Here is a 57,671-nt window from a genome sequence, read left to right as displayed (position 1 = left end):
GCACCGACCGTGCCGGTCGATGGTGCGCGATCGGGTCGGTGAAATCCAACATCGGTCACCTCGACGAAGCCGCCGGGGTGATCGGGCTGATCAAGACCGCGCTGAGCCTGCACCACCGGCAGATCCCGCCGAGCTTAGGCTTTCGCACCCCCAACCCGGCAGCGGACCTGCCTGCCAGCCCGTTCTACGTCAACACCGCACTCTGTGACTGGCTCGGCGACGAGCACCGTCCCCGGCGGGCCGGAGTGAGTTCGTTCGGCATGGGCGGCACCAACTGCCACCTGGTCCTCGAACAGGCCCCCAACACACCCCAACCCGGGCCGCCGGTGCCCGAGCGGCCCGTGCAGCTGCTGCCGATCTCGGCCCACAGCCCCACCGCGTTGCGCGAACTGCTCTCGGGCTACCGCCGCCTGCTCGACGAGGCACCCGACCGGTTCACCGACATCTACTACACCGCCACCACTCGCCGCCACCACCGGTTCCGCGCCGCGATCACCGCCACCGACGCCGCGGCGGCCCGCGCCCAGCTGGACCGGCTGCTCGCCGGGCCCGGCACCAGCGAGGCCGCGGATGCGGTGGCAGGGCCGACGGTGTGGCTGTGCACCGGATACGGCTCGCAGTACCCGCAGATGGGCCGCGCCCTCTACGACAGCGAACCGGTGTTCCGGGGGGCCTTCGGCGAGTGCGCGAACATCGTCGAGTCCCAGGGCGGGGGATCGCTCACCGAACTGCTCTACGGGCCCGGCCCCGCCTCGGAGCTGTCGGACCCGACCTCGGCGCATCCGGCGATCTTCGCCGTCGGCTACGCCACGGCCGCGCTGTGGCGTTCCTGGGGTGTGCACCCGGACCTGCTGATCGGGCACAGCCTCGGGGAATACCTCGCCGCGACCCTGGCGGGTGTCTTGTCCGTGCCAGACGCGCTGCGCCTGGTGACCGCCCGCGCCGACCTGGTCGAAACCCTCACCCCGCCAGGAAAGATGGTGCAGGTAGCTGCCGATGAGGCCACCGTCGAAGCGCTGGTGGCACCGTGGGCGGGCACCGTGGCGGTGGCCGCAATCAACGCACCCGATGCTGTCGTCGTCTCCGGGGCACCGCCCGCGATCGACCAGCTCATCGCCGAATGCGGCCGCCGCGGCATCGCGACGAGGACGCTGGCGGTCTCGCGCGCACTGCACTCCCCGCTGATGGCACCCGCCGCGGCCGGGCTGCGGCGCGTCGCCGAATCGCTGACCTACCACGCCCCCCGCATCGACCTGATCGCCGCGAGCACTGGCGCCATGGCCCGACCATCCGATTTCAGGCCGGACTACTGGGTCGAGCAACTGAGCACCCCGGTCCGGTTCGCCGACGCGATCACCACGGCGGACCGGCGCGGGGCTGCCACGTTCCTCGAAATCGGCGCCACCCCCGTGCTCACCGCCCTGGGCCGCCGAGTCCTGCCCAGTGGGGGCCACCGATGGCTGTCGAGCATGAGCCCCCGCGACCCTTCGCCGCGTTCGGTGCGCTGGCCCGCCTCTACACCGCCGGCGCCAACCTGCACTGGCCCGCCCTGCGCCCGCGCACCGGCCGCCGGGTCGCGCTGCCTGCCTACCCCTTCCAACGCACCCGGCACTGGCTCGACCGCCCGGCCTCCCCCACCAGCCCCGACACCGCCGCACTCACCTCGCCATCGGAGACCGACACCGTGAACTCGCCACAATTCCTCGACCTGACCTGGGAAGAAGCACCTGACACCGACGAGACGGGCAGCGCAGGCACCTTCGTCGTCATCGGTCCTCCCGGTGACCTGGCCTCCCGGCTCGTCGACGGTCTGCGCGCCCAGGGACGCGGGTGCGCGCAGCTGCGCACCGGCGCCGGGCGCTTGCCCGCCGCCGGGGAGCTGGCCAGCGAGCTCGGCCGCGTCTCAGCACCCGGAACCCGGGTCCAGGTCATCCTCGCCGACACCGCCTGCACCGGTGACAACCCCACCGACGCCCTGCTGAGGGTCATCGACACCGCGCGCAGCATCGTGGCGCTGACCGGCACCCTGCCGGTGGCCGGGCTGTGGCTGCTCACCGCCGACGGCGACGTGCGCGCGACCGCCCTGGCCGCCCTGGCACGCACCATCACCGCCGAACACCCCGAACTCACCTGTGCCGCGGTCACCGCGCCCCCGGCACCGACCGCGGCCGAGGTGAACGCGCTGATCTCATGCCTGCACCGGCCCGCCGCCGGTGAAGCCCGGACGGTCCGCGCGGGTCACCTCTATCGCGCCCGCCTGGCCACCCCCACCCGCATCGAGGCTGACGGGGGGCTCGTCGACGCGGTCCCGATCCGAGGAGAGGGCACCTACCTGATCACCGGCGGCACCGGCGCGCTCGGCCTGCACGTCGCGTTGCTGATCGCCCGCCGCCGCCCCGCCCGGGTCGTGCTTCTCGCCCGCAGCGGTCAATCCGCCGACGGCGCGGCGTGGAAAGCGCTGGCAGCCACCGGCACCGAGATCGAGGTGGTGTGCGGTGACGTCGGTGACGCGAGCCTGCTCGGTGACCTGATCGACCGCATCGGGCCCGGGTTGCGCGGGATCGTGCACTGCGCCGGAGTCCTCGACGACGCGATCCTGCTACACCAGAACCGGCAGCGGATCGAAGCGGTGCTCGCGGGCAAGGTCGGCGGGGCGTGGCTGCTGCACGAACTGACCCGCGAGCTGCCGCTGGAGTTCTTCGTGCTGTTCTCCTCGCTGGCCGCGACCATCGGCTACCCGGGCCAAGCCAGCTACGCCGCCGCCAACGGCGCCCTGTGCGATCTTGCTCGCCACCGCCACGACCAGGGCCTGCCCGCCCTCGCGGTGAGCTGGGGCAGCTGGGCAGGTGAAGGGATGACCGGCCGGCTCGCCGCCCGCCTCCGCGAACGCATCCAGGCCGAAGGAGAACACCTGCTCGACCCCGACACCGCGGCCGCCGCGTTGACCGCGTTGCCCTGGGCCGGACCGCATGTGGCGATCGCGGCCGTGGACTGGGACCGCTTCGCCGCCACCCGCACCTACCCGACCCCTGTCCTAGCCGCGCTCACCAACATCGCAGCCCCGCCGGCCCAGCCGACGCCGGTAACCGCAGCGACACAGCCCGCACCGGAACATGATGTGGCACAGACGATTACCGACCTGGTGGCCGAACTTCTGGGGATCGCCCCGGCCGAGGTGGACCGGCACCGCGGCTTCACCGCCCTCGGGATCGACTCATTGAGCGCGCTGGACCTGCGCGCGAGATTGCAGCAACACTTCGGTGTCGCGCTGCCGGCGACGGTGGTCTTCGACCACCCCGACGTCGCCGCCCTGGCCGCTCACCTGACCGGCCTGCTGGCAGCAGCCGGACCCGCACCAACCCCGGCCACCACTACCCTGCCGGCGGCCTCCGTCACCAGCCCTGAGCCGGATTCGTTGATGGACAGCGACATCGGCGACCGGGTCGCGGTCATCGGGATGGCATTGCGGTTCCCCGGCGCCGACACCGTCCCCGCATTCTGGGAGCAGCTGTGCGCCAGTACCGACGTGCTCGCCCCGATTCCTGCCGACCGCTGGGACATCGAGGCCTACTACGACCCGTCACCGGCCGCGCCGGGCAAGATGAACGTCCGCTGCGCGGCCACACTCGCCGACATCGACAGCTTCGACGCCGCGTTCTTCGGGATCTCACCGGGCGAAGCCGCCCGGATGGACCCGCGGCATCGGATGCTGCTCGAAACCACCTGGCATGCGATCGAGCACGCCGGGATCGACCCGATGACCCTGCGCGGCAGCGACACCGGCGTCTTCCTCGGTGCCGACGAATTCCTCAACGATCACCTGCGCCGCCTGGACCCGGCCGACCTCGACACCGACCCGCACGTGGCGACCGGCTCCACGCTGAGCATGGCCGCGGGCCGGCTGTCGCATCTGCTGGGCTGCCACGGGCCGAGCATGGTGCTGGCCACCGCCTGCTCCTCGAGCCTGGTCGCCGTCCACACCGCGATCAGCTCGATCCGGCGCGGCGAATGCGACACGGCGATCGTCGCCGCCGCTAAACTGCTTCTCGACCCAGTCGAGACCATCCAGCTGTGCAAGACCGGCGCGCTGGCGCCGGACGGGCGATCCAAGGTGTTCTCCGCGGCCGCAGACGGGTTCGGCCGTGGCGAAGGCGTCGCCGCGGTGATCCTCAAACGCCTCGATGCCGCGCTGGCCGACGGCTACCCGATCCACGCCGTGCTGCGCGGCTCGGCGGTCAACCACGACGGCCCCAGCTCCGGGCTGACCGTGCCCAACAGCCAGGCCCAGACCGCGGTGATCGGCAAGGCCCTCGCCGATGCCGGCCTGGCTCCCGACCAGGTCAGCTACCTCGAAACCCACGGCACCGGAACCCAGCTCGGCGACCCGATCGAACTGGGTGCTCTGGCCACGGTGTTCGCCGGGCGGAGCCGGCCGCTGCTGATCGGGTCGGTCAAGGCCAACATCGGCCACCTCGAGGAGGCCGCCGGGCTGGCCGGGCTGATCAAGACCGTACTCGCCCTGCAAACCCGGACCGTTCCCGCTCAGCCGCACTGCGAACCGCTCAACACCAACCTCGACTGGGACAGCCTTCCCCTGCGCGTGCCGCGCACACTCACCCCGTGGCCGCCCGCCGCCCCACTCATCGCGGGCGTGTCCGCGTTCGGCATGTCCGGCACCAACGTCCACGTCATCGTCGAAGCCCCACCACCCCGCAAAACCCATGGTGGTACAGGGGAATTCGTGTTTCCGGTCTCCGCTCGCGACGACACCGACCTGCGCGCGGCCCTGGAACAGTTGGCGGCAGCACTCACCGACGACATCGACCCCGCCGAGCTGGCGTACACGCTGCAAACCGGACGCCACCATTACCCGTGCAGGCTCGCAGCCGTCGCCCCCTCCGTCGCCCGGCTGGCCACCCTGCTGAACGGCGTGCTCGTCGGCACCTACACCGGCACCGACGTTGTGACCAGCAGCAACACTCCGGGTGCGGCAGCCTCAGCCACCGGCCCCGCGCACCGCATCGCGCACGCCTGGTGCGCCGGTCAGCGGATCGACTGGGCAGGCTGCTACGACACCACCCCGGCCCGGATCAGCCTGCCGGGCTACCCGTTCGGCCGCACCACAGCCGCCCCGCCCACCAGCAAACCTCGCCCCGGCCACGCCCCGGCCCGCCAGCGACCCCAAAGCCAGGTCGGTGGCGACGGCGACGTGGCCCGTCAGATCCATGCCCGGGTCGCGGATCTGCTCGGCTACGCACCTGAGGACCTGGACCCGGCCGGTGATCTGGCGAGCCTCGGCGCGGACTCGATGACCTACACCCGCATCGGGCACTACCTGCTCGACCAGCACGGCGTCACGGTCAGCTTCGACGAACTGTTCGACCACGCAGTCACCGTCGACGCGCTCATCACCCTGGTCGCCGCCAAGCGCCCGCGCGAACACAGCACCCCCACACCCCCGCACCACCCCGGCACCCCCGCCGCGCCCCCGCCGGCGGCCGGGAGTTCGCAGGAACACAGCTTCCGGCAAGGCCCGGCATCACTGGATGCTCCCACCGGTGCGGCACCCGAACGTCTCTCGAGCGCGCAGCAGCGGTTCGTCGCCGGGTTCGTCGCCGACTACGCTGCCCGCACCGCGACCTCGAAGCGGGCGGCTGCACAGTCGATGTCGGTGCTGGCCAACTGCCGGGCGGGCAGTTTCGTGCCCGCGCTGAAAGAGATGACCTATCCGATCGTGGCCGCCCGCTCGGAAGGGGCCCGGTTCGTCGACCTCGACGGCAACGAATACCTCGACATCTCCATGGGGTACGGGGTGCACCTGTTCGGCTACAACCCGCCCGTGCTCACCGAGGCGCTGCGCGATCAGCTCGACCGCGGTATCCACATCGGCCCGCAGGCCGACTCTGGCGGTCGGGTCGCCGCGCAGCTGTGCAGGCTCACCGGCACCGAACGGGCCGTGTTCTGCAACTCTGGCACAGAAGCCGTGAACGCGGCGCTGCGTTTCGCCCGCGCCGCGACCGGCCGTACCCGGTTCGTCATGTTCGCCGGCTCCTATCACGGCTGGTCCGACACCACGTTGGCACTGCCTGCCGGAACCGGCAAGTCGCTGCCCATGTCACGCGGGATAGGCGACGGTGCGATGGGCGATGTCGTCGTCCTGGACTACGGCAGCGAGGAGTCGTTGCAGGTGATCGTCGAGCTGGCCCCGACCTTGGCCGCAGTGCTGGTCGAACCGGTGCAAAGCCGCCGCCCCGATCTCGCACCCGCCCAGTACCTGCACCAGCTGCGCGCGCTCACCAGCGGCAGCGGCACCGCGCTGATCTTCGACGAGGTCATCACCGGATTCCGGGTCGGGCCGCGCGGAGCCCAAGGCTGGTCAGGGGTAGACGCCGACCTGGTCACCTACGGCAAGATCCTCGGCGGCGGCCTCCCGATCGGCGCGGTCGCCGGTTCCGCCGCGTTCCTCGACACCGTCGACGGGGGCGCCTTCACCTACGGCGACACCTCCGCCCCGACGACCCCGACGACGTTCTTCGGCGGCACCTTCAACAAGAACCCGATGACGATGGCCGCCGCCGCGGCCGTCCTGCACCTGCTCGAACGCGAGAGCCCCCACATCCAGCATCACCTCGAGCGCAAGGTGACCTGGTTGGCTGACGAATTCAACCGGTACTGCCGCCGCGAAGGGTTCGGGATGAAGATCGTGGCGTTCTCCTCGCTGTTCCGGTTCATCCCCGAGCACGACTACCGGCTGCATCGCAGCCCCCTGGCACACGAACTGTTCTTCGCGCTGATGGCCCACCACGGCATCTATATCCTGGAAACCCGCGTGTGCTTCCTGTCCACAGCGCACACCGACGACGACCTCACCCACATCCTCGACGTGGCCAAACAGTGTCTGACCATCCTGCGTGACAACGGATTCTTCCCCGCGCCGGCACGCACTACCACGGCACCGGCCACGTCCGCCGGGCTGCCGTCGGTCTCCGGCCCGGCGACGCACGCCGCGGCCAGGCGCGTGCTGGTGACCGGGGCCACCGGGTTCCTCGGAACCCAGCTGGTCAGGCAGCTTCTCGACACGACGAGCACCGACATCAACTGCCTGGTGCGTGGCCGCGACGACGAGCAGGCCCGTCGACGCCTGCACGACGCGCTCACCCGGGCAGGCGTGACGGCCGGTGCGGACCACCGCGTCACCGCCGTCGCCGCCGACCTCACCCGCCCGTCCCTCGGGCTCGATCCGCGCCGCTGGGATCAGCTCAGCGAACAAATCGACGACATCTACCACTGCGCCGCCTTCGTCCACTCGCTGCACCCCTACGACCGGCTCGCTCCCACCAACGTCACCGGCACCGGCGAACTGATCGCCCTCGCCGCAGCCGGACAGCCCGCCCAGCTGCACCACATCTCCACCGACGCGGTGTTCGACGCCTACGGCTACCACCGCTACCGCAGCATCGCCGAAGACCTGCCGTTGGCCCACCGCGACAGCCTCTACGGCGGCGGCTACGCCGAAACCAAGTGGGACGCAGAAGCTTTAGTCACAGAGGCCCGCAGCCGCGGGCACGCCGCGGCGATCTACCGTCCCGGCGCCCTGCTGGGCGCCACCGACGGCGACGCCGGACAGGTCGGCGACTTCTTGCTCCGGTTCCTGCGCGGCATCATCACCTTGGGCATGTGCCCCGACATCGAGGCCACCATCGACCTGGTGCCGGTGGACTACGCGGCCGCGCTGATCGTGGCGGCATCCGGCGCCGAACCCGCCTCGCGCACCTTCCACCTCACCCACCCCAACCCGAGCACCTACACCGAGCTGATCGAGCTCGTGCGCACACACGGCTACCCGGTGCGCACCGCGCCCCTGCACAAGTGGGACGCCATCGTGGCCGGGTTGCGCCACGAACACAACAACGCGCTCTACCCACTGGTCCCGTTGCTCACCAGCAACGACCCCTACCTGCGCACCGCGCGGCTCGAGGTCGACAACAGCCACGCGGTCGCCGCCGCACACCAGATCCACTGCCCGCCCCTGCACGAGCTGATCCCGCTGTATCTGTCGCGGCTGGTCCACCAACGCCTGCTGCCTGCACCGAACCCGCGCACCCACGAAATGACGGTGACCCGATGACCCTGCCACCCAACCAGTTCCCCGACATGCCCGACACCAGCTTCGACTGGGTACGCAACACCCTCGGCTGGAACACCTCGAGCAACCAGCCCATCACCAGCGAACCCCTGTCCAGGACCGACGGAGAGATGGGCGCGGTCTACCGGCTGCGATGCGGGGAGAACTCGCTAATCTACAAGACCACCCCGACCAGGAACGGGCACTGGCAGAACCTGACTCGTGACGACGATCTGCTCGGCCGCGAGATCGCCAGCTACCAAGCACTGGCAGCGCACGGCCCGATCGCGCGCACGATCGCCCCGCGCTGCTACCGCAGCATCCGCCACGGCGACGGCACCGGCGCCATCGCGCTCGAAGACCTCGGCGAAGGTCTCAGTGCCGCCGAAATGGCCGACGGACTGAACTACCGGCAGGCCCATGCCGCAGTCACCACCCTGGCGACGCTGCATTCGCTGACCGCCACCACCGGCACCCCCGCATCGCCGTACCGGTGGCTGCTCACCTCGAGCTCACCGGAACTGATCACCGCCATCAACGTCGGCCTTGCCCACCTGCCCGAGGCGCTGGCCGGACTGGGCCTGGACCGGCCCGGCGCCACACCCTCAGCCCAGCGCGCCGACCGCGACAGAGTGCGGGACCTGACCAGCAGCGCGCACCGCAGCACCGTGACCGCGCTGTGCCACGGCGACGTCTGGCCAGCCAACATCATCTTCGCCGCGACCAGCAGTCCACAACAGCCCACCACCGCACGTCTTGTCGACTGGCAGTTCGCCATGTGGGGAAACCCGCTGACCGACGTCGCGCTGCTGCTCACGACCTCGCTGACGCCACAGGCGTGCCGCGCCTGGCAAGAACAGCTACTGCGCCACTACCACCACATCCTGGCTCTGCGCGCCGACCTGTCCTACCCGTGGGCGGCGTGCCTGGCTGACTACGAGCGGGCACGCCCGTTCGCCGCGCTCGTCGCGCTGGCCTCTGCCGCGGCCTACATCAGCGAGATGACCCCCGCGGACCGGGCCCGTTTCGCCGACAGGATCGCGATCGCCCTCGACGACACCGCGCACACTACGAAAGCACCAGCGCCGCAGCACCGCCCGCGTATCCATGTCGTGGGTGACGCCCCGCGCAGGGTCGAAGTCGTGGTCATTGGTGCCGGGATGTTCGGTGCCGCCGCCGGCAAGTACCTCAGTGAGGCCGGGGCCGACACGCTGGTCATCGGCCCCCGCGAACCCGACGATCACAGTGTCGGTGACCAGCACAGTTTCGCTGCGCACTACGACCAGGCACGCATCTGCCGACGCCTGGGCTGGGATCCAGTGTGGGGCGAACTCGACGCTCGCTCCCTGGACCGGTTCCGCGCGATCGAAGCTGCCTCCGAGATCGAGTTCTTCATCGACTGCGGTTCCCTGGTCCTGCTCGCAGGATCCATCCGACACCGCACCGACGCGATCGCCGCCCAGTGCCGCGACGAAGCCATCGCCGTCGAACGCCTCGACCAAGCAAAGTTGGCCGCACAGTTCCCGATGCTGGGACTGCCCCCGCTCGAAGACGGAGTGGAAGGACTGTACGAGCGCAGTCACGCCGGGCATCTCAACCCGCGCCGACTGGTGTCCGCGCAACTGGCCCTGGCCGAGAATCACGGTGCGCGCATCCTGCGCGCGGCGGTGCGAGCCGTCGAGAAGGCCTGCGGCCGCTGGCGCCTGAGTCTCGACAGCGACCACGGCCAGCGCGACGTGATCGCCGAGAAGGTGCTCGTGGCCGCCGGTGCGTTCACCAATCACAACAACCTGCTGCCGGACGCTCACCAGTTGGCGATGCGGGCATACGCTGAACCCAACCTGCTGGTGCGGGTCAACGACGCCCAGCGCGCCGAACTGGCCGCGCTGCCGCCGGTGGTCACCGTCGACCCGGCCGACACCGGCGACGCCAACACCTCGATCTACCTGGTGCCGCCGCTGCTCTACCCCGACGGGCGCGCCTGGATACGGATCGGTCCCGGCATGCAGCCGTGCGTGCAGCCCCTCGACAGCGCCCTCGAGATGATCAGCTGGTACGCCGAGCAGACGATCACCCCAGCACAATCGGCGATGCTGAACTTCATGATCACCACGATGGTGCCCACACTGGCACCCGTCACTGTCCGGCACGCGGCCTGCATCATCGAAAAGACCCCCACCCGATACCCCTACATCGGCCATCTGGACCACGACTCGTTCACCGTCGCGGTCGGGGGCAACGGTCACGGCGCCCGCGGCTCCGACGAGATCGGCCGGCTCGCGGCGAACATGGTGCTCGGCAAACCATGGGACAGCCCGCTCGACCAGGACACCTTCACCCCGATCACCGGGCCCAGCGCCCCACTGTGCCTGAAACCGCCCTTCGGGCTGTGCTGAACCCACCGCGCGACAACGGGCCCGTCCAGCTGCTGGACGGGCCCGTTTCGTCAGATCGCAATGAGGCTATTTCGCCACGGTGATCGCCGAATCCGGCACCGGGATCGGGTAGTCACCGGACAGGCACGCCGTGCACAGCCCACCTTGGCTGCCGGGGGTGATCGCCTCGACCATGGCATCGATGTCGAGGTAGACCAGGCTGTCGGCCCCGAGGTAGTCCCGGATCTCCTCCACGCTCATGTGCGAGGCCACCAACTTGGACTGGTCGGTGGTGTCCATCCCGAACCAGCACGGCCACTTGTAGGGCGGGGAGAGCACCCGCAGGTGAATCTCAGCCGCGCCCGCGGCGCGCATCATCCGCATCGTCTCGCGCAGCGTGGTCGCCCGAATGATCGAATCCTCCACGACCACCAGCCGCTGCCCGTCGATGTTCTCCCGGATCGGGTTGAGCTTGATCCGCACCGCGTTGCTGCGCAACTCCTGATTGGGGGCGATGAATGTCCGGCCGATGTAGCGGTTCTTGACGAACCCGTCGACAAACGGGATCCCCGACGCTTCGGCATAGCCCTGCGCGCCCGGCACACTGGACTCCGGGATCGGCACGACCGCATCGGCCTGCACCGGCGCTTGGCGGGCCAACGCTTGACCCATCCGCCGCCGAACTCGATGCACGTTCTGCCCCAGCAGGTTGCCGTCGGGCCGGGCGAAATAGACGAACTCGAACGAACACAACGCGGGCTCGGCCGCGGGCTGGTTCAGCGTGCGGGCGTGGACACCGTTCTCGTCGATCACCACGACCTCGCCCGGGGCGATCTCGCGGACAACTTCGGCTCCGACGACATCCAGTGCGGGGGTTTCCGAGGCCAGCACCCAGCCGTCGTCGAGCTTGCCCAGGAACAACGGCCGGAACCCCTGCGGATCGCGGGCGCCGATCAGGAAGTCCGAGCCCAGCAGGACCAGCGAGAAGGCGCCGCTGATCTGGGGCAGTGTCGCGATGAAGGCCTCGATGACCTCCTCGCTCTCGCCATGCAGTTCGCCGACCGACAACTCTCGGGCCACCAGCTCGGCGACCAGGGCGCTGTCACTGCCGATGCCGTCGTAAGGCATGCCCAGTTCGGCGGATAGTTCCGCAGTGTTGACCAGGTTTCCGTTGTGCGCGAGGGCGAACTGATGCCGGCGCGCATCGCGATAGACCGGCTGGCAGTTGCTCCAGTCGCCGGAACCGGTCGTCGAGTAGCGGGTGTGCCCGATGGCGAGGTCACCCTGGAGTGTTTGCAGGCGTCGATCGTCGAAAACCGTCGACACCAGGCCAGTGTCTTTGTCCACCCACATTTTGTGGCCGTCGCTGACAGCGATACCGGCGGCTTCCTGACCGCGGTGCTGCAAAGCGAACAAGCCGAGGTAGGTCATGTGGGAGACGGGCTGTCCGGGCGCATAGAGGCCGAAAACACCACAGGCCTCCTTGGGGGAGTCGTCCACACCGAGCAGACTACTCGCGACCTTCTCCCAAGGTTAGCTGCAATTCCGATTCACTCCAGCCGAAGCACTCACGCACACTCAGTCGGAAAATGTTGCAGTGCAACCGAACCCGATCGAACAAACCGGACGGCTGGGCTCTATTCACTGAACCAGCGCCCCAGGACTGCGGCGACCCCGTCCTGCTCGACCGAAGGACACACCGCATCCGCAACCACCCGAACCGCCTCCGGTGCCTGTCCCATCGCCACTCCCAGCCCCGACCAGAGCAACAATTCGATGTCATTGACACCATCACCGACAGCGACAACCTCATCGCGCGGTACACCCAACTCCGCCCGGACGGCCTCGGCGGCGCTGGCCTTGCTCACCGAAGCAGCAGTGAAATCGGCGAAGGTATCGCCCGGGTCGATCCAGCTCCGCACACCGGGGAGGTGGACTTGTCCGATCACCGCAGCCAGCTCGTCAGCATCACCCGCCGGCCAATGCACAGCCAGCCGCGTCGAACTCGCCCTGGCCAGCTCATCGAAATGCACCAGCCGGACCATGCCGAAGTGCGTGTCAGAATCCGCGGTCGGCGCCGTAGTCAGCACGCCCTCGCCCGGGACCTCGGCGACGAACACCGCATCCGGCAGATGGTCGTGGAGAATCCGAGCTGGCCCTGCGAGCTCGAAGGTCGTGCACTGCACAACCTGGCCCGAGGCGACATCGATGACCACCGCACCGTTCGAGCAGATCGCCCGACCGGAACTGATGCCGAGTTCGTCGAGAAACGGGATGGTCGCCGGGGCCGTGCGACCGGTGCCCAACACAACCGATGCGCCCGAGCCAACAGCAGCCGCAATTGCAGCACGCACCGCCGCACTGATCGTCTTGTGGGCCTCCGGATGCGTGTATGCGCCGGTCGCGCAAATCGTGCCGTCAATGTCCAGCACAACCAACCTCGGTCGCCGCCACAGCCCGAGGTCGGCGACGACAGATACGTCCGTCGAGAACACGGCTGCCCGAGACGGCTCCATCGGCACCCCCAACATGTAGCAGACGGGCGCGCGAACTCCGAGCATTGACAGCTGCAGATCGCATCAGAACCCTCGCTTCGCCGCGCGGCGTGCGTCGCAGGAACCGTTGCCGGGCGGATCAGCGAGACTCGGACGACTTTTGAACTTCGGGCAGCGCTTGGCAAGCCCACGGCAACGGAACAACAACCGCATGCTCGCGATCCCGGCGGGTGATCATCGTATGCCAGCCGTTGAACACTGCAGCTTCGCGCAACTCGGCGAAGTTCATCCGGGCATCTTTGACACCGACCGGAGGACGGATCTTGCCCTCATCGACGGGAAACTTCTTGCGGCACTTATGCCAGACGTCCGGATGGATCAAGATCACCGACTCATCCGCAACGTCGTAGTACGTCAGCTCGACAACCTGCCGATGGATCGCAACTCGACCAAGTAGGTTCGCCGAGTTTTTCTGCATATCACTCACTGGATAAGACTCCACCAGCGGAGTATACCTTTTACACATAACACCCCCTTGGTACTCCATGGCGAGACCCGATGGCGCATCACCGCGCCTCAGCTGCGCCGAGCTCACGAGGAGTCCCAAGTCTCCTACTTGCAATCCGAGCCCAGGCATCCCAGACTTGAACTTGAAGTGTATAAAAGGTATAGTTATAACCGGGCCGTGACGTCGGACCGGATTGTGAAATATCCCTCACTGAAAGTGATAGATCGAATGAACCTCGTGCGCATCTGCAACGCTGAAACAATCCATGACGGACGAAGATTCGTTTCGATCCGAGAAACCCCTGGTCCTCGCGGAAGTCGAAGAGTTTTACAACTCCGCATTGGTTGAGGTGCGGCGCGATTCCACGCCAGAGGCCCAGAAGTAACGGCATATTTCGACCCCGACCCCGACCCCGGGCACTGGGACATCTGACCCCGATTCAGTCACCGATTCAATCACCGCGCAAGATTTCGGGATGAAACCGGCCGGAGTGGATTCCGCACGCCGCTGCATCCGAACCCGCATCGTCCCGGTGCAGCGTATGAGATGTCCAATCTGCCTCAATTCCATTTTATTCGAGCGGTTCTCCGCCGCAGGCCTGCAAAAGCGTACGAAACCGCAATCCGCGAACTGCGGCGCCGCTACGACGAAGGCGACCCGGAAGTCCTGGCCTGCTTCGTCGCGTCCTCGCCGGTCTTCGCCGCCTGATCCATTGCTGCCCCGGCCTGTGCGGGCCGGGGCAGCAGTTCAACTGCTGACAAGCCCACCGTCAAGCCGGGCAGGCACCAACAGAAGGAAGACCGCGTCCACCGAAAACCTCCGCGCCAGCCGAATCCGCCGCGACCTGTGCTATCGGGCCGCACCGCACACCGGTGATTCAGTCCAGCGTGGAAGGGCGAATCGTGGCGCACTGGCCGCTTCGCCGCAACGACGTCAATGGCTACCAGCCGCGCGGCGAAATAGTCGTCACGTAAGGTCGTTTCGGCTTCACTGCATTGCTCAACGCTATGCACATCAACGCCGCGAACCACAGTGTCAAAGCCACGGGTGCGCCGCGCGTCGAGCTGACCATGTCGTTTGACGAGGGCTTCTCGGAGAGTGCGCTCGAGCGCACATATTCGCTGCCGGGTCGACCCGAGCAGCTGAGACCACGTCCCCGTAAAAACATCCGCGCCGTTTACGACCAGGAGCACTGCATGTTGCCAAGCATCCCCGACCTTGCGACCATCTACGCCCACGAATTGCACGTGCTCTCCGAACTACTCGGTGTTAAGGCAACGATCATCAACACCGGAGGAGGTTGCACGGCGATCGAAGTCGCTGTCGCCGACGCGCCAGGCAGCGAACCCGTGACGATGGAAATCACTACTGCCGATGGGGGACTCGCCGCCACAGGTGAGGACATCGTGCACTGGTATGCGGTGATCCGGACCGTCGAGAGCGGGGTCGCCCAGGCCGACGGGCACAACCTCTACAGTTTCGAAGCCGCATACCTGAGTGCCCTGGAAAACCTCCGTAACCGCGTCGTGCCGAGCGAGGGCCGCTGCCCGTGCATGCTTGTCCCGGGCCATGACTACGTCCTGTTCAACGAGGACCACCTCCGCCAGGCCAGAACCAGTTGCCGCTCAATGCTCTCCGCCCCCGCCGATTCTGTCGACGCTGACGCCGTGGACGGCGCCCCGCCGGGCGAGAACCTCACCCTTGATTGCCGCGGCATGATCGTTCACCGCAGCGAGCTCGGCACAATCCAGTTCGTTCGCCGAAGCCCGACACAGATCATGGCCTACGATGCCGACACCAACCAGCGCATCGCCCTGTGGGACGGCGAGGAACTCACCGGCCCGATCATCGCCACCGCTCTGGCCGACGTTGTGCTGGACCGGGTGTCGGTCCGATAGCGCAACACCTGCACGCGACGTCGACGATCGTCAACCCCGACGCACCGGTACCCAACCAAGGAACCCACGTGTTGGCTGCGTCCATGGATACTGACGATGCTTGTCCATAGATTCCGACGGCAATGAGGGTTGGTTTCAAGATCGAGTGTCCGTGAATTTGGACGGTGCTTCCATGTGCGTAGTGGGGTCAGTTGCCCGTGGACGTCCGGGTCGCCGCTCGCCATGCCGCCCCGCACGCACCGCTCTCCGTGCCGCTACGACCACCCCGCACCAGCCTGGAACGGCGTCCGAACTACGTTCTCGCCGCCGGCGTAGCCTTACTCGACACGTGCTCGTGCCGATTTTGTGCCGTTCCCGTAAGGTCGCGGATTTCTGTCGCGTGCTCAACGAGTGCGTTGAGGTGACTGCGGCGGGCACAGTGGCGGAATGGGTTGGGGACGGAACTCATCACTGCACCGAGGTTCGGTCTTGGTCGATGCCGGGCTTGATACCGAATAGCGAAGCGAAGGGGATATCCGTGATGGAGTGGGTCGACGATGGCGTCGTCGAGGAGTTCTCGTTGACCGACGCGGAGTCGGGTCCCTACGGAATATCCGCGGGCGCCGACGGTGCGCTCTGGCTCACCCTGGTCCATAGCGGCGAGATCGCCCGCCTGACCGTCGATGGTGCTGTCGAGCGGTACTCAGCTGGGAGTCGACCTACCACCATCGCCGCGGGTGTGGACGACGCGTTGTGGTTCACTCGATCGGGTGATGATCACATCGGGCGCATCACCACCGACGGGGTCATGTCGGAGTTCGAATTGCCTTCGGGCAGCGGACCGTTCGGGATGTGCGCCGGCCCGGACGCGGCTATGTGGTTCACCGAGATGAACACCGACAGGATCGGCCGGATCACCCCCGAAGGCCGGATCGCGCGCTTCGAACTCCCTGTGCGGGGCGCATTCCCGTCCATGGTCGTGTGCGGTCCCGACGACGCCTTGTGGTTCACCCTCAACCAGGCTAACGCCATCGGGCGCATCGATCTCGACGGCAAGACCACGCTGTATCCGCTTCCCGGCCCAGGTGCACCGGTGGGTATCACCCGCAGCGCAGACGAAACCATGTGGTTCGTGGATATCGCCGCCGGTCGGATCGGCAACATCGCTCCGGACGGTGCAATGCGGATGTTCCCACTTCCCGACCCAACCGCGAAACCGCATGCCATCACCGCGCTGCCCTCCGGCGACTGCTGGTTCACTGAGTGGGGCGCTAACCGGCTCGGACGGATCAGCCCGACCGGCATCATCACCGAATACGACCTCCCCACACCAGCATCCGAACCACACGGCATCACTGTCGGTCCCGACGGCGCGGTGTGGACAGCGCTGGAAACCGGAGCCGTTGCCCGTATCACACCATAACCACGGCAAACCGACTCCCACACTGAACCCGCCGCGGCAGCCCCCATCCGCCCGGAGCGCCTCAGTGACCAGCGTGGAACAACGCATCGCCATCAACGAGCCGCCGGTCACGCACCGACTGTAACCCACGTCACCGAAGGCAGCACACGATACAAGCGATTCGCTGAGCACGCTTCGTGCCGAAACACACTGCCCATCAGAAACATCCAGACGGACACGCAGACCCGCCCGCTGGCGCTACCCGGTCACCTCCCAACCGGCGGCAGATCATCACCGGGAATCCCGCCCAGCAGCAGCTGATAACGCTCCAGATCGACACGCAGATCACCCACCGAATACGTGCCGGTCCCCACGAACGCCGTGAACTCCTCGGTCACCGCAGGCCCCGCCGTGCCGAAGAAGTCCCGGATGAACTCCAGCAGTTCTACCAACCCCAAGGCGTCATTGACGTCGATACGTATCCCGTTGTCGGCCATGGCTTCCCACCATGACTCAACACACCCGGCCCCGCACCCCTTCCCGCCATTACCGTCCGGACCGGAACAGGCGCCGTCCAAATGTCCTGTGCCAGTGCAGTTGGCCCAGCAGAAGGGCGCTGACCTTTGGTGGGCAATTTCGAGTGGCAGAGCGAATCTGGTTTTCTGCCATTGAAGTTGGCCCAAGTCAGCGTTTCGGAGGTCGCGTGGTCCAGGCGTGAAGGATCTCGTGGACCAGTGATATCGGTGGGGGTGCTTAGATGGCTTCCTGTGGACCGCGAGGAACTGATGGCGACCGTATCCCGCCTCATGGGGGCGGAGGTCAGTGCCCTGACGTGCGAACAGCCCGGGCATCCGGACGGGCACACATGCGTGCTGGTCTCCGACGACGGCATAGATCCATCGGGCATGTTCGCCAGTCGGTACCCGGGTGTGTACTGGAACGGCGAGCCGCCGATGGCCCTCCCGGAAGAGCACGACTGGGACCACTGAGGTTCACCCCGAATAGTGGACAGGGGTTCAAGCAGCTTTTGCTGCGTCTGTCAGGGATTGCTCGTAGCGTAGGGGGCTGAGCATCCCGAGGGCGGAGTGCCGCCGATCATGGTTGTACTTATGTATCCAATTGTCAACCGCAGCAACGAGTTCGGTCTTGGACGCGTAGACGTGGCGGTAGTACGACTCGTGTTTGTAGGTCGACCAGAGCGATTCGGCGGGACTGTTATCCCAACATATTCCGGTATCGCCCATCGACCGTTTCAGCTGGTGGCGGTGGCAGGCGTTCACTGTCATCGCCGCGGTGAACTCGCCCCCGCGATCGGAATGCAGCACAGTCCCGTCCACCGGATGCCCACGCACTGCTACGGCCTTGTCGATGGCTCGGCACACCACGTCGGCACCGATGTGATCGGCCACGACATGGGCGAGCACGCGGCGGGAATGCCCGTCACGGATCGCGCACATTCTGTGGAATCTGATTTGTCCTGTATGTGCCCAATTGTCCTGGTTAGAGGGGTGTGATCGGGAGGAGCGTTGCCGTGGGTGGGATTCCTATTTCGCGTGGCGTTTGGCCTGTCGGCGTGGTGACGTCGGCCAGTCGCTCGAGGAGCCGGTCGAGGGCGGATTGTCCGTCGTCGACCGCGGCGCGTTCGTCGTCGGTGAGCGGAATGGATGAAAGCATCCGTTGCAGGTTGTCCTTGGCTTCCAGAATCTGGGCCTTGCTGGATGCCTTCGGTGTGTAGAAATCGCAACGGGCGCAAGCCATTCGGTGTGGACATTGCTCGAAGAAGCTGTAGGTGCACCATCCGTGACCGAGGTCGTAGTACTGCCATGGTTGCCCGTTCGCGGCGGCTCCGCTGGTGACGGCGTCGCGGTCGACGAGGACTTCGATGGTGCGGACGTTGCGGGCGAAGTATCCGGCCTCGGAGTAGGCCTTGGACAAGGTGTTCGGGGTGATCTTGGCGTAGTGCTGGGTGGTGTTCGGGGTGCGGTGCCCGAGCCATGCCTGCAGCTCGAACAAGGTCATCGGTTCCTTGGCGTTGTAGAGCTGGCTCGCGATGGTGGATCGGGCGCGGTGGCTGGTGATAGTGCCGCGGACATCGGTGGTGGGGACGCCGGCCTTGCCGCAGAGCGCGGGGATGATGGTGTGGTTGATATAGGCCTTGGCGACGGGCTGCGCGCGGACCGCGAACAACATGTCGACGCGCTCGCTGGTCTTGCGGTCCAACCGTTTCGGCTGGTCGGGCCGCAGTGTCTGCCAAGCCTGGATGGCTTGGCCGACGAGCGGGTCGACGGGTTTGGTGAACGCGGTGCCGGTCTTGTGGACGGGAACGTCGAGCAAGCAGATCGCATCTTCGGCGAGGATGTCGCGGGAGTCGCCGGGGATGGGAGCGCCGTCGTGCTGCCAGCGGATGCAGCCGACGCGCAGCCGAGTGATCTCATCGCTGCGCAGCCCGGAGAACAGCCAGGTCACGGTGACCGCGCGGATCAGCTCCATCGGGTAGAAGGTGTCGGCGGAGTTGCCGGGCAGGTCGGCAGGTTCCAGGTTGAGCCCGGCCCACAGCAGTTTGGCCCACACGTCGTCGGCGATGACGCGGGGATTGGTGCCGATCAGCGCGGCGACGCTGCGCGGGAGCGTCAGCGCCCGGTTCGGGTCGAACCGGCGTGGGATCCACTCCCATTCCTGGCAGTCGCGGAAAAAGGTGCGGGTGGCCATCAGATTGTGGGCCTTGGTGCGAGGGGAGACAGGTTCACCGGTGCGACTGCCGAGCATGTCACGGCGTTGGACCCAATCGCCGACGGTCATCCGGTCGACCGCGGCGACCCACTGCGCGCAGATCGCTCGTGTCCACTGCCCGGGTTCGGTGATCTCGGGGTGCTCGACGGCCAGCCAGCGACCGGCCTTGGCCATGATGGAGCGGATGATTCTGCGGACGTGGGGTGTCAGCGTCGAGGTGGCGTGCCAGCGCTCGATCCAGTCGGCCCATCCCGGGACGGTGCCAACGATGCCAGGAGAGTGGTTGTAGCCGGTGCGAACTGGCGGGTCGCAGTGCCCCAACTCGGCGACGGCCCGTTGCAGCGCATAGAGCATCGAACCCTGGTGGCCGTCGGTCGCCGGATGGGCTCGCAGCGCGTCGAACGCCGACGTGGACAGGTCGGCGAGCCCAGGACTGTGGTTGAGCAGCAAGGCCTGGCTGAACACGCCGTGCATCCGGGTTCGGGCGCCGCCGCTGATGCGATATCCCCACCGATCGAGCACCTGCTCGGCGTCACCCATCGCCTCGGCGACTGCGGGCTTGCCGAATATCAAACAGGCCAAGTGAAGTCGGTTGAACATGCCCAGACGATGGAAGCCGGTGAACCCGCCGAGCAGATAAGCCAAGGCCACCAGGAAGGGCCGCACTGTCGACTCGGTCGGCAACGGCTGCGCGGTGGCGAACTCGCGTGCGCTGCCGCCGCAGAGCGCAGCCCACTCCCACGGAGTCCAGCCCCACCAACTTCGGCCGGTTTCGGCGCAGCGCGCCAGCACGATCGCTACCGCCTGCCTGCCGGCACGACGGAACCGGACGTCGCCGTCATGATGCAACTCGGCCACGGTCGCGTCCAGCGGCTCAACCAGCCGCGTCAGTGCCCGCCAGTGCACCGCGGTCCGCCGCGGAATGCCCACGGCCTTGTTGCGCCGCAGCTGCTGCGGCCCGAGCGCGGCCAGCGCAGCGATCTCGGTGTCGCTCAACGAGATCCGGCGATCCCACCGCTTCGAGCCGGACGGCCACCGATCGGCGTCGGTGCCGACCCGCGCCCGATGAGGGGCTGCGTTCATACCGGCATGTCCTGTCCGCCTCCGGTGCGCCCAGCGCCGGTGAGCATTTCGAGGCGCCAGGCGTGGATCTGTGCCATGGAGGAATTCAGTTTCTCCGACAGGTCCCGGCCTGACAGGTGGATGTAGGCCAGAGTCGAGTCGGTGCTGCGATGCCCGGCGAATGTGGCGATCGTATGCAGCTCCCAGCCCATTCTCGCCAGGTCGGTCAGGCACAGGTGCCGGGTGGTATGGGTCGAGAAGTTCGGCACTCCGGCAGCTAATGCGATGCGCCGCACCACTTTCGACCATGTCCACAACGTCAGCGGCTCAGAGTGATTGCGGCGCGATTCGGACAGAAATAACCCACCCCGAGCTCGGCTCATCGTCGCCCGATGCTGCAGATACTGCGCCAACAGCACCCCGGTGGACGCCGAATAGGGAACCACACGCTCCCGGCGGGTCTTGGTCTTCTCCGCCCGCACCCGCAACATGCGGTGCGCGGGATCGAGATCATCGCTGCGCAGCGAACACAGCTCTTCCCGGCGCAGCGCGGCGTCGTAAGCCAGCGCGAGCATCACCCGGTTCCGGATCGGCTCCTCGGCGAAGGTCTCCAGCAGACGCAGCCATTCCGCCTCGCTGGGAATCCACGGCAGCTTCACCATCCGCGGCACCAGCGCACGCCCACGACCGCCGAACCGCCCGGAAGGCGTATACCTGCCCCGCCCAACGGGATTCGACTCCCGAACCCCTTCCTCGACAAGGAAATCGAAAAACAGCCGCACCGGAACCAGACGCTGCTGCAGCGTCGCGTTGGCCAAACCCGCCCCCGAATCCAGCGCTACCACATTCGCGCCGCGCCGGCTCGGACGCGCTGTCAACTCCCGCACGAACACCGCCACGTCAGCCCGCGTCGCGGTCACCGGATCGATCCCATCCCGCTCGCACACCTGCAGAAACTCCGCCAGGCCCCGCGCATACGCATCGATGGTGCGCGGCGCACGGCCCAGATCAGCCCACACTTGTAGCCACTCGGCCGCGCGTTCGTGCCGCCGCAACACCGGCCACCGGTCGACCACCCTCATCCAGTTGCTCGATCCACCTCCCTAATTCGTGGTCACGGCCGCAGGGGATCGGGTGGCTACCGGTGAGATTCCACGTAACTTATAAGTACATGTCGCCCTGTCCGCAGGTCAGATAGGTGAAATCGGTCGTCCAGACCGCGTCGAGGCGCCCTTGATCGAAGTTGCGGCGTACCAGGTCCGGCGGGAACGACGCGGCAGGATCGGTGATCGTGGTGCGGACCTTGAACGTGCGTGGGCTGATGCCCTCGATCCCGATCCGGGCCATGATCGCCGCGACGGTCTTGGCACTGACCACTTCACCCCGTGCGCGTAGCTCGGCAGTGATCCGCGGAGAGCCGTAGGTACCGTCGGACTCGGCGTGGACGTCGAGGATCTTCACCGTCAGATCGGCACGACGCTGCTGACGTGGCGTCGAGACCGTTGCCGTGCAACGTTTCACATACGCGTAGTAACCCGACGCCGACACTCCCAGCAGGCGCGCCATACGACGGATCGAGAATCGTTGCCCCTCGGGGGCGCTGGTGCCCGCGGTTTCGGCGATGTCATCGGGGCCGGCGTACTTCACCATCAGATCGAACCGGGCCGGTTGGTCTGCATCGCGGCAAAGTACGCCGAAGCTTTTGCCAAGAACGCATTGTCCTTCTCCAGCTCGCCGACTTGCCTGCGTAACCGCAGCAACTCGGCTCGCTCGGCCGCGTCCAGAGGTTTCTCGCCCCCGACCTCGGCCGCGGCGATCCGGCGCCGCTCGTCTTTGACCCAGGTATTGAGCACGGTCTCGTGAATACCGAGTTCACGAGCGACCACAGCGATCGAGCGACCGGAATCAATCACCCGATGAGCAGCCTCGACCTTGTACTCGGCCGTGAACGACCGACGCTTGCGAGGAGGCATAACGGACATCCTTACCAGCAGAACCATCGATCCTGCTAACTCGGTGTCCACATCCAGGGGTGAACCTCAGACGTCATCGCCGAGATCACCGACTTCGCCCGAGCCCACGAACGCAGCGACGGCCGTGTCCTGATTCCCAGTGGTGTCAACCTCCTCGACTTTCACGCCAATGCTGACCTGGCAACCCATCTGCCCGGGGACCGGTAGAACACGTGCCCGCCACCGACCTGATACTCGCCGCTACCGCCGGAGTCCACGACGCCTTCGGCGACGCACCCGTCTTCTCCTGCCTCACCGGCAGCACAGCCACCGACTCCGACACCCCCGACAGTGACATCGACCTGCTGGTCGTCCTGCCGAACGAGCTACCTGTCGCCGAGGCCATCAAACAGCGAGAAATATTCACCCACAACTACATCCGCCTCCACACGACCTTCGAGCGAACTCCGGATCTGAAATGGCCGGGAGAAGTGTGCTACGCCGCTGATCTCGACACCGCGATCAACGGTGGTGCCTTCGATCTGGCGTCCGGCCCGCGGCTGTGCCTGTGCCCCGATGATCAGCCATACCGCTACTGGATCAGCATGAGCGCAGCCGGAATTCCACTCACCGGCTCCGCTGCCTTCACCGAATACTCCACTCGGTGCGCGGCGACGCTACTCAACCACATCGAATTCAATAAGCGTTTCGCAAGCACACCGACATCCGAACGGCACCCCCATATCGACCCGCCAGAATGGGCCGAATGGCGGATAAGCCCCACCTTCGCAGCCCGTTACAACGCTCGCATTGCACCGCAGCGGAGCCCTCTTCCGTGGCGGAGACAGCTTCGAGAACCCCGACAACAACCCCGCCTCGACTTCTGGGTCACGCGTTGGCGCAATCTCGCGACCCATGCGCGCAACGGTGACGCGATCGGCACACGGTCGGATTCGAAGCGATGACCGTGAAGGAGCCCAGGCCCCACCGGTCGAACCCAGAAGGAAGAACCTGATGCGAGGCACCATCATCTACGCCCCCGGAGATATCCGCAGCGAAGAAGTACCCGACCCCACCCTCACCGCCAGGACCGACGCGATCATCCGCACCGTCGCCACCTGCGTCTGCGGGTCCGACCTGTGGCCCTACCGCGGCATCGAGCCGGTCGAAGCCCCGCAACCAATGGGACACGAATACGTCGGCATCGTCGAAGAAGTCGGCGACCAGGTCACCGGCATCACCCCGGGGCAATTCGTCGTCGGTTCCTTCGCCACCTCCGATAACACCTGCCCGAACTGCCGCAACGGCTACCACTCCTCCTGTGTGCACGGCGAATTCCTGACCACCTGCCAGGCCGAATACGTACGCATCCCCCACGCAGACGGCACCCTCGTCGCCACCGACGACCAGCCCGATCCCAGCCAGATTCCCAGCCTGCTCGCAGTATCGGATGTGATGGGCACCGGCTGGTACGCCGCCATCGCCGCCGAAGTCCGACCCGGATCAACCGCAGTCGTCGTCGGAGACGGCGCAGTCGGACTATGCGGAGTGATCGCCGCCCGAGAACTCGGCGCCGAACGCATCATCGCAATGAGCCGCCACCCCGACCGCCAGAAACTGGCCACCACCTTCGGCGCCACCGACATCGTCACCGAACGCGGCAACGACGGTGTCGCCCGCATCCAAGACATGACCAACGGCATCGGCGCCGACTCCGTCCTCGAATGCGTCGGCACCAGCGAATCCGTTACCCAGGCACTACGCTCTGCCCGCCCCGGCGGCAACGTCGGCCTCGTCGGCATCCCCCAGGGCGTACACCTGTCCGGCGAGGAACTCGTCTCCTCCCACGCCGGACTGCGCGGCGGGCCTGCACCAGTACGCCACTTCCTACCCGACCTCATCGACCTCGTCCTGCACGAACGCATCAACCCCGGCCAGGTCTTCGACCTCACCCTGCCTCTCGCCGATATTGCCAAGGGCTACAAAGCAATGGACGAACGCCGCGCAATCAAAACCCTGCTTCAACCATGACCCCACCCAGCCTGAGGGCCGCACTCAGCCAGTTGATTCCACGAGGCAGGGAACACACGCGAGGCTATGCAGCAAAGATCGCCGGGCGGACACTCCCGCAAGAACGGATAGTCAGGGCTTCCAGCTATCGAGTGGCGGTGGGGAGGAGGGAGCTGTCGAGCTTGCGGATGAACCGCGGGAGGTGGGGATCGGTGCTCGGCAGCCCGTGGGGGTCGAGGTCCCACCACCGGCCCCCGTCTGGCCCAGACTCCGCGCCCATGCGCGTAGGACGGCAGCCGCATTGGCCGCGGCATTCTTCGGAGGAGTGGCGTACCAAGTCGGAATGTCGGTGGTGGATTGGCTTCTCCGCTGAGACGCAAGTCAATGACCAACGGGTTCGGGGTTCGAGTCCACCGACGGGTGTCGGATGGACGACGTACCGTTGAAAACGCCGATACACCACTGCATCAGGGGGTATGCAATGTCCAGTTTGGAAGAGCTGTACAACGAGCTCATCGCGAAATCGAAGCTGCTTGGCCATGACCCCGGTCCCGACCGTTTACACGCGCTGCGGGAGGAACTCGACCAGCTCGACTACCGGATCCGCATCGAAGTTCCAGCAGGCGAGCGGTACTACGTGCTGAATCTGCTGAGCCGACAGGTCAATGCATACCTGACCGCCGCGGATACCCGCGCTCAAATCGCCCGCAACGTTGCCCGCGCCGAGCACGAACGTGAAGCCCACTGACGCGGCGAACCCGACCATCATGAGTCTGCGCAGCGCGCTCGCGGACTGAACACCCAACGCCCTCATCCAGTCCGAACGCAACCGTCGAGAGGGCATCGAGCGCGAACGCTGACCGTCGAGAACCATTGCGATGTGGGTGTTACCAGCGGTCAGAGCATCGGTTACGCCGGTCAGATCTCGGGTTCGTCGATCTCACCGTGCAGGCAAGGCACGCCCGTCGGTGGCGGCCAACGATGTCGCCCCAGGCGGCGGGGCAGGCTCCTCAACCGCGGGCTCGGCTTGCTCGAAGGCACTGTCGGGTTCGGGCTCAACCACCTCAGGTCCGGGTACACGCAGTCGCAGAGCCGGTTGCGGAGCAGGCCGATCGGGCACCGACGGCGGCGGTGGGTCGGGAATGATCACGGCAAGTCCGCGCTCGGGCTCGCGTGGCCCAGAGGGCGCCTGATTGGGTGTGGTAACTCCGGCCTGCACATCCGGGGTCACCCCGGACTGGCCGGGATCAGCAGCCGAGGTTCCGGCCACGGCGACGGCCATAGCGACCGGCAGTGCGCCGAGCAGGACCGCACGCCGCAGCCGACATTGTTTGCGCTCATTCATTTTCGTGCTGCCCCTCAGTCGATGGGTCCGTGATCATCACGGAAGTCAGCACCGAAACCGAGCCCGATCAACACAGAACCCGACGACGATTTACTGCGGATCTTGACGCGGCCAACCCGCTAGGTGCGGGCATGCACTCGATTCGGTGAAGGTCGCCCGAACAGCTTCGGCTGCTGCCGAAAAGTGAAGGGCGACGCTGCATCCGGTTCCGCCGCCAGCAAGATACCGGGAAACCCATCCTTCAGGGTGCATTCGTACTGTAGGTCGCTAAGCCTTCAACCGTCAACGACCAATGCAGGCACGCCACCATACCCGTCCCGGGCGACGTCCCAGAACACGCTACGAGCTTGTTGAAGATCCTGCCGCACTTGCCATGTCCGGCGACGCGGCCTCGCGCGGTAACGCCGCGCAGGTGTCGACAATGCTGTCGGGGAGCACCAGGCGGAAGAACTGGCCGGGCAGCTCGTAGCGGTGGCAGACCACCGCTACGACATGTGCGTGAAAATGACCCCAGCCCTGTGAATCGCTGCCACCGCAGCGCTGCTCCCAGCGGCGGCGACGCAACCAGCACGCGGCTGCGCTCGCCGGCCGTGCGCAGGACCTGCAGCACTTCCCGTACCGGTGGGGGCGTGAACTTCAGATCCCTCGTCCCTTCTCGGTGACCGCATGAACCACAACAGGTCCGTGTAGTCCGACGGCTTCGCGCTCTGTTCTTTGGCGGCGCTGAACATGTCGTTCAGCAGTACGGTCGCCATCATGGTGGCCTTGATGAAAGCCCGCACCGGCGGGTCGCCGAGTTCACGGGCCCCCAACTGGCAGCCCATGGTCGCCGGGGTGAACGGCAGCAGTGTACCGACACCGCATTTCGCCCACCGCCTATGAGGGTCGTTCATTCGTGTCCGTTGTCCGTCAGTGGTGGGTGGTTCGATGGTGATCCTCGATGCGGTGGACCTGGTGTAGCTCTTGATCTGGTCTTCGAGGGTTGGAGTGTTCCCGGTTTCGTGGACACCGGGAACACTCCAGTTGAGGGTGTTCCGGTTCTCGGAGGCGGTTTCACGCTCTCCGAATTTGCTTGACATGTTCAGCCTTTCATCGGTCCGCGGAACGCGATGGTTGCCGGGTCGCGATCCGCGTGGGACTCGACGCCTCAACCAGGCTGGAATCGGGGGTCACAAGAGCTGGTTGACGGCGGTGGCCTGCTCCGAGGTGATGGGCTTGGACGCCCAGCCGAATCCGACATCGGTGAGTACGACGTCCCGGTCGGCGGGCACGGCGGTACCGACGAGTGGCAAGTTCGACAGCCTGGCTTCCAGTTTTCCCGCGACGAGTACGGCGATGGCGCGATTGGGGGCGGTGCCGACGGCAGCGGCGAGGACGCCCGCGTGTTCGGTGTCAACGGTGAGTGCGAAGGTCCCGGTTCCGGTGTCGTAGCCGACGACCGCCGCACAGGCCTCCGGCCACAGCAGATCCGGTAGCTGGGTGCGCAGCTCGCTGGTGTCGACGCCGACGCCGGCCAGTAGATCGAGCACCGGGACTGCGGCGTCCGCGGATGCCTCCCATCGGGCGACGAGCTGGGAACCTGTGGCGCCTGGACGGCTCTGGAAGGTCACGGCAAAAACCAGTTCGCGCGGCGGCGCGTCCGCGATCTCGGGGACGGCCAGGATCCGCAGTTCACCGCCGATGGTAGCCGCTTCCCCGCGTCGCGCACTGACCTGGACCAGCAGCTGAGCGTCTTTGTCTCCCAACGCGAATCGGGCGGCACCCAGGAATTCGATCACACCGTCCGATCCGAATCGCAGCGCCAGCTCATCGATCGTCAATCCCTCGAGTTCCGATGGTGGGGTGATCCCGAGCACGCTCATGACCGTGGCCGGTTCGATGCCGATGGCGTGGGCGCTGAACTCCCATCCGGTGGGCGCCCAGCTGCCCGTGACGTCGAGGGCGCCATCAGCGAGGGTCCAAATACCTGTGATCTCACCTGATTTCACGCCGCCCACATCGGCGAGCCGCAGGGTGATCCCGCTCAGTTCGATGCCCTCGGTGAAACTCCACACCCCGGCCAGCGTGAATTCCAGCCCGTAACTTTGGCTCTGTTCTTGGGCGAGTTCGGCCCACAGTTCCAGTTCCTCGAGTGTGAGGTTCGCCAAGGGTGCGGGCACGATGCCATCGAACCGCGCGTCCAGCAGCGGGCCGATCGGCACCGGCTCCACCAGCCGACCCTGAAGAAACCGTCTGGGCAGACTCACCCCGACCTCTACCGTGACGTCGTCGGCAAGGGTAACGATTCCGCCGAGCATCGACGCGACGTGGCAGGCGCCGAACGGATCTGCGATAGAGAACACTGCATGGAGATCTTCGATGGTGATACCGGGGATCGCGTTCCAGGATTTGTCGATGCTCACCTCCAATCGCATAGCCCGCCAATCGGACTGCACTCCCCAGGGTCGGGGCCCGGCTAGGGCTCGCCGTGACTGTTCGGGAGTCACCAAAACGATCGCCAAGGCCCGTAGTGCGAGTGCACCAAGGACATCGCCCGGAATATCGAAACCTGTTGGGGGCAGGCCGAAGAACCGAAGCAGGGTGTCCAGATCCGGGATGGCGACCTCGTCGAACTCGGACCTGAACTGCCACGACTGTCCAGGCCGCAGCGGCGGGGCACCCCAAATGTAGGGACGCGGAACGGTGTCGGAGTCCGGGAACAGGATCTCCGCGCCGAACCCGACTACCGGCCGGGGCGGGTATGTTCCCGTGCCCGCCTCAATCCCGAGTACCAGATGCAGTTGACCCAGGTTTATCTTGGCCAGCACATCGCGGGCTTCTGTCAGGAAATCGGGCAGCCCCCGGCCGTCCGGCAGCAGGACGGCATCGATCCAGACACCCGTCACAAGTTGCTCTGCGTCATCAGCGAGGAACTCCACTTCCGCCCGGGACGCGGCCTGCCCCAGCAGGGAGATGCTGCCGACAATCGTGAGCCCATCGACATCCACGTCATCCACGGTGACATTCCGCAGCTCCAGCAGCGAGTCGGTGAGATAGTCCTGGAATAACTCCAGCGCCGGTTCCAGACCGAACTCACTGGCAGCCATCCGCAGATATCCCGCACCAGCGGCCTCCTGCAGTGCGACGCGTAACTGGTTGACGGTCAACGGCATGATGGGTCTCCTCGCACCTGCTCGGACGTGTTTCGGGTCTTATTCGGCGTGGATGGAGTAGGTGCCGTCCGTAGGATGGTCCAGGCGCAGGTGCCAGTCGGCTCCGCGCCATGCGTCACGGTTTCCGGCGAGCAGCGGTTTGTCCAGCTCCGCCGGTTGCGGGAAGGCCATTCCCGGCTCGCAGAAGTTGCTGAAAACGCCCTGCGTGGTGGACACCGCCCAGATCTGCTTCGGATCGGCAGTCGGCTGATATCCGTAGATCCGGGATCGCGCAGTCACCACCGGGTCCGCGATCCCGTTCGCGTCCCGAACCCTCTTCCACGTTGGCAGCACCCGACCGCGAATATTGGCTTCGGTGAAGGTCGTCGAGGCCCCGCTGAACTGCAGCATGCCGGTGCTGACGAACAGCCCGTCCGGGGTGGTGTGCTCGATCCACTCGTCGCAGGTCGAGGTTGCGCTGCCGTGGTGGCCCATCTTCAGCCACAGGTTTGACTGTCGGCCCATCCAATCCTTCTTTTTATCAAACCCCATCAGCAGCATTTCGGTGATGTCCACCGCATCGCCCATCAACAGCACCCGCTGGCGTTTGCCGCCACTGTCCCGTTCCCCCTGTAACACCGTCACCAAGCTGCTCTGATTCGCGATTTCCTCCTTGGTGTACTCAACACGTTTCCGTTTCGGGCCCTTGCGTCCATGGATTACACCGTCTCCGTACCAGCTACCGCCGAGCATGAGCAGATTCGCTCGGGACGTATCCCGGCTCAGTAGAGGAAGCGGTTCGGTCTGAGGGTCCATCGCAATCGGCCTCTCCTCGACCTTGTGCCCGGCCGGGCTCGTCAGCGTGTCCGGATCGGTCAGCAAATTCTTCATGAATGTGCCACCGCCCTCGCGGTACTCCATGGGATCAAGGGTGTAATAGAGGGTCTTGATGGTGTACGCGAGCTTGCCCGTGGCATCGAGCAGCACTTTGTGGAGCAGGTTGAAGTGGTCTTTGTCCGGGTGCGTGATGATCAGCGCATCGAGGGTGCGCGGGTTGTCCAGCCGCTCGAGGTAGTTCGCGAGCTTTGCTTTCAAGTGGGCGACCATCAGAGCGCTCGCGTTGCCCTTGGCGCCGGTGGGCGGTGTCATCGGCGCTACCGCTCCCGATGATCCGCAATCGATGAGGATGGCGTGCGTGCCCTTTCCCGTCGCTGGATCGACACCTCTGTCGTAGAACCACAGCAGGGTGCAATCGCCCTGACCGACATTTAAAAAGATTGCCTCGACCGGCATCTCGCCCTCCGCTCACGAGTTCTATTGACACCTGCCACACGTTGTGTGGCTCGTGGGATCGGCGCTACCCGACTCCCGAAATGGTTCCAGTGCCCAAGGGCATCCACAGCAAGGTCGCCGAGGAACTGCCCGAGCCGGTGTATTTCACGGTGGTGGCGTTGCCTTTTCGGACCGGGAGGATGGCCGAGCGCACCTCGGGTTCACCCGACGCCGTCGGCGGACTGGCCCATACGGTGGCCCCTTCGCTGCCGATCCTGGCTTCGCCCGTCGCGCCGGGCTGTCTGGTGACCGAGACCATGACGTATCCGTCGGTGGGCGGGGTGAAGGTCTGTTCGATGCCGCTGCGCATCGCGAAAATCTGCGGCGCACCGTGCAGATGCGATATACCCAACCGGGCGTCCAGGCTACCGACGACCTCGACATCGCCGGCGGTGTGTATCTGCGTGCCCGAAAGCCCCGCGGCCCCGGTGACCGTCAGCGAGTCTGTCAGGACAGCGCCCCCCGTCACCCGGATCGGTCGCTCCACCGTCAGCCCCCGGGTTGTCACCCCCGGCGAACCGATGGTGATACCCGCGCCGCCAGCAAGCGCGACTCTCTCTGTGACGGTGATGTTTTCGGTTGCGGTGAAGTCGGTAAAGGACAGCGCCTTGCGGCCCACCTCGAGGTGGGTGGTGAGATGCCGGACATGTCCGCCGCGGGTGGCTGTGAGCGTGAAATTGGTCGCGTCGAACAGCGGAGGCGATGTCCAGCTGCCGCCGCTCGCCTGCGCCGTCTGCTCGGCGCCTGTCGAATCCCGGTAGGAGATCGTGTAGTTCGCGTTCTGCACGCCATCCCACAGCAGGGTCGCGGTCCGGTTGTAGTCGACGACGGTGCTGGCCGGGCGGAAGCTGTGGACGTAGAACTCGTTGGCGACCTTCTCGACTACATATCGGCTGCGGTTGACGAAGTAGTCATCCGGGCGCCACCCGTATGCCGCCACCTGGTCCACGCTGATCGGTACTCTCCACGGCGCACCGTTCACCTCGAGTCCGGACACGGTGAATTCCACCCGGCGCGTGTTGTCGAAGGAGTCCCGGCCTTCCGGAACGAAGCGGAACACCGCGACATCGGGGTCGGAAAGGTCGGGCGCCAGCGGCGTCCAGCGCACGCCGGTGTTTCCGGCATTCACCGAACACGCGGCGGCGGCGTTGTCGGCCAAGGCCTGCGCATGGCGGCCCAGCGGAACACGGATCGCGATACCCGTGCAATGTGTCACCTGGTCTGCCCCGGACATCGGGCCCAGGATGATCCGCAGTCGACCATACTGAAGTTCGTCGAAGGTGCTGACGGGCAGCGGATTCGGGGTGGAAGTCAGAATGGTCGGAATCTCTTGGTCTGCAACGATGTCCAGCGTGCGCACCGCCACCGGATCGCTACACGGTTCGTCGACCACCAACTTCAGGACCGTGACACGCGATGATCCATGTGAAAGCGGAACCTCGATTCGCTGTACCCCCGCCCCCACCGGTCCGAACGAGCGCCAGCCTTGCTCACCGTAGACGCTGTACCACACACTGAAATTCGGCCACAGGTAGTTGCCCGCACCGTCGCCTAATTCGATCACCAGGTGACGGAGACGGTACTGGTAGCCCAGCCCGATGCGGATCTCCGCACCCGCCTGCGGCGCCTCGGCACTCAGATAGAACGTCGACGAATTGTCATCGATCATGTTTTCCGCCGGGTATCCGTCGGCGGCGGGCATTGCCGCAGTGATCCGGCCCCATCGGATGTCGGGATACGAGCTGGCGCTTTCGCTGGTCGTCATGATGTCCTTTCCGATTACGGGTTCGCGACCGTCACCCGGTCAGGGAGATTGCGCCGTTGCCGAATGGAATCCAGATCAACTCGGCGGACGAAGATCCGGTGCCGGTCAGCCGCACCTCGGCGAGATTGCCCTGGCGAACCGGCAGCAGTGTCGTGGCCTTGGTTGTGGACGAGGGATCGGCCCACACCGTGATCCCTTCGGTGGTGATGCTGGCCAGAGCGCGGGTGGTGGTCCTGGTCACCGTGAGTACCGCGTAGCCGTCCGTGCGAGGGGCGAACCGCCGGGTGGCCCCGATCGACAGCGAGAAACGCTGCGGTGTGCCGAACAGTTCGATCGCATCGTCACCCGGCTCGACGAACCGGGATACGACCAGGTCCTTGATGCGCAGCGCCTCGGTGTCCCGGATCTGTACCGCGCCAGGAGATGTCAGCGACGCGACCTGGACGGGGCCGTGCGAGGTCAGCGAGCCGATCGACAACTCACTTCTGACCAGCATCGAGCCATCGATAGTGAGTGGATTGCCGGTGCCCGAGGCGATGGTTGCGGGTGACAGACTGCCGGTGACTACCCTGGTTGCGGTATTGGATTGTGCGACAGTGAGATACGTGGTGAGGTAGTGATCCTCGTTGCCCGTGGTCGCCTTGAGTGTGAAGTGGGTGCTTTCGGACAGCGTTGGCGTCTCCCAACAGCCGTCGCTCACCGCGATATTCGTCTCGGCTCCATTCGTGCCCCGGTAGTACATCCGATACTGGGCGCTGGCGGGCCCCTCCCACCGCAGCCAAGTCTTTGTGCCTGCCGTGATTGCGGCGGTGTCCGGTCGCAGACTATGGAAATAGAAGCCGCCAGGCACTTTTTCGACGGCGACCCGGCTACGGGTGGTGACGTAGTCGTCGTCCCGGCCGGACGGCGACACCACCTGGTCGATGTCGAGGAAAACGGTCTGTGCGACACCGGTGAGTTCGATATCGGACAGGGTGAGATCGACCTGCCAGGTTCCGTCGAAGATGGCGGCATCCCGCGGCACGAAGGAGTACACCGCGTACTCGGGGTGCCGGTCGTCGAGTTCCTGTGGCTCCCACTCGGTCCCCTGGTCGGGGCCGTCGACCGCGCTCGCCGAGCATCGGACCGCTGCGGGGTCCAGGGTCAGCGCCCAGCCCTGGCGCCCGGCCGGTACGCGCACGGAGATCGCCCGGCAGTAGGTCGGCAGCGCCGCGCCGCTGCCCCAGTCGCGGCCGAACGAGAGGTGCACGGTCCCGAACCGGGCGTGTGCGAAGGTGCTCATCTGCAGGGGAGCCGGATCGGTGGTGAGCAGGGCAGGTACCCGGCTGCGCGCCGCGACCTGGAATCGGCGCACGGCCACCGGAACCGCACCCGCGGCGGTGGCCCGTAACTGCAGGTACCGGGCGGCGATCGGGTTGGCGGAATCGACATCGATCCGGTCGATCCCGGCGTCGTAGGTGCCGAGCGTCGACCAAGTCGACTTGTCCGTCGAATACTCCAATACCAGATCGGGCCAGAGGTTTTCACCGAACCCGTCGCCGAGGTCGACGGCGACACTGGACAGTTCCAGCCAGGTGCTCGGCGGCAGTGTCACCGTCACGGCATCATCCACCTGCGGATTCCGGTTGCCTAGGTGGAAGGTCCACATCCGCTCGTCGAGCATGTGCTCCGGTGGATGGCCGTCGGCCGCACCCATGGTTGTTTCGGCGGTCAGCAGCCACTCGCTGGACTGCGTGCCGGTATCCGCGGTCGCGGGAAGATCGGAGGGGGTCACGACTGCCCTTTCAGTGAAGTGAGTGAGGTGGCAGGCTGGAACTCACCAAGAACGTCCGCGTGGCTTGAATTCATGTGCTGTCCCCTGCGCGGAATCCGGTTGGTGCGCCCTCGCTACGACATAACAGCCAGGGGATGCGACAAGTACGGCTGCTGCGGTGTCCCCCGAATCCGCCTTTGCCTCGGCGACGATCTTCGCGTTCCCGTGGTCCAATTCCATGCGGCTCATGCTCGGGCCATCCGCTGTGGAAGACGCCACCAGCACGTATATCACGCTTTGCGATCCCCCACTCCAGCCGTATGACGGGTACGACTGCAGGTCCAACAGCGCGACTGCGACTTCCCGCACGGATAGCCGGCGACCCGTGAAAAAGTCGGATCTAGCTTCGATACGATCAGCGCCCGTGACTTTCCCCTCGATCTCGACGTCGCCTCCGACATTGACAGGATGTGCACAGACGAGCTCGCCGTCGGATTCGACGGTGAGATTTCCGTGGACGGTGTGCCCGCTGGTGCCTGCGAATTCGATGACCTGCCCGTCTTCCGCGGTGATCCGCGGGGTCGTGAGGGTGCCGGTCACCCGAAGCGACGCGGCATCGATCGCACCGCCCTCGACCTTTACCGACGTCGTGAGATATCGCTTCTGGCCACCGCTGGTGGTGGCTTCGAGGGTGAAATTGGCGTTCTGTGTGCACCCGGGTGTGGTCCAGAATCCATTGTCCACCTCAACACTGGTCTCTTTACCGTCCACATCGCGAAAGTACATGCGGTATTGCGCGTTTCCCGATCCGTGCCAGAGCAGATCGACCGGCTGGTTCCAGCCGACCACCGCGCTGCGTGGTCGCAGATTCTCGAAATAGAACTCATCAGCGCTCTTAGCCGCCGCATACCGGCTCACCCGCGTGGTGAATGCGTCCGGCGAATCCGGCAGCGCGGTCTCCTCTTCGATATCGATCCACGCCGTTCCTGCCGCACCGTTCATTTCGATGCTCGCCAAAGAAATCGTCAACGTCCACCCGGCGTGAAACCGCGCGGTCACTTCCGGTCGGCACCGGAACACCGTCACCTCCGGGTCGGTGCTGACGCGGGTGACATTCCAGTGATAGCCCTGTTCCTCCCCGGCCACCGGCGCCGCGCCCGACCGGATTCGTGCGGGCGCGCTGGTCAACGCCTCGGGCCGACGCCCGGTCGGTACCTTGATCAGAATCGACTTGCAGCGCACCGCCGTCGAGGCATTCGACCCAGCGGGCCCGGTGAACGAGAACACCAGTCTGCCGTACGCCGGCACCGCGAAAGTACTGACCCGCAACGGAGACGGAGCAGGCGCCACCGACGGCGGCAGGAGCCCTGGCGCGCGTACCTCGAACGAACGGATGGCGACGCGTTGCAAGTTGTCGGCGAGGCCGCGCAGTCGTAGGTACCGGGCGGTCACCGGCGTATCGGCGTAGTGCTGGAATGTCGCGACGCGGTAGGGCACGGTGGCCAACTCGGTCCAGCTGGTCGAGTTATTGGAATACTCGAGCACTCCGGAATGCAGAGTCCACTGGCCGGTGCCGCTGCCCAGTAGCAGTGTCACCGCGGCGATCGCTCGGGGCGCGCCGAAGTCGAGCATGATCCAGTCGTCTCGCTTCGGATGATCGGCGCTGCGATAGAACGTGTCTGGATCACCATCGAGCATCAGGTCCACCGGATGGCCGAAGTCCGCCCCCACGGAGGTGGTCACCACGGTGTCGGTCATGCCTGATGTGCGCTGTGACATGGTTGGCTCGCTCATGCTTGTCCTTTCAAACCGGCCAATGACCCGGCAGTGAGCGTGTTGATCCGCACCTGCCCGCCGCGGTCGGTGAAGGTGGATGCGATCGCGGTGTGTTCGGTGATGTCGACGATGTCGCTGTCGAAACCTGGGTTCATCTCGATCCGGAACGACACCCACCAGGAGCCGTCGAAGAGTGCGGGTTCTTCGGGCCGGATGCGGAAGACCACTCTGGCGGGGTCGGTGGTGTCGGGAAGAATCCACCACTGCTGTCCGTGTGCGCGCCTGCTCACCGCCGACACCGCGGTGCTCAGCGACATCGCGCGGGCGGCAAGCCGCGGATCACTGTGTGCGGCAACCGAAACGGTGAATCCGCGGCACTGCACCGGCTCATCCGATTCGATTTCGCCGTCCCCGACGGTCAACCGGAACTGCCGGTGCGTCGGCACGGTCTCGGCGCGGGGGTGGGGTCCGGCCTCTATCCGGTAGGGCAATAGCAGTGTGGAATCCGGCGTGGTCATCGGGTTCCTTCCTCTTCCAGACCTGTAGGCCGCAGCTGCAGGTATCCGGCGCGGGCGATCGGGATGGCGTCACCGAAATGGGCTGCGGTGTCGGCGGCCAGGATCGACAGATCGGTCCACATGTCGTGACCGTCACCGGTTTGTGGTTCGGCCCAAGTCCAGTCGCCGAACCAGGACGCGGGCTTCGGCATGACGACACCGCCGTCTGCTGGATCGGTGACCACGTCGAATCGTCTGATCGCCCACGGCATTCCGTTGTCTGCGCTGGTGGACCGCAGGCAGACGTAGCGGCCGGCGACGGCATCGGGGAGCCGCAGATGGTGTTCCTCGACCCGATCGGGCAAGGCGCCCAATGGCATCCACGACCGCTGGTCGATGGAGTATTCGAATACCCCGGAGTGCAGGGTGCGCTCGTGTGGCCCGTGCCCGTCGCCCTGATAGAAGTGCACCTCGGCGATGTTGCGCTCGGATCCGAGATCGAGCATCACCCACTGGCCGGTGTCAGGATGGGCGGTGCTGCGGAAGCAGGTCGACAGGTCCCCGTCGAGCATCAGTTCCACCGGATGGTCGGGATCGACCGTGAGTGAGGTGGACGCGATTGCCGTGCCGCCGGGTCGTTCCGGCGCGAGCAGCGGGTTGAGCCGGAAGGACGCGCGCACAGCGGCCAGTGCCCGATGGGTGACCTCAGCGTCGACCTTCAGGGTGGCGACCGGGAGGATGTCGGTGATGGCGTGCACGGCCGTGTGCGGGCAGACCAGCAGCGTCACGCATCGGGTGACCGGCTGGTCGACCGGACGGGCGGGCAGAGCCAGAGCCGCGCCCGTTCCGATCGGCGCGAGATAGCCACTCATGCCGACGCTGATCCAATCGGTGACGCACAGTGTCCGGTAGTCGGTGTCCTCGCCTAGCTCGGAGGTGAAGTAGCCGATCAGCCCATCGGCCAGCTGCTGGTACTCGCCGAGCCGGATCGGCCACCGGTGGGCCGGGTAATTCTCCTCGGGCGGGTTCAACGCCGTATCCCAGCTGGGGTCGATGAGCGTAGGACCGAGCAGTTCCACCCCGAGCCGGGCCCGGACCAGGGCGACCGGGCGGCCGATCAGCCGGGCCGGAGCACGGTCCTCCTCCGGTGCTGGGTCGGTGATCGCGTCCAGCGCGTTATCGATGGTGGCGATCAGGTCGGTGAAGGCGGCCAGACCCGCCTCCCGAAGTCCCACCACGAATCCGGCCATGTGCGGGTAGACGGCGGCGAATTCCTCTGGTTCGGCGAAAGCGGCGTGCGGCAACGCCGTCCAGGCGAGCGCGTCGGTCTCGTCGGCCTGGCGAATCATGCGCAGCTCACCCAGCGGGCTGCCGTCCGGTGCGTACACCAGCAATGTCCGGTCGAGGTTGTTGACCAGCACCCAACCCGCCACCGGTGTGTCCATGCCCGGCTCGGTGGATGAGGCCGCGGTCAGCGGCGCGTCATCCTGGTGGCGGACCGGCTCGAACACCAGCCGGGTGTCCTGCAACAGCCGGGGCGGCAACTGGATGAACCGATCCTGATTGGGCAGCGGAGGGGTGCTCAGCGGTTTCTCCGCGACGACACTGGTCGCGCGCACCGGCTCGAAGTCGATCGGCTGCTGCTGTTCGGGACCGACAAGGCGCAACGCCCGCCCGAAGCGGTCGATGATCCGCAGATCGGTGAAATAGAACTGGCCCGCGCGCACCGGCTGGAACCGGCGCTGGCGGCGATCGCCCGCACCGTCGGGAACATGGTTGCTCTGGCCCGCCTCGGTCAGGATGGCCGCGTCGGTGACCGGCTGAGCGGCACCGTCGAGTTGCAGCAGCCAGTCGTTGAATCCGTCGAGATTCTGCGACAGCAACTCCAGCTTGCCGAAATCCTCCATCAAGTTGCGCAGCGGTCCCGCGAATTCCGCTCCGGCACTGTCGATCAGGCGCCTGGTCTGCTCGCGCAGCACATACGGGATGGCCGGAGTAAGGAAGGCGCGCCCGGTGAAATGTGTCCAGCGCAGCGCGCCGACACCGTCACCGGACGGGGCGCCGGTCCCCTTCCAGTGGTAGCCGTCGTCGTAGAACTCCCAGTGGTCGGTACCGTCGGTCTCCAGTGGGGTCGGGCAGTAGTCGATCTCCCATTGCAGGAACAGCGGCAGCCATGGTTGCCCCCAGACGCGCGTGTATTCGGGGAACGGGCCCTCGGTGAAAGTGTCGGGGTCGGCGATGATGTCGTGCAGCGCGGTCTTGTCCGTTCCGGTCGCGGTGCGCGCCGCCTGATCGAGCATGGCCATCTCAGCGATCAGCGGCTTGGCCCACTCCAACCCGGTGATGTTGGGCGCCAGCGGATTCGACTCCGGTTGCAGCGTGGTCGAACCGACCCGCACCTCGGTCAGCAGCTGCGCGGGCAGTCGGCACGGCAGCGGGTCGTCCCCGTCGCGGCCCAGTGGCCGGGTGGTGCCGGACCCGGTGAGGACCAGAACCGGATCGTTCGGCCGATGATAGTGGGCACGCGGTGCGCGGATGAGTTCCTGATGCCTGGGCAGGCCCTTGTTCGTCGCGTATTCGCAGATGGCCGTTGGGAGTTCGGCGGGATCTTCGTGCCACGGGATCTCGGCGCGCGCCGCGGCCAGTTCCCGCTGGCGATCACGGGCCGCCGTGGTCAGTGCGCTGACCTTGTTGTCCCACTCCGTCGCATCGAACTGAAATCCAGACGGTCTGTGGTCTGCGGGCAGATGCCGCAACCACCACAGCGACCACAGCCGCCACTGGGCGTCGGCGAGCGCGGCCGCGGCGGTGTCGTGCGTGGCCTGGTCGGCGTTGAGTGTGTCCAGCCAGTCGGGCTGCGCCGGCGGCGCGTGCGGGGTGTCGGCATCGTCGCCGACACGGTTGACGACGCGCCATAGGTAGCCGCCGTCGCGTCCTGCGAACCATGAGCGGCGCATCAGTTCGTTGAGATCGATCGGCCCGTCGGCGTCGTCCAGGCTGTCCGGGTTGCCGAGGAACAGCGCGCGGACGAGTTCACCTGTGCCGGGCTGTTGAGATTGGTGATTCACCAGGGCCTCGGCTGCCTCGTCGAGACTCTGCCCGATCGCGACAGGCACATCGCTCGGGTCAGGGAGCGCGGGCCCAGGGAAGCCGATCTTGTGTTTCCATTCGACGCCGAGGGCGGTCCCCGAGTAGCGGGTGCGTTCGATGGTGTCCGGCATATTGCTCGGTGGCCGCCAGCCCAGCGCCTCCAGCACCGCGTGCAGTCCGCGCTGACGGGCGTCGGGGGGCAGCAGGCTGGGAATGTCGGCCGCGCGCCGCAGAATATCGGCGTCGTCGTCGGAGTACCAGCCGAGGACGCAATAGCTCAGCGTCGCGGTGGCCGGTCGTCTACCGCCGACTCCGAGATCTTCCAAGGTGTCCTGGAAGTGGAAGACGTTCTTGTGATACGCCGCGAATGCGGCGAAAGCAGGCAGACCGGCGCCGATCGCGGTGAGGAACAGGCCCCGAGGCGTGTTCGGTTCCCGCCACGGGCCGTCGGACAGGGCATGCGCCCGGCCGATTCGATCATAGGTGGGGCGCTCGGCGTGTGGGTTCAGGTACGGGTTCGAGGTGGCGACACCGAGACCGTCGGAGGCCAGGCAGTCGCTGTGCACTACCCAGCCCGCCGTCCGGCGCGTGGTGCCGATCGTCGAGTACCGCACGACCAGCCAGCGATTGGGCACCAGCGGGAACACACTGTCGCCGGTCTCAGGATGAAAGTAGCCGGTGGTCAACGCTTCCGGCAGCTCCCATTGCAGGTGCACGCCTTCGAAAAGGTCGTTCTCGTGCACCAATTCCCCGTTCTCATACGGCCGTGGTTCGCCAGGGTACTTCTCGGTGGGATCGACCATGAGCGAGAAGGAGGGCACCCAGCGGGTGAAGTAGCCCTCCTGTTTGCGCACGTTCTCGTTGGCGACCAGCGCGTGCAGTTCGATCGGGACGATCAGGTCGGTGTCGGTCACGGGCGGTCCTCGCTGTCGGCATTGTTGCGCGCGATGAAGCGCTGTTCGACGGGGGTGTTGACCAGCTGGATGGCGAAGGCGCCCGGCGACCTATCGGTGCCGGGGAATTCGGCGGCCAGCGCCGGTATCAGCCCACCGCTGCCGGTGAGTTTCAGCACCACCGGACGGCGACCCGAAACAGGTTGGCGCACATGGCTATCGATGACGCTGCCGGTGGCGGGGAAGTTCCTTTCCAGCGAGTGCCCGAGTCCTTTTCCTGGTGCGAGGTCGCGCAGGGTGATGACGTCGCCGTGGTCGAGGCCGAAATGGATGCCCTGACCGGGCTCGCGCATGACGATCTCGTCGGGCATCAGGTCGAACAGGCACAGCAGGGTGTCCGGCGCGACATGCTCGCGGCGTAATTCGTTGATCTCCAATCCGCCGGCGTTGATCACCATGTCGAACTCCGGTAGCTGTTCGATCAGCGCCGAGCGGATCAGCAGGCCCGCCTTCGGTCTGGCGGGATTGCGGACACCGGCGATGCCCGCACGGAACTCGCTGTGCAGCCTCTTATCGAGGGAGGTGTGGATGCCGACATCGATGGCACCGGCGATCAGCGCCTCGATCCACGCCTCGTCGACGTGGAACAGCCGCAGCGATTCCGGCGGCAGCAATCCCGGATGCGGCACCAGGTAGCTGAACGGCACCCGCCGCAGCGACTCGAGCTCGTCCAGCCAGACCGGCACGGTTGGGGCGCCTCTGGTGGCGGTGGCCCGCAGAATCTGTTGCCTGTGTGGCTCGTTCAGCGTTGCCCGCGCCTGTGCCCGGCCCAGCCGCGGCCGGCGCGTCGCGGGCCGCGGGGTGCTGCGCCCGGTGACCGCCGGGGCGGCAAGCGTCTGGAGCAGCCCCGCCCCGAAACCCGGCTCGGCCAGCCGCGCCAGCGCCGAGGCACCGGAATCCGACACCATCGGTTCGGCGCCGAAGGCCATCATCTCGACGGCCTTGTTGGCCAGCTCCCGGCGGGCCCTGGTCACCTCCTCGGTGAACACCGGATCCGCCAGCGCGAGCGTGCGCCCGAGGGTGTAGGCGGCGGCGTAGCCGATGTCGAACAGCCCGTGCTGGGTTTCGTAGATCAGCGCGTGATCGGCAGTGGTGTGCCCGGTGTCGCCGACGACCGGTGGTTTCGGCGCGTTGATCGGGGTGAACGGCCCGCGGTACCAGGCGTAGGTGAGTCCCCCCGAGGGCATCCGATACGGCACCGGCACATAGCCGAGCCGCAATCGTTCCCGTGCGTATCGCTCCGATTCACCGGGTGTGCCCGACGGCGCCGCTGGGTTCAGCCGGAGGGTGAGTGGTTCCGGATCGGTGTAACCCGGACCGGCCAGCCCAGCGAACAGGGCGGGGATATTCAGCGTCCCCACCGGATCGTTGGTGAACGACCACGATTTCAGCACACACAGCCGTACCGCGTCGGTGTTCGGTCCCGGACCGTCCGGGCCGAGCCGATCCTTGAACCCTTCCAGCGAAACCAGGTGCACCGCATAGGAACCCGGCGAGCGGGGAAATCTGTTCGCGGTCAGCACGGAGTACATGCCCTCGGTCAAGACCTCGGGGTCTTCATCACGACGCTGGGCCACGGTCCGCACATCGCGGACGTGTGCCAGGTACGGCAGCTCATCCTCGCGTGGCACGATCGCGGTGAACAGCGCGGCCGGCACATCCAGGGTCTGGCAGGGGCTCTGCTGGATCGTGGGGCCGATACCGAGATCGCTGAGTTCGGGTCCCTTGACCCGGGCTTCGTCGGGGGCGCGCAGCTTGGCCACGGTCCGCGTGACGGTCAAGCCGAGGGCCTGCGGGTCATCGGGCAGTTCTCCCTCGCCGAACACCAGCAGCGCCAGCCACTGCGGCCGATCCGACCGCCCGAGCAGCCGCCGCTCCCACGGCAGGATCGCCCGATCCAGCGTGATGTGCGGCAGCACCCGCGAATACGGGCCGCTCGCACCTGCGCCGGGATAGAGCGCGTGCACCGAGGATTCGTCCAGGACGAAGCGAACCGCCCGGATCTCGTACTGCTCCTCGACCCGTAGCACCTCCCCCCCGGTGACATCGGAATCGTTGTGGGTGAGTTCTTGTTCTGCCCGGAACGTATAGACACCGGCGACGGCCTTGGGCATCAGATTGTCGCGAAAGCGGATTTCCAGCTCGGGATCGGTGGTGGTCATCTCGGCTCATCTCAGGATCGTGGTCCACGAAAACTGGTGTGACACAATGTGGTTACGGTGCGGCAGCGGTGAGCGGCGCGTCGGTGAAGTAGGTGGCCGCCTGGTCGGTGAACATAGTGAGCGGCCCGTCGGCGCCCGGTGCGAATCCGAGGGCATCCAGCGCCCCGTACACCGCAGCACGCCCCGCGCGCGCTGCACTCGAGTCGATACCGCTCTGGGGGTCGATGATCGCGGCGATGGATCGCGGATCCGCCACCGGCACCGGCCCTTCGGGCGCGGCACCCCGGGGCGGCAGTAGCGCGGGCTGCTGGGGTTCGATGATGAACGCGGTCGAGGAGACCGGGCCGAGGGTGTCGCCCAACGTCGGTGGCGGAACCTCGAATCGGAGCCCAGCCAGCGAACCGGTCAACAGCCCGTCACCGTCGAGGACATCGGTAGGTTCGTTCAGCTTGTCGCCCCACAGCGACTTCGGCATGTCCTCCTCGACGACGGTCACCGTCCAGCCGTTCTCTTCATCCTCCGGATCGAACACCGACCGCGTACCGGGTTCGGTGACATCACCGAGCCACACGCTGACCTTGTGGACCGACCGGACGCCCTGCTTGTCCATGGGGCGGATATTCGCGGTCGCTTCGCCGGTCCCGGCAAAGCGTTTCCCGTTCAGGGTGATTTCGGTGGCGGGTATAACGGCAGCGGTCGCAATCGTGAATCCGTCGGAGGACACCAGCGTCGGTTCGCCGTTGCCGTTGCGCACTGCGATCTCGGCGGGAGCGGCATCGGCGAGGATGCCGTGCAGCGGGGTGATGCTCAGCGGGGACGGTAGTTGTACCCGGAATTCGTCCCAGCCGATCGCAGCGGGCCCGTCGCGGCTCGCGCCGATTCCGATGGTGAAGGAGATGAACCACACCTTGACCTTGGCTCGCCCGCCGATCGGCGGGCCCCACAGCTCCAGATCCACCCCGACCGACAGCGATACCCGGACTCTGATGAACCACACCTTCACCGTGGCGGCCACACCGATGCTCATACCCATGGACAGGTCGAAATAGAACGGTTTCCACTGCACCAGCACGTCGAGCCAGGCCGAGAACCAGGCCTCCACCCGTATGCCGTGATGGGCGTCGTAGCGGGCATCCAGGGCACCACCGGCCATGAAGGCTCCGTCGGTGACCGCCGCATATACCTGTCCGCGGATCGCGATCGGACCCAGCTGCCACACCCATCCCACCCGCGGCACTACTGGGTAGTACGACGGCTTCTTGAACTTGCGATGATAGCCGCCGAGAGTGAACACGAACCCGCGACCACCGCCGACCGCCGTGCGGTCCTTGCCCCAGATGTACAGCGACAGACCACCGGTCAGTTGCGCGTCGGGATCGAGAACATAGGAGCCGGGCGCGACGACCACATCCATCGAGAACAAATTCTCATCCGCACGGTAGGCGATGGCGAGATCCACCGCGACCCGCGCGATCGGCTTCTTCGCCGCCTTGCTGCGCGGCAGGTCGACAACCGCGCGACCCAGCAGCATCACCTTCCAGTCCTGTCCACCCTCGACCAGCAGCAGCACCTTCGCATCAAGGAATCTGAACGAGGAGAACTCCAAGCCCCCCGCACCCCAGTACTGGCCCTTCCTCGGCGTGATCCACCCACCCGACCCAGCCAGCCGTTCCAGCACCTGTTCCGGTGTCGTCTCCGTGCCGCCCGAAAGACGTTGTACAAGAGGAAATTCCGACACTTCATCGATGCGTGGTTGGCGAACTGTGGAGTTGATGCCGAAACCGAGCGATATCGCGTTGACCCGGAACGCGGGCGGCCCGAACAAGCCCACCTGAGGGTTGCCCGCGATCTCACCGAACAGGAACATCGACGTCCAGCCGTCGTGGCCGCGCACATAGCTGCCCGCAGCGAGCAGCGCGAAGAACCCGGTCTCGATCGTCAGCAGGCCATTGATGACCTCGGCGTACCGATCGTCCGAACGCCGTTCCAGCACACCGGTCAACCGCACCGGCGGCTTGTCCATCGATACGCCCGCACCCTGCAGTAGTGGCGTGAACTCGAACCGTGGAGTCACCGCGACACCGAGCCCGATCAGCGCCAGCTGCACCGGTTCAACCGTCATCACCGCGTCGAAGGCGACCCGGATCTGCCCTTTCACGAAACCGACGGCGACCTTCGACACCCGCACCGGTCCCGCCACCAGGTTCAGTTCCCGTGATACCCCACCGTCAGCGGAAGCCAGCACCACCTCGGATCCATTTGCAGCGGTAGCGATCTCACCGCCAACAGCACCGGAACCTCGACTCAACTCCAGTACCAGCAGCGGCTGCGGAGTACCGGCGATCTCGAGCCCGAGCATCGCCGACACCCCCGCACTCATCCCCGCCGCCGGCATCCTCAACCCGACGCTCTCCTGTGACATGACCAGTGCCCTTCACTGCGCGGCTACTGCTGCCGTCCGAATGTGATTGCTGCCCTGTGTAATCCAATACTCATCGACACCATCTCCCCGTCGACGGAGAGCGACAGCGACCACCGGCGGGCCCGCCCGACACCTCGCGTCGTGTCGTCGTGCCAGGTTGAGCGCCATCCGTCTGCGAGAGAAGGCGGTTACCAGCGGTCTTCCTCCCCAAGATGCAGGCATTGCCGGACACGAGCATCGGACACCTCCTCGGGCAGCACCGTGCCGAACAGATCATGAAGCGACACCGACCACACGAATCAATGGCCGTGAAATATTAAGTCCCCGTGCAATTCTCGACTCTGAACGCTTGAACGATAGTACCGCGATAGCGAACGGGAATGGGTCGAATCGACCGAGATCCCTCAGTCCGCCAGCTCACCGAGAGTATGTGATACGGATTGTCACACAGTACTTTCTCGATAACCTTGGCACTGGGCACGGACGTGAACGCGGCGGGCGCCGCGGGCGTGGCTAGTGCCGTGTCAAGCAACCTTCGGTAGGTAATCAGGTTGCCGGACTTTGGAGTTGACGGCGAAGTCGCGTTTGGGTCGAGCGTGCTGGTTGTACCAGCGGATGTAGGCGCCGATTGCGGCATCCTGTTCGTCGTGGCTGCGGTGATCGGTCCCATTCAAGGCGAAGTACCGCAGAGCCGCGAATTCGGACTCGGCGGGTAGCGAGGGCGTGTTACCACGCCCTCGCCCCCTAAGCCTCGATCCGTGGATGGTTCGGGGGAGGCTGGCGGGTCTGGTGGTTTTGATGTTTCGGCTGGTTGATCCTGGTTTTGGGTAGGGGTGTGTTGCTGGTCTGCACCAGCTTTTTCCACGTGTTGGTTCGGTTCGGGCCTGGGGCGGCGGGTGGACGGTGGGTCGGGAAGGTCAGGTGGTTGCCGCAGCGGTGTGGCTGTTGGTGTCGAAGATGCTGTGCCACAGGGTTTTCCATGACTGTTCCCAGGGCCAGTGGTCGGGGAGGTGCAGGACCGGCCTGCGGGCGGGCCGGGCGAAGCGGGCGGGAACGCAGACCAGGTCGCGGCGCAGGGTGGCGCCGCGGGCGACGGTGTGCCGTGGTGATCCGGTGAGGGTTCCGGCGGCACGCAGCAGGTTGTGGGCGATCTGGGCGCAGATCGCCCAGACAGTATTGGCGGGAAAGTGTCCCGAGGGCAGGTGGGCCAGAGGGCCATCGATCAGGTCGGAGATCACGGTTTCGATGATGGCGTGGCGGCGGTGGACCAGATCGGCCTCGGTTGTGGACAGCTCGGAATTGGTGGCGAAGGGGTGATACCGCCAGACGGGGAACAAGCCGTCGCGGTAGTTGGCGTCACGCACCCTGCGCACGATCAACCTGACGGTGATGCCGCTGCGGCCCGTGCCGATAGTGTGGGTGATTTCGGCGACTTCGGCGTCGGAGATCCACTCCCCGGTATCGGGATCACACACCGCACCCGGGTATTCCACCCCGGTCCAAGCGTCGTCGGGAATGGCTGCGATGGCCCGGTCCACAGCCTTGTTGCGGGTGATCGCGAGAGAGAATTCCGCATCGTGGGCCAGCGCGGTGCGCATGATCTTCTTACTGCCGAACGCCGAATCGCCGCGCAGCAAGATCTTGCCGGCACCGATATCACGGGCGGTGCCGATCGCCGAGGCCACCTGGGAGGCCGCGCCCCGGCCCGAACCGGCCCGGCCCGAACGCAGCCGCATCTCGGCGATCACCGGCGCGGCCGTGTCGGTGGACAAGGTGGTCAGCAGCGGGGACAGACCCCGGCGCAACACGACCTTCCCGGCGATCTTGGAATGCCCGAACGACGCGCCCTGCTTGGCATGCCCGTACACCGGGCGCAGCACCGAATCGATGTCCACATACACCCGGTCACCAGCACCGGGCAGCAGCGGGGTGCGGGCGGCCAGTGCGATCAGGTGTCGGCGGGCGAGGGCGGCCACCTGCTGAGCGTGCCCGAAACTGAACTCGCGCAGGAAGATCCCCAACGTCGAGGGCGCATACACTTCGTCGAACACCGTCGCGGTGCCACCGGCACGCAGCAGGTCGGCATGATCGATGTGGTCGCCACCGCACAACATCGCGCCGACCAGCGCCGTGAGCTTCCCGGCAGGGTTCACCGCCCCGGAGGCCACCCGCGCCGAGTCCACCGTCACGCACTCGCCGATCAATGCCGAAAGCCCTGTCTGCTCAGCCAATTCCATGACCGGCACCAACCCAGCTGCCGAGTCGGGTAGGACCGCCGCATTGCGGCGGCGGTCCCCCCTCAGAACCGTACGTGCCGGTCGTCCCGGCATACGGCTCGAGCAAGCCGCGGGGGCTTCACGGGTTGCCGGTTCTCCTGCGAGCCCGAAGACTGCGGTGGCAGGAGGCGTGCATAAGGCGTGTCGGGTTCCCGTCCGACGGGTTGTCCCGCCCGTAATGGGTGAGAAGGTCGGCGGCGATCGCCCGTTTGACCACACCGAGCCACCAGCGTTCCCACTCCTGTGGGGACTGGGGTTGGTCGGGGGTCAGTAGGTGGTCTCGGCAGAGCGGGCAGCGTCCGTCCTGCTTGGTGAGCAGGCCGGTGTTGTAGCTGTCCAATGCCGGTTTGACCTTGCGGCGCCGTCTGATCCAGTAATCGCGCAGGTCGGGGTCGTCCGGTGACGCCCCGCCCGCGATCAGCCGATGCCGGACGATGTCGGTCCAGGCGAACTTGACGATATGGGCGATGTTCTCGCCGTGGTCGCCGACCCGATGGTCCGGATCACCGAACACCCATCGGTCGTCCCTGAACCTGTGGAACCGACCGAAGTAGCGGTTCGTCACCCACCCCTTCGATTTCTTGGGGTGGCTGCGGCGAGCCCACCGGTAGGTGAGCTTCCATACGTATGCGTCCAGCGAGTTGAATATCTCGCTGGATACCGCGCCTCGGTAATAGGCGGCCCAGCCCCGGATGATCGGGTTGAGCCGGGCGATGACCGCCATCGCATTCGATCCGCGCAACCGGCGCATTTCGTCCGCGAGCCTGCGACGGACACGCTTGACCGCGTCCGGACTGGGTTTGATCAGCAATTTGCCGGGTGACGATCCACGCCGGTAACGACGAATATTGAATCCGAGGAAATTGAAGCCCTCTTCGAGGGACACGATGCGTGTCTTACCCTCGTTGAACGCTAGTCCCCTCGGAGCCAACCACTCAGCCAGTCGTGCCTTGACCTGTTCGGCCTGCTGCCGAGAATGACAGCATACTGACAGGTCATCGGCATATCTCACCAGAACCGGTGAGTCCACCCGTGTTTCCCCGGCTTTGACGCCAGAGCGGACATAGCGGACCCCTGCGGCCTCCTCCAGACCATGTAGTGCCACGTTCAATAGCAAAGGGCTGATCACACCCCCTTGCGGGCTGCCCTCCCAAGTGGGAGAGAATCGCCCGTTCTCGATCACCCCGGCAGTCAGCCATTCTCGGATCATGCCCCTTGCGGGAAACGAGCCGAGCGCGTCGAGTAGCCGGGAATGATCAATTTTGTCGAACGCGGCCGACAGATCAGCGTCCAGAATCCAGACTCTTTTGGCCAGTGGCCCTTTGAGCGTGGCGAACAAGGACTCGATCGCGTCGGCGCAGCTGCGCCCGGGACGAAACCCATACGAGCGGGGCTCGAACCGGGCTTCCCATTCGGGTTCCAGCGCGTTGCGGACCCGTGCCTGATGACACCGATCCATCAGCGCGGGAATACCGAGTCCGCGCTGTTTTCCATTGTCCTTCGGAATATACACGCGCCGAACCGGCACCGGCTCCCACGACGAACGCGAACGATGCACCCGCACCGCCACATCCGTGCGGGCCTCGCTCGACAGAGCAACCTCCCCATCGACACCGGCCGTTCGACGCCCAGCGTTGCGCTGAGTCACCTGCCGCACACTTACCAACGTGTTCGACCGTGACCGCAACATCAACTTTTGCAGCGACCGGACCCTGGCCCAGTCCTGCTTCCGCGTCGCCTTGAAGATCCTGCGCCGCAACCTCGCTACGTTCTCCTCGTGCAGACGCCAGTCAATGACGTCCCAGTTCACAACTGCGGCAACGTCCTCGGGTCCGTTCACCGTGACGGTGTCCAACTTGCCCCTACGGTTCGCGAGGCCACACGGCCCCGATGTTCAAAAGCTCACCTGCTCACGTCAGCACCCTCACGGGCCCAACCACTTCCGGATTGGTATCCGGCCGGTTATACCGCAACGGTCGTCGAAGGACCGACCACGTCGTCACGGGTTTCCCGTTGCCTTTCGGCCACCGGCATTGGCTTCTTGAGCATCCTGTCCCGCCGAGGGATTCCGCCCCTCTCACGATCGGCCTACCAGCCGGCGCTCGCGCCAATCTGCTGGACCACGGCGGGTTTCCACTTTCCGCACACCCGAGTTGCGGCCGGTTCGGGTGCCCTCTTTACCCCGAGACCACGCGGTGCTCACACGGCCGGTCTCGTGCCTCCGGCCGTCGCGCGCCCCCTCTACCAGGGGCAAGGTCCTATCACCCGGTCCGCTTCCCATCTCCCGAGGCTGAGCATAACGAGGCGTCATCAAGGGTTCATTCGCATTCACCCGCCCGGCCTTCTCCCTGGCCTGTGATCCCCCGGATGGAACGGGAGTTCCTTGGGCACGCTCCCCGGGCTTCGCACCCCACAAGCCAGGAGCCTGCGACGCACGCCAGGGCGGGAGACGGGCATTTCGAGCACTCACCCGGAGCTACGTCACCGGCACCACCGGTCCTCCAATACTCGTAGCTCGCTCAGAGGTGTGCGACCGGTGTCGCACCACGAGATTCCTCTCGTCGAAGACAGCCGACCCCACGGCGAACATGTGCGATGATCTCACTGAAAATGCCTCTCGATTCCTGCACGATCCTGGCCTCGACAACCACGATCATCCCAGGTCGAAAGGCATTTTCCTTATCTCACACACCGACTGTGACCAGCACCCCATCCACGGATCGAGGCTTAGGGGGCGAGGGCGTGGTAACACGCCCTCGCTACCCGCCGAGTCCGAGTTCGCCGCGCTGCGCTACTTCGCGCTCAACGGCACCGACCATCGCAGCCACGGCGAGCAGGACGACGCCATCGGCGCCTACATCCGCTGGCGCAACCAGCACGCAGAACCCAAACGCGAGTTCGCCGTCAACTCCAAGATCCGGCTACCCGATTACCTGCCCTACGTTGCTTGAAGCGGCACTAGTGTGTCGCGCCTGAAATTCGGTCTTTAAGTTAGTTGCCTGTTTTTCGTGCCGCATCGTGGACCTTCTGCTGTTGAGATCACCTTGTCCGTCAACGAGCGTGCCGAGTTGGTGCACAAGTTGGAGTCGCCGGATCGGCGTGAGGCTGAGCGGGCCCGGATCGTGCTGGCGTGTGCTGATGGCATGTCGAATGCTGGTGCGGCCCGGCAGATCGGTGTCGCGGTGGTGACGGTGGCGAGATGGCGGCGCAAGTTCGCCGAAAAGAGGCTGGATGGGCTGGTGGACCGGGGTCGCGAGGGGCGACCGAAGGCGGATTTGGTGTTGACCGATGCCGAACGCGTGCAACTGATTTCGTGGGCGCGCCGGGCCAAGACGGCCCAGTATCTGGCGATGCGGGCGAAGATCGTGCTGGCTTGCGCCGAGGGGGCGACGAACAGGCAGGTCGCGGCCGACCTCGGTGTGGACGAAAAGACCGTGGTCCGCTGGCGGGCTCGTTTCATCACCGACCGCTTGGACGGGTTGTCCGACGAGCCACGGCCAGGCCGGCCGCCGTCGATCCTGCTCGACCAGGTCGAAGACGTGGTCATCACGACTTTGGAGTCGACCCCGGGCACCGACACCCATTGGTCACGGGCGTCGATGGCCGAACGCAGCGGGCTGTCGAAGTCGACGATCGGCCGGATCTGGAAACGCTTCGATCTCAAGCCGCATCTGCAGGACTCGTTCAAGCTGTCCACCGACCCGCTGTTCGTGGAGAAAGTAGTCGATGTCGTTGGGCTGTACCACAATCCGCCCGAGAAGGCTGTTGTGCTCTGCGTCGACGAGAAGAGTCAGATCCAGGCCCTGGACCGCTCCCAGCCGGTGCTGCCGATGATGCCGGGCACGCCCGAGCGCCGCACCCACGACTACCTGCGCCACGGCATCACCAGCCTGTTCGCCGCGTTCAACATCACCGACGGTAGCGTCATCGGCGAACTGCACCGCCGCCACCGCGCGCGAGAGTTCAAGAAATTCCTGATCACCATCGACAAGGCCGTTCCAGCCGAACTCGACGTGCACCTGGTCTGCGACAACTACGCAACCCACAACACCGCCGAGGTCAAAACGTGGCTGGCTCGCCACCCTCGCTTCCACATCCACTTCACCCCAACCGGATCCAGCTGGCTCAACCAGGTCGAACGCTGGTTCGGCCTACTCACCGAGAAACTGATCCGCCGCGGCGTCCACACCTCGGTCAAAGCCCTCGAAGACGACATCAAAGGCTGGATCGACACCTGGAACGACAACCCACGCCCGTTCACCTGGACGAAAACAGCCGACGAGATCCTCAAATCTCTCGCCGACTACCTAGCGAAAATCAACCCCACCACATCCACACAATCAACGCGATGACTTAAGGGCAGAATTTCTGGCGCATGACACTAGTGTCTCGCGCCGGGAATTGAGGTGCCCGGTTCCCTCCGGACAGTGACCCCTCGTAGGGTTGGTTACTCGAAGTGAGAGGGAAACGGGTCGTGGGTCATCAGAGGAGAAAGTACTCGCCCGAATATAAGGACGAGGCAGTGAAGATGGTGCTGGAGAATCCGGGACGTCCGATCGCGTCGATCGCGCGGGATCTCGGAATTCATGAGGCGACGTTGGGCAATTGGGTGTCTCGGTATCGGGAAAGGAATCCGGGCGCGGAGGAACCGTTGACGGTTTCGGAGCGGGCTCGGTTGCGGGAGTTGGAGCGGGAGAATCGCGAGCTGCGCATGAAGGCTGAGTTTTTGGAAAAAGCGGCCGCCTTCTTCGCGAGCCGCCAGCAGTGAGATATACATTCATCGCAGAGATGGACGCGGAGAAGGCGTATCCGGTTGCCTTCATGTGCACGAATCTGAATGTGTCGAGATCGGGGTACTACGAATGGTGTTCCCGTCCGGTGTCGGAGACCGAGAAATGGCGTGAAGATCTGAAACTGATGATCCGGGCAATCTTCGACGACAGTCACGGCACCTACGGGTATCGGCGCATCCATGCGGTGCTGGTGGCCTCGGGCTACGCCGTGGACGACGATACCGTCCGCCGGCTGATGCGTGAGCTTGATCTGGTGCCCTGCCAGCCGAAACCGTGGCGGCCGGCGACCACCGAGGCCGACATCAACCACCGAATCCCCGACCTCGTACGCCGCGACTTCACCGCCGAAGCGCCGGGCGAGAAATTCGTCTCCGATGTCACCTATATTCGAACACAGGAAGGCTGGATCTATTTGGCGACCGTGATCGATTGTTACACGAAAATGGTGGCAGGCTGGTCCATGGCCGACCATTACCGAACCTCGCTGATCGAGGACGCGCTCGACATGGCAGCCACCCGAATCGATATCGCACCGAGTGCGATATTCCACAGCGACCGTGGTTCGAACTACACCAGCTACGATTTCGGCAAGAAGCTGAGGAGCATGGACATGCGTCAATCCGTCGGCCGCACTGGCGTGTGCTGGGATAACTGCATGGCCGAATCGTTCTTCGGTGCCCTGAAGAATGAGTGGCTACACCGCGTGACGTTCCTCACCCGCGGCCAGGCACGGCGCGCAGTTGTAGAATACATCGAGACATTCTACAATCGGAAACGAATCCACTCGGGGATCAACTACAAGACCCCGATACAGGTTCATGCCGATTATCTGAATCGGCAGGCAGCAGCATGAAATAGCCCTTCAGGGTACTGTCCGGAATCCGCCGGGCCCCTCAAATTCATTGTCAGATTTTCGGTGGAACGTCGGCGTGTCGGAGGGGTGATGCGCGTCTGTGTGGGGATGCTGGTGGTTGTGGCACAGCGTGGACCTCGGATGCAGCCGTTGGTATTGACCGATGAGGAACGGAAAGTCCTCGTGGGGTGGGCGCAGCGGCGCAAGACAGTGCAGGCGTTGGCGCAGCGGTCGCGGATCGTGCTGGCGTGTGCGGAGGGTTTGTCGAATACTGATGTCGCTGCGCGGGAGCGTGTTTCGTTGCCGACTGACGGTAAGTGGCGCCGACGCTTCCTGGAGCGGCGGCTGGACGGGTTGAGTGATGAGCTGCGGCCGGGTGGTCCGCGCACGATCGCCGACGAGCAGGTCGAACAGGTGATCGTGGCCACGTTGGAACGGTCGCCGAGGAACGCCACGCACTGGTCGAGGTCGTCGATGGCCGCCGAGACCGGTCTGTCGAAGTCGTCGATCGGCCGGATCTGGAAGGCGTTCCGGTTGCAGCCGCACCGGGCCGAGGAGTTCAAGATCTCCACTGATCCGCTGTTCGTGGACAAGGTGCGTGATGTGGTCGGGTTGTATCTGGATCCGCCGGAGAACGCGATCGTGTTGTGCGTGGACGAGAAGGCGCAGATCCAGGCCCTGGACCGCTCGGCGCCGGTGCTGCCGATGATGCCGGGCATGCCCGAGCGGCGCACCCACGACTACGTCCGCCATGGGATCACGACCCTGTTCGCCGCGTTGAACACCGCCACAGGTGAAGTGATCGGGCAGATCCACCGCCGCCATCGTGCCATCGAGTTCAAGAAGTTCTTGACCAGGCTCGACAAGCAAGTGCCCGCCGAACTGGACGTGCACCTGAGCTGTGACAACTACGGCACCCACAAGGCGCCGATCATCATGAAATGGCTTGCGGCGCATCCCCGCTTCCACATGCACTTCACTCCGACCTACTCCTCCTGGCTCAACGAGGTGGAACGCTGGTTCGGACTGCTCACCGACCGGCAACTCCGCCGCGGTGTTCACAAAAGTGTTGCCGCACTGGAGAAATCGATCCGTGACTGGATCGTCATCTGGAACGAGGACCCCAAACCGTTCGTCTGGACCAAAACCGCCGACGAGATCCTCGAACGACTCGCCTCATATTTGCAACGAATTCCTGGCGCGGGACACTAGCTGGGTCGAGCAATTGATATCGCGAAAGCTTCAACCGTTGCAGGCCTACGACGCCGAACAATAACATCCAACTCTGCCTCACCGCCTGGCATTATCTTGAGAACGGCGGTCGACTCACCCCGACTGCGCACAGCCCGCATGTACACAGGAATACTGTCCGGCAAAGAGCCGACCGTATCGATGCCCTCATCGGAGCAACCTGGCGATTGCCACCCGACAACGTCGATATGCACTTCACACTGCGTCTATGGAAGCTCAGAAGTTCAATGCCGCCCGCACCGGACTGACCGCAGGCAACGGCGAGCTGCCCCGCTGCTCGCGGCCGCCTTGGATGCCTTCTACGAACATGGATTTCACGGCACCACAGTGCGCGACATCGCCCGACGCGTCGGCCAGACCGTGCCCTCGCTGTACTACCACTACGACAGCAAGGAGGGCGCATTCGTCGCCATCCTCGAACTCGGCGCGACCGAGCTCGCCTGGCGGGTGAAAGCGGCCGCGGACGCCGGTGCCGATCCGAGACAGCAGTTCGTCAACGTTGTCGAGACGATAGTGCTGCACATGGCCCACCGGACTCGCCTGGCCGCCCTCGACCCAGAACTGCGGCGTCTCTCGCCCGAGAACCGCAAACGGTACGCCGCTCACCGCAAGCAGATCGGGACCCTGCTGACCGAAATCATCGGGACGGGCGTGCGTGAGGGGACCTTCACCGCCGCCGATCCAACGGAGAGAGACGGTACGGGCACTGCTGGGCATGTGCCAGTCCATCGCACGCTGGTACCAGCCCGCTGGACCGCTCGCACCGCAGGAGCTGGCAGCACGCTATATCGATATTGCGCTCGCCACCGTGTGTGCCCAGCGCCCAGCTCGCGGCCGTACCATACGAAAGCCCCGGTGAAGGCCGCCGCCATATGAACGACGATATTTGTTCCACGATTTCGGCCGCGCCGATATGTCCGAGAAATCCGACTCGCTGACTGATTGCGGCTGCCGAAAACTCACTGGCGCGACACTGTGCGACACGGCTAAAGCCATCAATCGATGCACCGAGTTGCGGTCTTCGTACGGGAAGACGGCGACCGTGCCGATGCCGAGTTCGTACGCGGCGCGAATGGCGATCGTGCCGCAGTTGGCGACCAAGACTTTGGAGAACATGTAAGTGCTGTGATGTGATTCCTCGCGAAGTGGATGGCGAAATACCTTCGGGTGCTACCGCGCGGTGGGTGCGTCGACCCGCAGTAGTCGTGTCCGGAGAATCTCCGCGATCCGCGCCGGCTCTTCGACAGCCGAGAAATGCCCGCAGCCTTCGATGGTGATCAACTCCGCGTCGGGAATCCCCTCCGCGAGTTCGACACTGTGCTCGAGCGGGGTTACGCCATCGGCCGTACCGCAGACCACCAGCGTCGGAGTATCGATCCACGACAGCTCTGGCCGACGGTCGAGCCGGTCCAGCGCGGCGCGCTGTTGGTCGCGGAATGCGGCGGCCCCGAGATCACCAGCCATGGCGGCGGCGAGCGCGACCACATCGTCTCGCCCCGGCGGCGCCACAGCGCCCGCCAATCGTTCGACCGCGATGTCGTAACGGCCGGACTCCGCCAACTCGATCATGCCCTCCCCGCTGGCCCGCCGTTCGGGCGAGGCCGCGCGTGCCGAGGTGTTGACCAGCGCCAGCCCCGCGAGCCGACCGGTCCGCCGCAGCGCGATGTCGAGGGCGACATAGCCGCCCATGGACAGTCCCGCCAGATAGAACCGATCCGGTGCCTGCGCGAGCACATTGTCGGCGATCGACTCGACGGAGTCTCCGGCATGCGCCACCACGGTCGACTCGACAATGTCCCCGAGCCGCTCGACGACCGGTTCCCACAACCGGGAATCCGCGCCGAGCGCGGGCAGCAGGACCAACGGGTACGGGAGCATTCTACAATTCCATTCTCGTGACGTCGCTCGCCTCGCGGCGGCAACTGGTGAAATCAGGACGCGGCGCCGTCGACGCTCAGCACGGCACCTGAGGTGAACCCGGCATCCTCGGAAACCAAATACCCGACAGCTGCGGCGATTTCGTCCGTCGTGCCGGTGCGCCCGACCGGAATCGCCGCCTCGGTAGCGGCTCGGGCCTCGGCGGGCAACGCATCGAACGTCGCCCGGACCCGGCCCTGCGCCGGCAGGATCAGCCCCGGGGAAATCGCGTTCACGGTGATGCCGCTTCCGCCGAGGTCTTTGGCGAGCTGCTTGGTGAAGCCATTGACGGCGGCCTTCGAGGCGGCGTACGGCAGGAGCGCACCCACCGTCCCCGATGGACCCGCGAGACCATTCGCCACGGCCGAGGAGAAGTTGACGACACGGCCGAAGCCCTTGCGCCGCATGATCGGAACGGCGTACTTGGCGCACAGGAACGCGCTCGTCAGATTATTGCCGATGACGGTGTTCCAGACATCCGGCGGCAAGTCCTCGATCTCGCGCACCGCGACGGTCCCGCTCCCTCCCGCCGTATTCACCAGCACATCGATCCTGCCGAACTCGGAGTCGATCTCCTGGAACACTCGCTCGACGTCCTCCGGCCGGGACAGATCGGCGGCGGCGGCGAAAACGCGCGCGTCACGGAACCGGCTCTCGATACTCTTCTTCGCGCGCTGTAGGGCATCCTCCTGCATGTCCAGGAGCGCGACCGCGAACCGGTCCCGGGCGAGGTGCGATGCGATGGCTGCGCCCAAACCCTGGGCTCCCCCGGTGACGACCGCGGTTCTTTCGTTCACAATACTGTCGGTCATCCCAGTGGCCCCCAGAAGGTTTCGCCCGCATAGGTATCGGGCAACGCGGGCAGGGTCTCGGGCCAGACACCGGGCTCAACCCGGCGGCGCTGATCCGCCGGCCGGGGCTTGCCGTCCCAGCCGATCTGCTCCATGTAGTAGTACAGCTGCATCACATGTCCCTCGGGGTCGACGGCGTGAATGACGTAATCGATACCGGGGTGGATCTCGGGCGGTAGGTCCAGCAGGGTGACGCCACGCTCGAGCAGGTAGGTCCGCGCCGCGCGCAACTGCTCGTAGGAGCCGATCTGCACGCCGAAGGAGAGCAGCGTAGTGTTTTCGCTGAGCCCCAGGGCCGCACGGAGTTCCAGCGGGAACAGGCCGATGCTGTGATGTTCGGTGTTCGCCCGCAAGAAGACGACGCGATGGCCGAGGACGGTGACCTCCTCGCTCGGCGCGAGGCCGAGTGTTTCGATGTAGTAGCGCTCGCTCGAAGCGACGTCCTCGACGAAGATGCTTACAGGTCCGATCCGAACAGCCTTGAACGGCCGCGACAGCAGCACCCCGCCCACATCATGAGTTTTCGGCAATTCGTCGACCCACCGGTGACCGGAGTTCAAGTCGATTCCCTTGACCGCGGCCACCGCCATCTCGGTGCTCTCGGAACTGGTCGGCAGCGGCGGGTGCCCGTTCCCCCAGGGCCACATCGCCTCCGGCTTGCTCAGCCCGTCCCAGCCCACCTGCTCGATGCCGTACTCGAGTTCGTTGACGTGCCCGGTGGGCTCGGGAAAGTAAGTGTGCCAGTTGGATCCGGGATCGCGGCCGTACCGGCTGATCTTGGTTCCGGTCGACTCGAGCCACACCCGAGCTTCGACGACCTCCCGCAGACTGCCGACCTGCCAGGTGATCTGGTTGATGGTGATATCGGAACGCGGCGAGGAGGAGGTCTGGTCGATCCACGGACGCGGCATCAACACGAACGTGTGATGGTCGCTGTTGTGGCGGAGGAAATAGATGTGTGTGTCCGG

41 protein-coding genes and 2 pseudogenes (2 of these 43 cut by a window edge) are annotated in these 57,671 nt (G+C 65.7%); 17 read left to right on the top strand and 26 right to left on the bottom strand.

Annotation, left to right across the window (positions count from 1 at the left end):
- The 3 genes in view from OHB12_RS04595 to OHB12_RS04585 are tightly spaced (each overlapping or abutting the next) and all read left to right on the top strand, a layout consistent with a single transcriptional unit that may run on beyond the window.
- On the top strand, positions 1-1,688 hold the final stretch of the coding sequence (locus OHB12_RS04595; RefSeq protein WP_327116446.1) for a polyketide synthase. 2,938 nt of this gene lie to the left of the window's left edge; only the last 1,688 of its 4,626 coding nucleotides appear in the window; its start codon lies beyond the left edge, outside the window; its stop codon occupies positions 1,686-1,688.
- Complete coding sequence (locus OHB12_RS04590) at positions 1,685-8,128, top strand: thioester reductase domain-containing protein (RefSeq protein ID WP_327120893.1); 6,444 nt, start codon at positions 1,685-1,687, stop codon at positions 8,126-8,128. The genes OHB12_RS04595 and OHB12_RS04590 overlap by 4 nt, the downstream gene beginning before the upstream one ends.
- Entirely contained in the window at positions 8,125-10,521 is a 2,397-nt protein-coding gene (locus OHB12_RS04585) for an FAD-dependent oxidoreductase (protein WP_327116444.1), read from the top strand. Before OHB12_RS04590 ends, OHB12_RS04585 begins: the two co-directional genes overlap by 4 nt.
- A gap of 66 nt (positions 10,522-10,587) precedes the next feature.
- Here OHB12_RS04585 and purF read toward each other — a convergent pair whose 3' ends face one another.
- From purF to OHB12_RS04570, 3 genes are all read right to left on the bottom strand, one after another.
- Positions 10,588-12,000 (bottom strand): amidophosphoribosyltransferase, encoded by a 1,413-nt coding sequence (gene purF / locus OHB12_RS04580; RefSeq protein ID WP_327116442.1) that lies wholly within the window; start codon positions 11,998-12,000, stop codon positions 10,588-10,590.
- A 137-nt stretch (positions 12,001-12,137) separates the two neighbouring features.
- On the bottom strand, positions 12,138-12,932 hold the full coding sequence (locus OHB12_RS04575; protein ID WP_327116440.1) for an HAD family hydrolase: 795 nt from the start codon (positions 12,930-12,932) through the stop codon (positions 12,138-12,140).
- A gap of 202 nt (positions 12,933-13,134) precedes the next feature.
- Complete coding sequence (locus tag OHB12_RS04570; RefSeq protein ID WP_327116438.1) at positions 13,135-13,482, bottom strand: hypothetical protein; 348 nt, start codon at positions 13,480-13,482, stop codon at positions 13,135-13,137.
- A 567-nt stretch (positions 13,483-14,049) separates the two neighbouring features.
- Between OHB12_RS04570 and OHB12_RS04565 the strand changes: the two genes are divergently transcribed.
- From OHB12_RS04565 to OHB12_RS04555, 3 genes are all read left to right on the top strand, one after another.
- On the top strand, positions 14,050-14,211 hold the full coding sequence (locus OHB12_RS04565) for a hypothetical protein (RefSeq protein ID WP_327116436.1): 162 nt from the start codon (positions 14,050-14,052) through the stop codon (positions 14,209-14,211).
- Between the two features lie 488 nt (positions 14,212-14,699).
- Positions 14,700-15,401 (top strand): hypothetical protein, encoded by a 702-nt coding sequence (locus tag OHB12_RS04560; protein ID WP_327116434.1) that lies wholly within the window; start codon positions 14,700-14,702, stop codon positions 15,399-15,401.
- 520 nt (positions 15,402-15,921) lie between these two features.
- Positions 15,922-16,803, top strand: a complete 882-nt coding sequence (locus OHB12_RS04555; RefSeq protein WP_327120891.1) for a Vgb family protein — start codon at positions 15,922-15,924, stop codon at positions 16,801-16,803.
- A 245-nt stretch (positions 16,804-17,048) separates the two neighbouring features.
- Here the strand turns inward: OHB12_RS04555 and OHB12_RS04550 are convergent, their stop codons facing one another.
- On the bottom strand, positions 17,049-17,279 hold the full coding sequence (locus OHB12_RS04550) for a hypothetical protein (RefSeq protein WP_327116432.1): 231 nt from the start codon (positions 17,277-17,279) through the stop codon (positions 17,049-17,051).
- Between the two features lie 270 nt (positions 17,280-17,549).
- On the opposite strand from OHB12_RS04550, the gene OHB12_RS04545 reads away from it, so the two are divergent.
- Positions 17,550-17,771 (top strand): hypothetical protein, encoded by a 222-nt coding sequence (locus tag OHB12_RS04545; protein WP_327116430.1) that lies wholly within the window; start codon positions 17,550-17,552, stop codon positions 17,769-17,771.
- Positions 17,772-17,798: 27 nt separating this feature from the next.
- Here the strand turns inward: OHB12_RS04545 and OHB12_RS04540 are convergent, their stop codons facing one another.
- The 5 genes from OHB12_RS04540 to OHB12_RS04520 all read right to left on the bottom strand — a co-directional run bounded on the left by OHB12_RS04540 (position 17,799) and on the right by OHB12_RS04520 (position 22,547).
- The gene (locus OHB12_RS04540; protein WP_327116428.1) at positions 17,799-18,239 is read right to left on the bottom strand and encodes an integrase core domain-containing protein; all 441 of its coding nucleotides are present in this window, start codon (positions 18,237-18,239) and stop codon (positions 17,799-17,801) included.
- A gap of 43 nt (positions 18,240-18,282) precedes the next feature.
- Positions 18,283-20,595 carry a tyrosine-type recombinase/integrase gene (locus OHB12_RS04535; RefSeq protein ID WP_327116426.1) on the bottom strand — a complete coding sequence of 771 codons (2,313 nt, stop codon included), beginning with the start codon at positions 20,593-20,595 and terminating at the stop codon, positions 18,283-18,285.
- A complete protein-coding gene (locus OHB12_RS04530) occupies positions 20,592-21,656 on the bottom strand; it encodes a tyrosine-type recombinase/integrase (RefSeq protein WP_327115784.1) in 1,065 nt (354 codons plus the stop codon). The genes OHB12_RS04535 and OHB12_RS04530 overlap by 4 nt, the downstream gene beginning before the upstream one ends.
- 79 nt (positions 21,657-21,735) lie before the next feature.
- Positions 21,736-22,224 (bottom strand): IS3 family transposase, encoded by a 489-nt coding sequence (locus OHB12_RS04525; protein WP_327116425.1) that lies wholly within the window; start codon positions 22,222-22,224, stop codon positions 21,736-21,738.
- Positions 22,224-22,547: a transposase gene (locus OHB12_RS04520; RefSeq protein ID WP_442799965.1), complete on the bottom strand. Its 324-nt coding sequence runs from the start codon at positions 22,545-22,547 to the stop codon at positions 22,224-22,226. The genes OHB12_RS04525 and OHB12_RS04520 overlap by 1 nt, the downstream gene beginning before the upstream one ends.
- Positions 22,548-22,759: 212 nt before the next feature.
- Here OHB12_RS04520 and OHB12_RS04515 point away from each other — a divergent pair, with 212 nt between their 5' ends.
- The 3 genes from OHB12_RS04515 to OHB12_RS04505 all read left to right on the top strand — a co-directional run bounded on the left by OHB12_RS04515 (position 22,760) and on the right by OHB12_RS04505 (position 25,284).
- Positions 22,760-23,491: a nucleotidyltransferase domain-containing protein gene (locus OHB12_RS04515; protein ID WP_327116424.1), complete on the top strand. Its 732-nt coding sequence runs from the start codon at positions 22,760-22,762 to the stop codon at positions 23,489-23,491.
- A gap of 49 nt (positions 23,492-23,540) precedes the next feature.
- Positions 23,541-24,557, top strand: coding sequence for a zinc-dependent alcohol dehydrogenase family protein (locus OHB12_RS04510; RefSeq protein WP_327116422.1), 1,017 nt, complete (start codon positions 23,541-23,543; stop codon positions 24,555-24,557).
- A 406-nt stretch (positions 24,558-24,963) separates the two neighbouring features.
- On the top strand, positions 24,964-25,284 hold the full coding sequence (locus OHB12_RS04505; RefSeq protein WP_327116420.1) for a hypothetical protein: 321 nt from the start codon (positions 24,964-24,966) through the stop codon (positions 25,282-25,284).
- Between the two features lie 192 nt (positions 25,285-25,476).
- On the opposite strand, the gene OHB12_RS04500 is transcribed toward OHB12_RS04505, so the two are convergent.
- The 13 genes from OHB12_RS04500 to ltrA all read right to left on the bottom strand — a co-directional run bounded on the left by OHB12_RS04500 (position 25,477) and on the right by ltrA (position 48,893).
- Positions 25,477-25,881: a hypothetical protein gene (locus OHB12_RS04500; protein WP_327116418.1), complete on the bottom strand. Its 405-nt coding sequence runs from the start codon at positions 25,879-25,881 to the stop codon at positions 25,477-25,479.
- Positions 25,882-26,366: 485 nt separating this feature from the next.
- Positions 26,367-26,774, bottom strand: coding sequence for a terpene synthase family protein (locus tag OHB12_RS36110; protein ID WP_442800071.1), 408 nt, complete (start codon positions 26,772-26,774; stop codon positions 26,367-26,369).
- Between the two features lie 276 nt (positions 26,775-27,050).
- Positions 27,051-29,033: a hypothetical protein gene (locus tag OHB12_RS04495; RefSeq protein ID WP_327116416.1), complete on the bottom strand. Its 1,983-nt coding sequence runs from the start codon at positions 29,031-29,033 to the stop codon at positions 27,051-27,053.
- A gap of 39 nt (positions 29,034-29,072) precedes the next feature.
- Positions 29,073-30,305 (bottom strand): MBL fold metallo-hydrolase, encoded by a 1,233-nt coding sequence (locus OHB12_RS04490; protein WP_327116414.1) that lies wholly within the window; start codon positions 30,303-30,305, stop codon positions 29,073-29,075.
- 64 nt (positions 30,306-30,369) lie between these two features.
- On the bottom strand, positions 30,370-32,109 hold the full coding sequence (locus tag OHB12_RS04485; RefSeq protein WP_327116412.1) for a hypothetical protein: 1,740 nt from the start codon (positions 32,107-32,109) through the stop codon (positions 30,370-30,372).
- 31 nt (positions 32,110-32,140) lie between these two features.
- Positions 32,141-33,883, bottom strand: a complete 1,743-nt coding sequence (locus OHB12_RS04480) for a hypothetical protein (protein ID WP_327116410.1) — start codon at positions 33,881-33,883, stop codon at positions 32,141-32,143.
- A gap of 42 nt (positions 33,884-33,925) precedes the next feature.
- Complete coding sequence (locus tag OHB12_RS04475; protein ID WP_327116408.1) at positions 33,926-35,656, bottom strand: discoidin domain-containing protein; 1,731 nt, start codon at positions 35,654-35,656, stop codon at positions 33,926-33,928.
- Entirely contained in the window at positions 35,653-36,156 is a 504-nt protein-coding gene (locus OHB12_RS04470; protein ID WP_327116406.1) for a hypothetical protein, read from the bottom strand. Before OHB12_RS04470 ends, OHB12_RS04475 begins: the two co-directional genes overlap by 4 nt.
- The gene (locus OHB12_RS04465; protein ID WP_327116404.1) at positions 36,153-40,139 is read right to left on the bottom strand and encodes a discoidin domain-containing protein; all 3,987 of its coding nucleotides are present in this window, start codon (positions 40,137-40,139) and stop codon (positions 36,153-36,155) included. Before OHB12_RS04465 ends, OHB12_RS04470 begins: the two co-directional genes overlap by 4 nt.
- The gene (locus tag OHB12_RS04460; RefSeq protein ID WP_327116402.1) at positions 40,136-42,340 is read right to left on the bottom strand and encodes a hypothetical protein; all 2,205 of its coding nucleotides are present in this window, start codon (positions 42,338-42,340) and stop codon (positions 40,136-40,138) included. Before OHB12_RS04460 ends, OHB12_RS04465 begins: the two co-directional genes overlap by 4 nt.
- Before the next feature lie 52 nt (positions 42,341-42,392).
- On the bottom strand, positions 42,393-44,762 hold the full coding sequence (locus OHB12_RS04455) for a DUF6603 domain-containing protein (protein WP_327116400.1): 2,370 nt from the start codon (positions 44,760-44,762) through the stop codon (positions 42,393-42,395).
- A 917-nt stretch (positions 44,763-45,679) separates the two neighbouring features.
- A complete protein-coding gene (locus OHB12_RS04450; protein ID WP_442800070.1) occupies positions 45,680-47,065 on the bottom strand; it encodes an IS1380 family transposase in 1,386 nt (461 codons plus the stop codon).
- 52 nt (positions 47,066-47,117) lie between these two features.
- A complete protein-coding gene (ltrA, locus tag OHB12_RS04445) occupies positions 47,118-48,893 on the bottom strand; it encodes a group II intron reverse transcriptase/maturase (protein ID WP_327116396.1) in 1,776 nt (591 codons plus the stop codon).
- A gap of 733 nt (positions 48,894-49,626) precedes the next feature.
- Here ltrA and OHB12_RS04440 point away from each other — a divergent pair.
- The 7 genes and pseudogenes from OHB12_RS04440 (at position 49,627) to OHB12_RS36100 (ending at position 54,794) form a co-directional block, all read left to right on the top strand.
- The gene (locus OHB12_RS04440) at positions 49,627-49,989 is read left to right on the top strand and encodes a hypothetical protein (RefSeq protein WP_327116394.1); all 363 of its coding nucleotides are present in this window, start codon (positions 49,627-49,629) and stop codon (positions 49,987-49,989) included.
- Positions 49,990-50,082: 93 nt separating this feature from the next.
- Positions 50,083-51,390: an IS630 family transposase gene (locus OHB12_RS04435; protein ID WP_327116392.1), complete on the top strand. Its 1,308-nt coding sequence runs from the start codon at positions 50,083-50,085 to the stop codon at positions 51,388-51,390.
- 122 nt (positions 51,391-51,512) lie between these two features.
- Positions 51,513-52,684 (top strand): IS3 family transposase gene (locus tag OHB12_RS04430; protein ID WP_327114026.1). Its coding sequence is split into 2 segments (ribosomal slippage): positions 51,513-51,768 and positions 51,768-52,684, totalling 1,173 coding nucleotides; the frame shifts between segments, so codons are not numbered across the junction.
- A 108-nt stretch (positions 52,685-52,792) separates the two neighbouring features.
- Positions 52,793-53,896 (top strand): IS630 family transposase, encoded by a 1,104-nt coding sequence (locus tag OHB12_RS04425; RefSeq protein WP_327120887.1) that lies wholly within the window; start codon positions 52,793-52,795, stop codon positions 53,894-53,896.
- A gap of 65 nt (positions 53,897-53,961) precedes the next feature.
- The gene (locus OHB12_RS36105; RefSeq protein ID WP_442800069.1) at positions 53,962-54,183 is read left to right on the top strand and encodes a helix-turn-helix domain-containing protein; all 222 of its coding nucleotides are present in this window, start codon (positions 53,962-53,964) and stop codon (positions 54,181-54,183) included.
- Positions 54,077-54,637, top strand: a pseudogene (locus OHB12_RS04420) (TetR/AcrR family transcriptional regulator); the annotation flags it as partial. The gene OHB12_RS36105 and the pseudogene OHB12_RS04420, both read left to right, overlap by 107 nt.
- Before the next feature lie 13 nt (positions 54,638-54,650).
- The gene (locus OHB12_RS36100; protein WP_442800068.1) at positions 54,651-54,794 is read left to right on the top strand and encodes a hypothetical protein; all 144 of its coding nucleotides are present in this window, start codon (positions 54,651-54,653) and stop codon (positions 54,792-54,794) included.
- 131 nt (positions 54,795-54,925) lie between these two features.
- Here the strand turns inward: OHB12_RS36100 and OHB12_RS36095 are convergent.
- The 4 genes and pseudogenes from OHB12_RS36095 to OHB12_RS04400 all read right to left on the bottom strand — a co-directional run.
- Positions 54,926-55,051: pseudogene (locus OHB12_RS36095) on the bottom strand (biotin carboxylase N-terminal domain-containing protein); the annotation flags it as partial.
- A 54-nt stretch (positions 55,052-55,105) separates the two neighbouring features.
- Positions 55,106-55,813, bottom strand: coding sequence for an alpha/beta fold hydrolase (locus OHB12_RS04410; RefSeq protein ID WP_327116388.1), 708 nt, complete (start codon positions 55,811-55,813; stop codon positions 55,106-55,108).
- Between the two features lie 53 nt (positions 55,814-55,866).
- The gene (locus OHB12_RS04405; protein WP_327116386.1) at positions 55,867-56,664 is read right to left on the bottom strand and encodes an SDR family NAD(P)-dependent oxidoreductase; all 798 of its coding nucleotides are present in this window, start codon (positions 56,662-56,664) and stop codon (positions 55,867-55,869) included.
- On the bottom strand, positions 56,661-57,671 hold the 3' portion of the coding sequence (locus OHB12_RS04400) for a VOC family protein (protein ID WP_327116384.1). Its footprint extends 195 nt past the window's final position; the window shows 1,011 of its 1,206 coding nt (coding positions 196-1,206); its start codon lies off the right edge, out of view — the gene reads right to left on this strand; its stop codon occupies positions 56,661-56,663. Before OHB12_RS04400 ends, OHB12_RS04405 begins: the two co-directional genes overlap by 4 nt.

Source organism: Nocardia sp. NBC_01730 (assembly GCF_035920445.1).
Taxonomy (GTDB): Bacteria; Actinomycetota; Actinomycetes; order Mycobacteriales; family Mycobacteriaceae; genus Nocardia.
This window is presented reverse-complemented; position numbering and strand designations above follow the sequence as displayed.

Bases quoted from the DNA above. Each gene is read 5' to 3' on its own strand.
- OHB12_RS04585 (WP_327116444.1), top strand. From the start codon at position 8,125: ATGACCCTGCCACCCAACCAGTTCCCCGACATGCCCGACACCAGCTTC.
- OHB12_RS04565 (WP_327116436.1), top strand. From the start codon at position 14,050: ATGTCCAATCTGCCTCAATTCCATTTTATTCGAGCGGTTCTCCGCCGC.
- OHB12_RS04560 (WP_327116434.1), top strand. From the start codon at position 14,700: ATGTTGCCAAGCATCCCCGACCTTGCGACCATCTACGCCCACGAATTG.
- OHB12_RS04555 (WP_327120891.1), top strand. From the start codon at position 15,922: ATGGAGTGGGTCGACGATGGCGTCGTCGAGGAGTTCTCGTTGACCGAC.
- OHB12_RS04550 (WP_327116432.1), bottom strand. From the start codon at position 17,279: ATGGCCGACAACGGGATACGTATCGACGTCAATGACGCCTTGGGGTTG.
- OHB12_RS04540 (WP_327116428.1), bottom strand. From the start codon at position 18,239: ATGTGCGCGATCCGTGACGGGCATTCCCGCCGCGTGCTCGCCCATGTC.
- OHB12_RS04535 (WP_327116426.1), bottom strand. From the start codon at position 20,595: ATGAACGCAGCCCCTCATCGGGCGCGGGTCGGCACCGACGCCGATCGG.
- OHB12_RS04530 (WP_327115784.1), bottom strand. From the start codon at position 21,656: ATGAGGGTGGTCGACCGGTGGCCGGTGTTGCGGCGGCACGAACGCGCG.
- OHB12_RS04525 (WP_327116425.1), bottom strand. From the start codon at position 22,224: ATGGTGAAGTACGCCGGCCCCGATGACATCGCCGAAACCGCGGGCACC.
- OHB12_RS04520 (WP_442799965.1), bottom strand. From the start codon at position 22,547: ATGCCTCCTCGCAAGCGTCGGTCGTTCACGGCCGAGTACAAGGTCGAG.
- OHB12_RS04510 (WP_327116422.1), top strand. From the start codon at position 23,541: ATGCGAGGCACCATCATCTACGCCCCCGGAGATATCCGCAGCGAAGAA.
- OHB12_RS04505 (WP_327116420.1), top strand. From the start codon at position 24,964: ATGGACGACGTACCGTTGAAAACGCCGATACACCACTGCATCAGGGGG.
- OHB12_RS04500 (WP_327116418.1), bottom strand. From the start codon at position 25,881: ATGAATGAGCGCAAACAATGTCGGCTGCGGCGTGCGGTCCTGCTCGGC.
- OHB12_RS36110 (WP_442800071.1), bottom strand. From the start codon at position 26,774: ATGAACGACCCTCATAGGCGGTGGGCGAAATGCGGTGTCGGTACACTG.
- OHB12_RS04495 (WP_327116416.1), bottom strand. From the start codon at position 29,033: ATGCCGTTGACCGTCAACCAGTTACGCGTCGCACTGCAGGAGGCCGCT.
- OHB12_RS04490 (WP_327116414.1), bottom strand. From the start codon at position 30,305: ATGCCGGTCGAGGCAATCTTTTTAAATGTCGGTCAGGGCGATTGCACC.
- OHB12_RS04485 (WP_327116412.1), bottom strand. From the start codon at position 32,109: ATGACGACCAGCGAAAGCGCCAGCTCGTATCCCGACATCCGATGGGGC.
- OHB12_RS04475 (WP_327116408.1), bottom strand. From the start codon at position 35,656: ATGAGCGAGCCAACCATGTCACAGCGCACATCAGGCATGACCGACACC.
- OHB12_RS04470 (WP_327116406.1), bottom strand. From the start codon at position 36,156: ATGACCACGCCGGATTCCACACTGCTATTGCCCTACCGGATAGAGGCC.
- OHB12_RS04460 (WP_327116402.1), bottom strand. From the start codon at position 42,340: ATGACCACCACCGATCCCGAGCTGGAAATCCGCTTTCGCGACAATCTG.
- OHB12_RS04455 (WP_327116400.1), bottom strand. From the start codon at position 44,762: ATGTCACAGGAGAGCGTCGGGTTGAGGATGCCGGCGGCGGGGATGAGT.
- OHB12_RS04440 (WP_327116394.1), top strand. From the start codon at position 49,627: ATGTGCGATGATCTCACTGAAAATGCCTCTCGATTCCTGCACGATCCT.
- OHB12_RS04425 (WP_327120887.1), top strand. From the start codon at position 52,793: ATGCTGGTGGTTGTGGCACAGCGTGGACCTCGGATGCAGCCGTTGGTA.
- OHB12_RS36100 (WP_442800068.1), top strand. From the start codon at position 54,651: ATGTGCCAGTCCATCGCACGCTGGTACCAGCCCGCTGGACCGCTCGCA.
- OHB12_RS04410 (WP_327116388.1), bottom strand. From the start codon at position 55,813: ATGCTCCCGTACCCGTTGGTCCTGCTGCCCGCGCTCGGCGCGGATTCC.
- OHB12_RS04405 (WP_327116386.1), bottom strand. From the start codon at position 56,664: ATGACCGACAGTATTGTGAACGAAAGAACCGCGGTCGTCACCGGGGGA.